This window comes from Cryptosporangium sp. NPDC048952, assembly GCF_043197895.1.
Classification (GTDB): domain Bacteria; phylum Actinomycetota; class Actinomycetes; order Mycobacteriales; family Cryptosporangiaceae; genus Cryptosporangium.
This window is the reverse complement of sequence record NZ_JBICTY010000004.1, coordinates 226,145-283,815: the sequence shown is the minus strand read 5'-3', so window position 1 is coordinate 283,815 and position 57,671 is coordinate 226,145. Positions and strand designations below refer to the sequence as shown.

At 71.3% G+C, this 57,671-nt stretch carries 47 protein-coding genes (2 of these 47 running past the window's edge); 19 read left to right on the top strand and 28 right to left on the bottom strand.

Annotation, left to right across the window (positions count from 1 at the left end):
- The 5 genes in view from ACGFY5_RS23810 to ACGFY5_RS23790 are tightly spaced (at most 9 nt apart) and all read right to left on the bottom strand, a layout consistent with a single transcriptional unit that may run on beyond the window.
- Positions 1 to 55, bottom strand: the 5' portion of a protein-coding gene (locus ACGFY5_RS23810) for a glycoside hydrolase family 13 protein (RefSeq protein WP_392722965.1). 1,553 nt of this gene lie to the left of the window's left edge; only the first 55 of its 1,608 coding nucleotides appear in the window; it begins with the start codon at positions 53 to 55; the stop codon falls past the left edge of the window.
- Position 56: 1 nt separating this feature from the next.
- Positions 57 to 1,277, bottom strand: a complete 1,221-nt coding sequence (locus ACGFY5_RS23805) for an ABC transporter ATP-binding protein (protein WP_392722964.1) — start codon at positions 1,275 to 1,277, stop codon at positions 57 to 59.
- 4 nt (positions 1,278 to 1,281) lie between these two features.
- The gene (locus tag ACGFY5_RS23800; protein ID WP_392722963.1) at positions 1,282 to 2,112 is read right to left on the bottom strand and encodes a carbohydrate ABC transporter permease; all 831 of its coding nucleotides are present in this window, start codon (positions 2,110 to 2,112) and stop codon (positions 1,282 to 1,284) included.
- Positions 2,112 to 3,062, bottom strand: coding sequence for a carbohydrate ABC transporter permease (locus tag ACGFY5_RS23795; protein WP_392722961.1), 951 nt, complete (start codon positions 3,060 to 3,062; stop codon positions 2,112 to 2,114). The genes ACGFY5_RS23800 and ACGFY5_RS23795 overlap by 1 nt, the downstream gene beginning before the upstream one ends.
- Positions 3,063 to 3,071: 9 nt before the next feature.
- Positions 3,072 to 4,349 carry an extracellular solute-binding protein gene (locus tag ACGFY5_RS23790; protein WP_392722960.1) on the bottom strand — a complete coding sequence of 426 codons (1,278 nt, stop codon included), beginning with the start codon at positions 4,347 to 4,349 and terminating at the stop codon, positions 3,072 to 3,074.
- Between the two features lie 158 nt (positions 4,350 to 4,507).
- Here ACGFY5_RS23790 and ACGFY5_RS23785 point away from each other — a divergent pair, with 158 nt between their 5' ends.
- From ACGFY5_RS23785 to ACGFY5_RS23775, 3 genes are read left to right on the top strand one after another with little or no spacing between them, the layout of a single operon-like run.
- Positions 4,508 to 5,521 (top strand): LacI family DNA-binding transcriptional regulator, encoded by a 1,014-nt coding sequence (locus tag ACGFY5_RS23785; RefSeq protein ID WP_392722959.1) that lies wholly within the window; start codon positions 4,508 to 4,510, stop codon positions 5,519 to 5,521.
- Complete coding sequence (locus ACGFY5_RS23780) at positions 5,521 to 6,717, top strand: DUF4032 domain-containing protein (RefSeq protein WP_392722957.1); 1,197 nt, start codon at positions 5,521 to 5,523, stop codon at positions 6,715 to 6,717. Before ACGFY5_RS23785 ends, ACGFY5_RS23780 begins: the two co-directional genes overlap by 1 nt.
- 28 nt (positions 6,718 to 6,745) lie before the next feature.
- Positions 6,746 to 7,810, top strand: a complete 1,065-nt coding sequence (locus tag ACGFY5_RS23775) for a hypothetical protein (RefSeq protein WP_392722956.1) — start codon at positions 6,746 to 6,748, stop codon at positions 7,808 to 7,810.
- Here ACGFY5_RS23775 and ACGFY5_RS23770 read toward each other — a convergent pair whose 3' ends face one another.
- On the bottom strand, positions 7,811 to 8,608 hold the full coding sequence (locus tag ACGFY5_RS23770) for an IclR family transcriptional regulator (RefSeq protein ID WP_392722954.1): 798 nt from the start codon (positions 8,606 to 8,608) through the stop codon (positions 7,811 to 7,813).
- Between the two features lie 78 nt (positions 8,609 to 8,686).
- Between ACGFY5_RS23770 and ACGFY5_RS23765 the strand changes: the two genes are divergently transcribed.
- Together ACGFY5_RS23765 and ACGFY5_RS23760 are read left to right on the top strand one after the other, a co-directional pair.
- Entirely contained in the window at positions 8,687 to 10,135 is a 1,449-nt protein-coding gene (locus ACGFY5_RS23765; RefSeq protein ID WP_392722952.1) for an aldehyde dehydrogenase family protein, read from the top strand.
- Positions 10,132 to 11,643, top strand: coding sequence for a GMC family oxidoreductase (locus ACGFY5_RS23760; RefSeq protein WP_392722951.1), 1,512 nt, complete (start codon positions 10,132 to 10,134; stop codon positions 11,641 to 11,643). The genes ACGFY5_RS23765 and ACGFY5_RS23760 overlap by 4 nt, the downstream gene beginning before the upstream one ends.
- Before the next feature lie 39 nt (positions 11,644 to 11,682).
- Here ACGFY5_RS23760 and ACGFY5_RS23755 read toward each other — a convergent pair whose 3' ends face one another.
- Positions 11,683 to 13,470 (bottom strand): putative bifunctional diguanylate cyclase/phosphodiesterase, encoded by a 1,788-nt coding sequence (locus ACGFY5_RS23755; RefSeq protein WP_392722950.1) that lies wholly within the window; start codon positions 13,468 to 13,470, stop codon positions 11,683 to 11,685.
- A 141-nt stretch (positions 13,471 to 13,611) separates the two neighbouring features.
- Between ACGFY5_RS23755 and ACGFY5_RS23750 the strand changes: the two genes are divergently transcribed.
- Positions 13,612 to 17,409, top strand: a complete 3,798-nt coding sequence (locus ACGFY5_RS23750) for an SCO7613 C-terminal domain-containing membrane protein (protein ID WP_392722949.1) — start codon at positions 13,612 to 13,614, stop codon at positions 17,407 to 17,409.
- Between the two features lie 138 nt (positions 17,410 to 17,547).
- On the opposite strand, the gene ACGFY5_RS23745 is transcribed toward ACGFY5_RS23750, so the two are convergent.
- Genes ACGFY5_RS23745 through ACGFY5_RS23730 form a run of 4 tightly spaced genes read right to left on the bottom strand, consistent with a single transcriptional unit; the run spans position 17,548 to position 23,235 of the window.
- The gene (locus ACGFY5_RS23745) at positions 17,548 to 18,843 is read right to left on the bottom strand and encodes a M20/M25/M40 family metallo-hydrolase (RefSeq protein ID WP_392722948.1); all 1,296 of its coding nucleotides are present in this window, start codon (positions 18,841 to 18,843) and stop codon (positions 17,548 to 17,550) included.
- 14 nt (positions 18,844 to 18,857) lie between these two features.
- Positions 18,858 to 21,893, bottom strand: a complete 3,036-nt coding sequence (locus ACGFY5_RS23740) for a chromosome partitioning protein ParA (protein WP_392722947.1) — start codon at positions 21,891 to 21,893, stop codon at positions 18,858 to 18,860.
- Positions 21,890 to 22,507, bottom strand: coding sequence for a hypothetical protein (locus ACGFY5_RS23735; protein WP_392722946.1), 618 nt, complete (start codon positions 22,505 to 22,507; stop codon positions 21,890 to 21,892). Before ACGFY5_RS23735 ends, ACGFY5_RS23740 begins: the two co-directional genes overlap by 4 nt.
- Positions 22,504 to 23,235: a hypothetical protein gene (locus ACGFY5_RS23730; RefSeq protein WP_392722944.1), complete on the bottom strand. Its 732-nt coding sequence runs from the start codon at positions 23,233 to 23,235 to the stop codon at positions 22,504 to 22,506. Before ACGFY5_RS23730 ends, ACGFY5_RS23735 begins: the two co-directional genes overlap by 4 nt.
- A 47-nt stretch (positions 23,236 to 23,282) precedes the next feature.
- Between ACGFY5_RS23730 and ACGFY5_RS23725 the strand changes: the two genes are divergently transcribed.
- A complete protein-coding gene (locus tag ACGFY5_RS23725; protein ID WP_392722943.1) occupies positions 23,283 to 23,621 on the top strand; it encodes a hypothetical protein in 339 nt (112 codons plus the stop codon).
- Here the strand turns inward: ACGFY5_RS23725 and ACGFY5_RS23720 are convergent.
- The 3 genes from ACGFY5_RS23720 to ACGFY5_RS23710 all read right to left on the bottom strand — a co-directional run bounded on the left by ACGFY5_RS23720 (position 23,596) and on the right by ACGFY5_RS23710 (position 25,395).
- The gene (locus ACGFY5_RS23720) at positions 23,596 to 24,813 is read right to left on the bottom strand and encodes a hypothetical protein (protein ID WP_392722942.1); all 1,218 of its coding nucleotides are present in this window, start codon (positions 24,811 to 24,813) and stop codon (positions 23,596 to 23,598) included. The genes ACGFY5_RS23725 and ACGFY5_RS23720 overlap by 26 nt on opposite strands.
- Before the next feature lie 85 nt (positions 24,814 to 24,898).
- Positions 24,899 to 25,021 carry a ribosomal protein bL36 gene (locus ACGFY5_RS23715; protein WP_392722939.1) on the bottom strand — a complete coding sequence of 41 codons (123 nt, stop codon included), beginning with the start codon at positions 25,019 to 25,021 and terminating at the stop codon, positions 24,899 to 24,901.
- A gap of 161 nt (positions 25,022 to 25,182) precedes the next feature.
- Positions 25,183 to 25,395, bottom strand: coding sequence for a hypothetical protein (locus ACGFY5_RS23710; RefSeq protein ID WP_392722937.1), 213 nt, complete (start codon positions 25,393 to 25,395; stop codon positions 25,183 to 25,185).
- 2,795 nt (positions 25,396 to 28,190) lie between these two features.
- Here ACGFY5_RS23710 and ACGFY5_RS23705 point away from each other — a divergent pair.
- Positions 28,191 to 28,571, top strand: coding sequence for a hypothetical protein (locus ACGFY5_RS23705; RefSeq protein ID WP_392722935.1), 381 nt, complete (start codon positions 28,191 to 28,193; stop codon positions 28,569 to 28,571).
- A gap of 67 nt (positions 28,572 to 28,638) precedes the next feature.
- Here ACGFY5_RS23705 and ACGFY5_RS23700 read toward each other — a convergent pair whose 3' ends face one another.
- A complete protein-coding gene (locus ACGFY5_RS23700) occupies positions 28,639 to 30,366 on the bottom strand; it encodes an MFS transporter (RefSeq protein WP_392722932.1) in 1,728 nt (575 codons plus the stop codon).
- 198 nt (positions 30,367 to 30,564) lie between these two features.
- Here ACGFY5_RS23700 and ACGFY5_RS23695 point away from each other — a divergent pair, with 198 nt between their 5' ends.
- Positions 30,565 to 31,503: a GntR family transcriptional regulator gene (locus tag ACGFY5_RS23695; RefSeq protein ID WP_392722931.1), complete on the top strand. Its 939-nt coding sequence runs from the start codon at positions 30,565 to 30,567 to the stop codon at positions 31,501 to 31,503.
- Here the strand turns inward: ACGFY5_RS23695 and ACGFY5_RS23690 are convergent.
- Entirely contained in the window at positions 31,477 to 32,856 is a 1,380-nt protein-coding gene (locus ACGFY5_RS23690) for an ROK family protein (RefSeq protein WP_392722929.1), read from the bottom strand. The genes ACGFY5_RS23695 and ACGFY5_RS23690 overlap by 27 nt on opposite strands.
- An 84-nt stretch (positions 32,857 to 32,940) precedes the next feature.
- Here ACGFY5_RS23690 and xylA point away from each other — a divergent pair, with 84 nt between their 5' ends.
- The 8 genes from xylA to ACGFY5_RS23650 all read left to right on the top strand — a co-directional run bounded on the left by xylA (position 32,941) and on the right by ACGFY5_RS23650 (position 41,173).
- A complete protein-coding gene (xylA, locus tag ACGFY5_RS23685; protein WP_392722927.1) occupies positions 32,941 to 34,128 on the top strand; it encodes a xylose isomerase in 1,188 nt (395 codons plus the stop codon).
- A 42-nt stretch (positions 34,129 to 34,170) separates the two neighbouring features.
- Positions 34,171 to 35,625 carry a dihydrolipoyl dehydrogenase family protein gene (locus tag ACGFY5_RS23680; protein WP_392722926.1) on the top strand — a complete coding sequence of 485 codons (1,455 nt, stop codon included), beginning with the start codon at positions 34,171 to 34,173 and terminating at the stop codon, positions 35,623 to 35,625.
- A gap of 63 nt (positions 35,626 to 35,688) precedes the next feature.
- On the top strand, positions 35,689 to 36,129 hold the full coding sequence (locus tag ACGFY5_RS23675) for a hypothetical protein (RefSeq protein ID WP_392722925.1): 441 nt from the start codon (positions 35,689 to 35,691) through the stop codon (positions 36,127 to 36,129).
- 247 nt (positions 36,130 to 36,376) lie between these two features.
- Complete coding sequence (locus tag ACGFY5_RS23670) at positions 36,377 to 37,336, top strand: ABC transporter substrate-binding protein (RefSeq protein ID WP_392722923.1); 960 nt, start codon at positions 36,377 to 36,379, stop codon at positions 37,334 to 37,336.
- Positions 37,326 to 38,105 carry an ABC transporter permease gene (locus ACGFY5_RS23665; protein WP_392722921.1) on the top strand — a complete coding sequence of 260 codons (780 nt, stop codon included), beginning with the start codon at positions 37,326 to 37,328 and terminating at the stop codon, positions 38,103 to 38,105. Before ACGFY5_RS23670 ends, ACGFY5_RS23665 begins: the two co-directional genes overlap by 11 nt.
- Complete coding sequence (locus ACGFY5_RS23660) at positions 38,102 to 38,860, top strand: ABC transporter permease (protein ID WP_392722919.1); 759 nt, start codon at positions 38,102 to 38,104, stop codon at positions 38,858 to 38,860. The genes ACGFY5_RS23665 and ACGFY5_RS23660 overlap by 4 nt, the downstream gene beginning before the upstream one ends.
- A 2-nt stretch (positions 38,861 to 38,862) precedes the next feature.
- Positions 38,863 to 39,630, top strand: a complete 768-nt coding sequence (locus tag ACGFY5_RS23655) for an ABC transporter ATP-binding protein (protein ID WP_392723904.1) — start codon at positions 38,863 to 38,865, stop codon at positions 39,628 to 39,630.
- Between the two features lie 139 nt (positions 39,631 to 39,769).
- A complete protein-coding gene (locus ACGFY5_RS23650) occupies positions 39,770 to 41,173 on the top strand; it encodes an amidase (RefSeq protein WP_392723902.1) in 1,404 nt (467 codons plus the stop codon).
- A 19-nt stretch (positions 41,174 to 41,192) separates the two neighbouring features.
- Here the strand turns inward: ACGFY5_RS23650 and ACGFY5_RS23645 are convergent, their stop codons facing one another.
- Positions 41,193 to 42,125: a hypothetical protein gene (locus ACGFY5_RS23645; protein WP_392722918.1), complete on the bottom strand. Its 933-nt coding sequence runs from the start codon at positions 42,123 to 42,125 to the stop codon at positions 41,193 to 41,195.
- A gap of 167 nt (positions 42,126 to 42,292) precedes the next feature.
- The gene (locus tag ACGFY5_RS23640; RefSeq protein ID WP_392722916.1) at positions 42,293 to 43,240 is read right to left on the bottom strand and encodes a transporter substrate-binding domain-containing protein; all 948 of its coding nucleotides are present in this window, start codon (positions 43,238 to 43,240) and stop codon (positions 42,293 to 42,295) included.
- A gap of 158 nt (positions 43,241 to 43,398) precedes the next feature.
- Between ACGFY5_RS23640 and ACGFY5_RS23635 the strand changes: the two genes are divergently transcribed.
- Positions 43,399 to 44,406 carry a sporulation protein gene (locus ACGFY5_RS23635; protein WP_392722915.1) on the top strand — a complete coding sequence of 336 codons (1,008 nt, stop codon included), beginning with the start codon at positions 43,399 to 43,401 and terminating at the stop codon, positions 44,404 to 44,406.
- A gap of 51 nt (positions 44,407 to 44,457) precedes the next feature.
- Here the strand turns inward: ACGFY5_RS23635 and ACGFY5_RS23630 are convergent, their stop codons facing one another.
- Complete coding sequence (locus ACGFY5_RS23630; protein ID WP_392722913.1) at positions 44,458 to 45,060, bottom strand: TetR/AcrR family transcriptional regulator; 603 nt, start codon at positions 45,058 to 45,060, stop codon at positions 44,458 to 44,460.
- 53 nt (positions 45,061 to 45,113) lie between these two features.
- Between ACGFY5_RS23630 and ACGFY5_RS23625 the strand changes: the two genes are divergently transcribed.
- The gene (locus tag ACGFY5_RS23625) at positions 45,114 to 46,697 is read left to right on the top strand and encodes an FAD-dependent oxidoreductase (protein WP_392722911.1); all 1,584 of its coding nucleotides are present in this window, start codon (positions 45,114 to 45,116) and stop codon (positions 46,695 to 46,697) included.
- 101 nt (positions 46,698 to 46,798) lie between these two features.
- Here the strand turns inward: ACGFY5_RS23625 and ACGFY5_RS23620 are convergent, their stop codons facing one another.
- The 9 genes from ACGFY5_RS23620 to ACGFY5_RS23580 all read right to left on the bottom strand — a co-directional run.
- Complete coding sequence (locus ACGFY5_RS23620) at positions 46,799 to 47,683, bottom strand: hypothetical protein (RefSeq protein ID WP_392722910.1); 885 nt, start codon at positions 47,681 to 47,683, stop codon at positions 46,799 to 46,801.
- 122 nt (positions 47,684 to 47,805) lie between these two features.
- Positions 47,806 to 48,786, bottom strand: coding sequence for a helix-turn-helix transcriptional regulator (locus ACGFY5_RS23615; RefSeq protein WP_392722909.1), 981 nt, complete (start codon positions 48,784 to 48,786; stop codon positions 47,806 to 47,808).
- 101 nt (positions 48,787 to 48,887) lie between these two features.
- Positions 48,888 to 49,670: a proteasome subunit alpha gene (gene prcA, locus ACGFY5_RS23610; protein WP_392722907.1), complete on the bottom strand. Its 783-nt coding sequence runs from the start codon at positions 49,668 to 49,670 to the stop codon at positions 48,888 to 48,890.
- A 20-nt stretch (positions 49,671 to 49,690) separates the two neighbouring features.
- Entirely contained in the window at positions 49,691 to 50,515 is an 825-nt protein-coding gene (gene prcB / locus ACGFY5_RS23605; RefSeq protein ID WP_392722905.1) for a proteasome subunit beta, read from the bottom strand.
- Between the two features lie 105 nt (positions 50,516 to 50,620).
- On the bottom strand, positions 50,621 to 50,833 hold the full coding sequence (locus ACGFY5_RS23600) for a ubiquitin-like protein Pup (RefSeq protein ID WP_035856241.1): 213 nt from the start codon (positions 50,831 to 50,833) through the stop codon (positions 50,621 to 50,623).
- Between the two features lie 81 nt (positions 50,834 to 50,914).
- Positions 50,915 to 52,438 carry a depupylase/deamidase Dop gene (gene dop, locus ACGFY5_RS23595; protein WP_392722902.1) on the bottom strand — a complete coding sequence of 508 codons (1,524 nt, stop codon included), beginning with the start codon at positions 52,436 to 52,438 and terminating at the stop codon, positions 50,915 to 50,917.
- A gap of 70 nt (positions 52,439 to 52,508) precedes the next feature.
- Positions 52,509 to 55,079, bottom strand: coding sequence for a hypothetical protein (locus ACGFY5_RS23590; RefSeq protein WP_392722900.1), 2,571 nt, complete (start codon positions 55,077 to 55,079; stop codon positions 52,509 to 52,511).
- Between the two features lie 136 nt (positions 55,080 to 55,215).
- Positions 55,216 to 57,003: a proteasome ATPase gene (gene arc / locus ACGFY5_RS23585; protein ID WP_392722897.1), complete on the bottom strand. Its 1,788-nt coding sequence runs from the start codon at positions 57,001 to 57,003 to the stop codon at positions 55,216 to 55,218.
- A 213-nt stretch (positions 57,004 to 57,216) separates the two neighbouring features.
- Positions 57,217 to 57,671, bottom strand: partial view of a tRNA (adenine-N1)-methyltransferase gene (locus ACGFY5_RS23580; protein ID WP_392722896.1) — the end only. The gene runs 478 nt beyond the window's last position; only the last 455 of its 933 coding nucleotides appear in the window; its start codon lies beyond the right edge, outside the window; it ends in the stop codon at positions 57,217 to 57,219.

Here is a 57,671-nt window from a genome sequence, read left to right as displayed (position 1 = left end):
CGTCGGCGAAGCTGCGGATGTAGACCTGGTAGATCACGGCATCGCGCCACCACATGTCAGTTGCCCGCGGCGCGTACCCGCACCTCTTCTTCCTCCTCCTGCTGCAGTTCGGCGGCGGCGGCCTCGTCGCGGGTCAGGTTCTCGCCACTGCGCGGGTCGAACAGGTGCATGCGTCGCGTGTCGACCCAGAAATCGGCTTCGGCGTTCTCCCGGAGGCGGCTCATCGAGTCGATCGACGCGACGACCTGCGTGCGCAACGCCTCGCTGTCGAGCTCCTGCGCCAGTTCCGACAGTTGCTGGGCGATCTCCTCCGGCGCCTCGAACGGCAGGTAGGCGTACTGCGAGTCGCCGAGCCACTCGGTGACGTCGACCCGCGCGCGGAACGTCGACCCGAAGTTCTTGTCCGTGACCCGGGCGTCCTCGAAGTACTCCGGGCGGATACCCGCGAGCAGAAGGCTCTTCCCGGCGACCCGGTCGGCGAGGTCGCCGGAGAGTGGCAGGTCGAAGAACGGCAGCTTCAACGTGCTCCCGTCGACCACCGCGGGCAGGAAGTTCATCGGCGGCGACCCGATGAAGCCGGCCACGAACAGGTTCACCGGCTGCTCGTACAGCTCGCGGGGCGACGCGACCTGCTGGAGCACGCCCTTGCGCAGCACCGCGACGCGGTCGCCGAGCGTCATCGCCTCGGTCTGGTCGTGGGTGACGTAGACAGTGGTGGTGCCCAGGCGGCGCTGCATCCGGGAGATCTCGGTACGCATCTGGCCGCGCAGTTTGGCGTCGAGGTTGGAGAGCGGCTCGTCGAACAGGAACGCGTCGGCCTGACGCACGATCGCCCGCCCCATCGCGACCCGCTGGCGCTGGCCGCCGGACAGGTTCGCGGGCTTGCGCTGCAGGTGCTCGGTCAGTTCGAGGGTGGCCGCGGCCTCCTCCACGCGCTGCCGGATCTCCGACTCGGGCACACCCTTCTTGAGGCGCAGCGGGAACGCGATGTTCTCGAACACCGACAGGTGCGGGTAGAGCGCGTAGTTCTGGAACACCATCGACAGGTTGCGGTCGCGGGGTGCTTTCTCGTTCACCCGGTTGCCGCCGATGAGCATGTCCCCGCCGGTGATGTCCTCCAGGCCGACGATCATCCGCAGCAGCGTCGACTTCCCGCATCCGGACGGTCCGACCAGGATCATGAACTCGCCGTCGGCGATGTCGATGCTGACGTCGTTCACGGCCTTGAAGCCGTCGCCGTACTCCTTGACGATGTTGCGCATTTCGATGGCGGCCATGGCGTTATCCCTTCACTGCGCCGGCGGTGAGGCCGGCCACGATCCGACGCTGGAAGGCCAGGACGAGGACGATCACGGGGATCGTGATGATCACGGACGCCGCGGCGATGGGCGCGGTCGGCTGCGAGAACTGCGAGGCGCCGGTGAAGAACGCGAGCGCCGCGGGCACCGGCCGGGACGCCTCACTCGACGTGAGCGTGATGCCGAAGATGAAGTCGTTCCAGACCGCGAAGAACGTCAGGATCGCGGCCGTGGCCACGCCGGGGGCGGCGAGCGGAACGATGACCTTGCGGAACGCCTGCCAGGCGGTCGCGCCGTCGACCTGGGCGGCCTGCTCCATCTCCCACGGGATCTCGCGGAAGAACGCGGACAGCACGTAGACCGACAGCGGGAGCGAGAACGACAGGTACGGGATGATCAGGCCGATCCACGTGTCGTACAGCCCGATCGCGCGCCACATGTCGAACAGCGGCGTCGCGATCGCGATGATCGGGAAGACCGTGATCGCCAGCGCGACGCCGAGCACCAGGCGCTTGCCGGGGAACTCCAGCCGCGCCACCGCGTAGGCGGCCAGCGTCGCGAGCACCACCGAGACCGTCGTCGCGATCACCGTGATGCCGATCGAGTTGCGCAGCGCGGTGGTGAACAGGTCGGACGAGAACACGATGTCGTAGTTCTCCCAGGTGAACGACGACGGGAGGAACTGCCGGTTGGTGATGTCGTCGCCGCCCTTGAACGACAGCGAGACGATCCACAGCACCGGGACGATCGCGTAGAGGATGACGGCGAGGCCCCCGACGATCCAGGCGACCTCGGCGCGACGGCTGGCCTTCATCACTTGCCCCCTTGCTGCTGCGACAGGTCGGTGCGGAAGACCTTCACGAACAGGAAGGCGATGAGCACGACGAGCAGCGCGAGGATCACGCTGACCGCCGAGCCCAGGCCGACCATCACCCGGCTGATCGTCTGCCGGTAGGCCAGGAACGAGAGCGTCTCGGTGCCCTGCGAACCGGCGGTCATGATGAAGACGTTGTCGAAGATGCGGAACGCGTCGAGCGTCCGGAACAGCAGCGCGACCATGATCGCGGCCTTCATGTTCGGCAGGATCACCCGTTTGAGCCGCTGCCACGGGGTGGCGCCGTCGACGACGGCCGCCTCGAGGTAGTCGTTGGGGATCTGCGCGAGGCCGGCGAGCAGCAGCAGCGACATGAACGGCGTCGTCTTCCAGATTTCGGCGACGCAGATCGCGAACAGGGACGTGGCGGTGCCGCCGAACCAGTCCAGGTCGCCGAGGCCGAACCACGGGTTGACGAAGCCGTAGGTGTTGCTGAACGCGTACTGCCAGGAGAAGGCCGAGACGACGGTGATGATGCCGTAGGGGATCAGGATCGCGGTGCGCAGCAGCGTCCGCATGTAGAGCGCCCGGTGCATCACCAGCGCCAGCGTGAACCCGAGGACGAGCTCGACCGACACCGTGATCACCGTGATGATCGCGGTGACGCCGAACTGCTTCCAGAACAGGCCGTCGCCGAGGATCGTGCCGTAGTTGGCGAGCCAGATGAACTCGCGTCCGTCCGGGTCGGTGAGCCGGTAGTCGAAGAACGAGAGCCAAAGCGCGTTGAGGATCGGGTAGCCGGTGACCGCGACCATCACGAACAGCGCGGGACCGGCGAGCAGCCAGCCGAGCCGGCGTTCGTGGCGGGCGCGGTCGGTCAGCGCCGGCTTGGCCTTGCGCCGGGGAACAGGCGCCGTCTCCGGTGGGGCGGCGGGGATCGTGGTGCTCATCGGGCGCTCCTAGATCAGCCGCTTGTTGGACAGGACGTCCTCGAGCAATCGGCTCGCGTTCTTCGCGGACGCCTCGGTCACGTCGGACGGCGGGTGGAACCCGGCCTGGATCGCCGCGGTGACGTCGCCGTAGTACGGGCTGACCGGCCGCGGTGTGGCCTGGTCCATGCCTTCGCGGATCGCGTCGGCCATCGGGAACCGTTCGCGCACCTCGGGGTCGTCGAAGATCGAGCTCAGCACCGCCGGGTCACCGGCCGTGAACATGTACTCCTTCTGGCTGGCCGGCGAGAGCACGCACTTGATCACCTCGACCGCGAGCTCCGGGTTCCGGCTGAACGCACTCACCGAGAGCCCGAGACCACCCGAGGGCGGTGCGCTCTCCTTGTCGGCGACGACCCGCGGGTACCGCGCCCAGCCGACGTCGTCGAGGAAGTTCTTCGGCAGTTGGCCCTCGTCGATCGCGGTCTGTGCCGCGGCCCAGATGAACGGCCAGTTGACCATGAAGCCACCGTCGTCGCGGGCGAACGCGGCGCGGGCGTCGTCCTCGGAGCCGGTGCTGAAGCCCGGGTACGCGGCCGAGGACCGCCCCAGCTTGCCGACGATGCGCGCGGCCTCCCGGCCCGCGGTGCTGTCCAGACCGGACTTCACCTCGTTGGCGGGCTTGCCCTCGGAGTCGTCGGTGAGGATGGACCCGCCGGCGGACTCCACCAGCGCGTTGACCCACACCATCAGGCTCTCGTTGCGCCGCCCCTGACCGGCCACCGTGACGCCGGCCTTCTCGGCGCCGTCGATGAGCTGGTCCCAGGTGACGGGCCCGGCGCCCGGGTCCACACCGGCCTTCTGCACCACCGATTTGCGGTACCAGAGCAGCTGGGTGTTGCCGTTGGCGGGCGCGGAGTAGAGCTTGTCGTCGAAGAGGCCCTGCGCGACCGGTCCGTCGAGGACACCGTCGGTGAAGTGCTTGCGCTCGGCGTCGGTGAACGGGCGGAGGAACCCGGCGTTGGCGAACTCGGCCATGAACGGCGGGTCGATCGAGAGGATGTCCATGCCACGGTCCTGCGCGGCCAGCCGGCGGAGGAGTTGTTCGCGGGCGCCGCTGGCGGTGTTGGGCAGGGCCTGCAGATCGATCTGATACCGGCCGCCGGACTGCTCGGCGCACTTCTCGACGATCGGCTGCTGGTTGGGGTTGGAGCTGTAGAAGGTCAGCGTGGTCGGACCGCCGGTGTCGTTACCGCCGCACGCGGTGAGTAACGAGGCCACCAGCACCAGAATTACGAGCATTCGCATCGTTCCGCCTCTCTCGCCACCGTTGCCGAGACGAACGTGACCTGGATCACTTTCGGAAGCGTTTCCGAGAACTGTGGGGCCGAACAACACGCTGAGTCAAGGTCTGCATCGTTTCCGTCATGGACAAGGTCGGAAACGCTTCCCTACACTTCACGGCCGTGGCGGGACGGAGCAGTCTGGCCGACATCGCGCGACTGGCCGGGGTTTCGCTGGCCACCGCGTCCCGTGCGATGAGCAACTCCTACGGGGTCGCTCCGGCCACCCGCGCCCGCGTCCTGCGCATCGCCGAGGAGCTCGACTACGTCGTCTCGCCGGAGGCGTCCCGGCTGGCCAGAGGCGCGGTGGGCCGGGTGGCGCTGGTGGTGCCGCATGTGGACCGCTGGTTCTTCGGCGCGGTCGTCGGCGGGCTGGAGGCCGAGCTCAGCGACGCCGGCCTCGACGTGCTGCTCTACCACGTCGGCGACGCCGCCGACCGGCGCGACTTCTTCCACCGCCTGCCGGCCCGGCGCAAGGTCGACGCCGTCGTCGTGGTCGCGTTCGAGGTGGCCGACGCCGAGCGCGAACGGCTGGAGCACATGGGCGTGCTCGTCGTCGCCGCCGGTGGGCAGGACGAGGTGTACCCGTGCGTCCGCATCGACGACCGGGAAGCCGGCCGCCAGGCGATGGACCACCTGCTGTTCCTCGGCCACCGCCGGATCGGGATGATCTCCGCCGTCGACCCGGACCAGCCGGTCGCCGCGCGTCCCGACGGGCGCGACGCGGCCTACTACGGGGCGCTGCGCGACGCGGGCCTGCCGGCCGACGACGACCTGGTCGTGACGATCGACTGGAGCGGCGTGGCGGCGGCCGACGCGATGGCCCGGCTGCTCAGCCTCCGGACCCCGCCGACCGCCGTGTACTGCCACTCCGACGAGCTGGCGCTGGGCGCGGTCCGGACCGTCCGCCGGGCGGGGCTGCGGGTGCCCGAGGACCTCTCGGTGATCGGCGTCGACGACCATCCGCTGGCCGAGCTCACCGACCTCACGACGATCGCCCAACCCGCCCGCGAGCAGGGCGTCCGCGCCGCTCGCCTGCTGCTGGCGCTGCTGCGGGGCCACGACGTCGAGCGGCACGTCGTCCTGCCGACCCGGCTGGTGATCCGGCGCAGCACCGCGCCTCCGAGGGCGGCCTGATGCGCTACCTGTTCCGGCCGACGGCCGTCGAAGCGGCGGAGCTTCTCACGTTGCCGTGGGACCGTCCGCTCACCGAGTGGGATCCGGAGCTCCTCCTGGAGATCCCGCAGCGTGGCATCTCCCGGCACGTCGTGCGGTTCGTGGCCGAGGGCGGTCGGGTGTACGCGCTCAAGGAGATCTCCGAGCGGCTCGCCCGGCACGAGTACGCGCTGCTCACCGAGTTCGAGGGCGAGGGCTTACCCGCGGTGTCGGTGCTCGGCGTCTGCGTGGACCGCCCGGACGACCAGGACGCGATCCTGGTGACCCGGTACCTGGAGTACTCGATGTCCTACCGGTACCTGTTCTCCACCCCGCGCGGCCGGCCGTCGGTGGAGCGACTGCTCGACCCGCTGGTGGAGCTGCTCGTCCGGCTGCACCTCGCCGGGGTGTTCTGGGGCGACTGCTCGCTGTCGAACACGCTCTTCCGACCCGACGCCGGCCACCTGGCCGCCTATCTCGTCGACGCCGAGACCGTCGAGCGCTATCCGACGCTCACCACCGGTCAGCGGCGCTACGACGCCGACCTGGCGAGCGAACGGGTCGGCGGCGAGTTGCTGGACCCGCGCGCCGGGAATCTGCTGCCGTCCGGCGTCGATCCGATCGACGTGGCGCTCAGCCTTCCGGAGCGTTACGACGCGCTGTGGGACGAAGTGACCCGGGAAGAGATCTTCGCGCCGGACGAGCAGCGGTTCCGCGTCGCCGAGCGGCTGCGTCGCCTCAACGACCTCGGGTTCGACGTCGCCGAGGTCGAGTTGGTCACGGCGCCCGAGGGCAGCAGGCTGCGCGTGGACGTCCGGGTCGCCGAGGCCGGGCACCACCGGCGGGAGCTGTTCCGGCTGACCGGCCTGGAGGTGCAGGAGGGACAGGCGCGGCGCCTGCTCAACGACATCCGGTCGTTCCGGGCCTACCTCGAGCAGCGCGACGGCCGGCCGGTGTCCGAGGCCACCGCCGGGCACCACTGGCTCAACGAGGTGTACCTGCCGGTCGTGAACACCGTTCCTCCCGGGCCGCTGGCGCCCGCCGAGGTGTTCCACGAAATCCTCGAGCACCGGTGGTTTCTTTCCGAGCGCGCCGGACGCGACATCGGCACGACGGCTGCTCTACGCTCCTATCTGGACTCAGGATTGCCCGGAAACTTGCCTCGCAAGGCAGAATGAACCCACCGAGTCCGGGGGAAGGTGTGCGATGCGTGGACGTATCGGTCGGTTGCTAGCGGGAGCCCTGTTCAGCATCACGCTGCTCGCCGCCCCCACCACGGCGCACGCCGCGGATTACGTCGATCTGACGCCCCAGGGTGGTGAGAGCCGCGCGGTGGCCGTCTCCCCCGGCGGCGTCGTGCTCGGCAACACGGCCACCGAGGGCTCGGTGTGGCGCGGCCCCGACTACAGCGGGCAGTCGCTGGGTCCGCTCGGTCCGCACGCCGAGGCGGTCAACGCCGCCGGCGACGCGGTCGGCTGCACCGCGAACGGCGTCGGGCTGTACTGGCACGACGACACGATCACCTACCTCGAGCGGCCCGGGCGCACCACCTGCCTCTACGCGATCAACGACGCCGGGCAGATCGCCGGGGCCTCGGCGACGCCCACCGGCGGTGAGCAGGCGTTCCTCTGGGAGGACGGAAAGTTCACCGACCTCGGCACGCCCGCCGACCGAGCGTCCGCGCCGATCGCGATCAACAACCGCGGCCAGGTGCTCGGGCGGATCTTCGGGACGACGAAGTCCGTGCCGATGCGTGCGTTCCTCTGGGAGCAGGGCGCGCTGACCGACCTCGGGTCGCTCGGCGGCGCGCAGACGATCCCCGCGGCGCTGGCCGAGGACGGGTCGGTGGCCGGGACATCGGACGTCGACGCGAAGACCGTGCACCCGTTCCGCTGGGCCGACGGGACGATGACCGACCTGCTGGCCGGTACCGGTGTGAACGACCCGAAGGCATACGTCACCGCGCTCAACGCCCAGGGTGACGTCGTGGGCACGGTGTCGGACCGGCCGGTGCTGTGGCACGGCGGAAAGATGTCGTTCCTCGCCGATGCCGGGGAGGCGACCGCCGTGAATGCTGACGGGGTCGTGACGGGTGTGGTGCGGGCTGGTGACGCCCCTACGGTGTTCAGGTGGAAGGACGGCGGGCTCGTGCTTCTGAAGAACCCGGCCGGCGCGACCTACTGCTACGCGACAGGTGTCACCGACGACGGCACGGTGGTCGGCAACGTCACCCTCGGCGACGCCAACCACGCCGTGGTCTGGCCCACCTAGTCAACCGAAGTAGCCGAGGCGGCGGCTGATTTCTTCGCCGGTGGCCACCACGGACGGCGCGATCTCGTGCAGGCGTTCCTCCGGGCAGCGGTACGCGGGCCCGGAGGCGCTGACCGCGGCGACGACCGTCCCGTCGGCGCCCAGCACCGGCGCCGCGACCGCGTTCAGGCCGATCTCGTACTCCTCGACGGTCACGGCGTAGCCGCGCTGCCGGACGTCGGCCAGATGTTCTTCGAGGACGGGTGCCTCGACCAACGTGGCGGGTGTGTACGCATCCAGCCCACCGGCCGCGAAAGCGGCCTCTCGTTCCTTCGCCGAGAGCGCGGCGAGCAGCACTTTCCCGCTCGACGTGGCGTGCAGCGGCGTGAGCTGCCCGACCCAGTTGTGCGTGGTGACGGTCGCCCGGCCACGCACCTGGTCGATGTTGACCGCGTAGTGCTCGCGCAGCACCGCGAGGTTCACGGTCTCCCCGACCGTGTCCGCGAGCTGCTCGCAGGGCGCGTGTCCCTGCTGGACGACGTCCAGCCGCGCCGACACCGCACCGGCGAGCCGCACCACGCCGAACCCGAGTCGGTACTTGCCGCGATCGGCGGTCTGCTCGACCATGCTGCGGTCCTCGAGCGTCTCCAACAGGCGGAACGCCGTCGATTTGTGCACCGAGAGCTCGGCGGCGACCTCACTGACCCCGGCCTCACCGCGGCGGGCCAGGATCTCCAGGACGCTGATCGCGCGGTCCACGGACTGCACGCCGCCGGACGACGGGGCCGCGTCCTCGGTGAGCTTGTCACTGTTCCGCATGACGCAACCTTACGCACGTGCAATCCTGTTGCTGTCTCAGAAACTCGCTTCTCCTGACGCAACGGAGGGGTTCGAACGGTGTTCCTCGACGGAAGCTGGATCTCAGGCTCGGGCGGCAAAGTCGACGTCCTCAACCCCTTCGATCAGAGCGTCATCACGCAGGTCGACCACGCCGACGACGGCGACGTGCACGCGGCGGTCACCGCGGCCCGGAAAGCGTTCGACGCCTGGGCCGCCGTCGGAGTCCGTGACCGCGCCGCTCTCCTGGCGAAGGTCGCCGACCTCCTCGCCCGCGACAAGGACACGATCGCCCGCACCGAGACGCTCGACACCGGCAAGACGCTGCTGGAAAGCGGCCTCGACGTCGACGACGTGATCTCGGTGTTCCGCTACTACGCGTCGATCGCCGACAGCGACCCGGGCCGGCTCGTCGACACGGGCAACCCCACGGTGGTCAGCCGGATCGTCTACGAGCCGGTCGGCGTCTGCGCGCTGATCACCCCGTGGAACTATCCGCTGCTGCAGATCGCCTGGAAGGTCGCACCGGCGCTGGCCGCCGGCAACACCGTGGTGATCAAACCGAGCGAGGTCACGCCGCTGACCACGATCCGTCTGGTCGAACTGCTGGCCGAGGCCGGTGTCCCGGACGGTGTCGTCAACCTCGTGCTGGGAACGGGCACGGTCGGCGCCACGCTCGTCGCGCACCCGGACGTCGATCTGATCTCTTTCACCGGAGGCGTAGCCACCGGGAAGCGGATCCTGCACGCGGCGGCGGACACCGTGAAGCGGGTGACTGTCGAGCTCGGCGGAAAGAACCCGAACATCGTGTTCGCCGACAGCGACTTCGAGACGGTCGTGGACTATGCGCTGACCGCCGTTTTCCTCCACTCGGGACAGGTGTGTTCGGCCGGAGCGCGGCTGCTGGTCGAGGAATCGCTGCACGATGCGCTGGTCGCGGAGGTCGCGGCGCGCGCGGAGCGGATCGTGGTCGGCAACGGGCTCGATCCGGCGTCGGAGACCGGGCCGCTGGTGTCGGCGGCGCACCGGGACAAGGTCGAGGCATACGTGGCGGCGGGCCTTTCCGAAGGGGCCCGACTCGTGGCCGGCGGACGGCGCCCCGACGATCCGGCGCTCGCGAACGGTTTCTTCTACCGGCCGACGGTGTTCGACGGGTGTCGCGCGGACATGCGGATCGTGCGGGAGGAGACGTTCGGGCCGCTGCTGACGATCGAGACGTTCTCATCGGAGTCCGAGGCGTTGGCGCTGGCCAACGACACCGAGTACGGACTGGCCGGCGCGGTGTGGACGCTCGATTCCGCACGCGCCGAGCGGGTGGCCCGCGGGCTGCGCGCCGGGACCGTCTGGATCAACGACTACCACCCGTACGTGCCGCAGGCCGAGTGGGGCGGGTTCAAGCAGTCCGGGAACGGCCGGGAGCTGGGCCCGACCGGGCTGGCCGAATACCGCGAGGCGAAGCACATCTGGCAGAACACAGCCCCGGCTCCGCTGAAGTGGTTCAAGGGATGAGCACGTTCGACTACGTGGTCGTCGGTGGCGGCTCCGCGGGGTGCGTGGTGGCCGCGCGGCTCTCGGAGGACCCGTCCGTGTCGGTGTGCCTGCTGGAGGCGGGGCCGTCCGACGTCGACGATCCGAGGATTTTGCGGCTGACCGACTGGATGTTCCTGCTGGAGTCCGGCTACGACTGGGACTATCTGGTCGAACCGCAGGAGCGCGGCAACAGCTTCCTGCGGCACTCGCGGGCGCGGGTGCTCGGGGGGTGTTCGTCGCACAATTCGTGCATCGCGTTCTGGCCGCCGGCCGAGGATCTGTCCTCCTGGGATCTACCGGGTTGGAGTCCTTCTTCCTGCGGGCCGGCCGTGGATCGGGTGCGCAGCACGGTGGAGGTCCGCACGGTGCCGCCCGCCGATCCGTGCGGGGCCGCGGTGTTGGAGGCGGCGGCTTCGGTGGGGTTACCGACTGTTTCGTTCAACACCGGCTCGACGGTGGTGAACGGGGCGGGCTGGTTCCAGATCAACGCGTCCTCGGACGGTACCCGCAGCTCGTCCTCGCACGCGTACCTCCATCCGGTGCTTTCGTCGCGGCCGAATCTGACCGTCGTGACCGACGCCTGGGCGTCGCGCGTGCTGTTCGACGCTCATCGCCAGGCCACCGGGGTCGAGTATCTGGCGGCGGACCGGGTGCACCGGCTCGTGGCCTCCGCCCGGCGGGAAGTGATCATCTCGTGCGGGGCGATCGACACGCCGAAGCTGCTGATGCTCTCGGGCATCGGCCCTGCCGGGCACCTCCGTGAGGTCGGCGTCGACGTGCTGGTCGACTCCCCTGGCGTCGGCGCGAACCTCGACGACCACGTCGAGGGACTGGTGGCGTGGGACGCCGCGAAACCGATGGTCACCGAGTCGACCCAGTGGTGGGAGATCGGGCTGTTCGCGGCCACGGTTCCCGGGCTGGACCGGCCGGACCTGATGATGCACTACGGGTCGGTGCCGTTCGACCTGAACACGGTGCGGTGGGGTTACCCGACGACCGAAAACGGTTTCTGCCTGACGCCGAACGTGACGCGGGGCCGGTCGCGCGGCACGGTGCGGCTGCGGTCGCGCGACTTCCGGGACAAGGCCCGCGTCGACCCGCGGTACTTCACCGACGCCGAGGGGCACGACGAGCGGGTGATGCTGCACGGGCTACGGCTGGCCCGGCGGATCGCCGCGCAGCCCGCGCTGGCCGGGTGGATCGCGTCCGAGCTGGCGCCGGGGCCCGAGGCGGTCACCGACGACGAGCTGCTCGATTACGTCCGGAAGACGCACAACACGGTCTACCACCCGGCGTCGACGGCGCGGATGGGCCGCGACGACGACCCGTTCGCGGTGGTGGACGCTTCGTTGCGGGTGAACGGGGTGCGAGGGCTGCGGGTGGCGGACGCGTCGGTGCTCCCGTCGCTGACCACGGTCAACCCGAACATGACCGTGATGATGATCGGGGAGCGGTGTGCGGAGTTCGTGGCGCGCGCCGGGGCGTGAACGGATTGGGGGGTCATACGCCCCCAGGACGTTCACGCTTCAGAAGCGGGCGGCGGTCAGCGTCGGGGCCGGGGTCACTGGCGGGGGTGGCGGCGGGACCGCGGCGATCTCGGCGAGCTCGGACCCCGATCCGGGGCGCCCGTAGAGCCACCCCTGGCCCGCTCCGCATCCGTGGGCGATCAGCGCCGCCGCCTGGAACGGCTCCTCGATCCCCTCGGCGACCGTGCTCATCCCCAGCGCGTTCGCCAGTGCCACGATCGCGGTGATCACCGGCGCGACGGCAGATTCCCGCCGGAGAGCGGTGACGAACGCCCGGTCGATCTTCAGGATGTCGACGGGCAGCCGGTCCAGCCGCGAGAGCGACGAATAGCCGGTGCCGAAGTCGTCCACAGCGATCCGCACCCCGTCGGCCCGGAGCGCTTCGAGCGCGGCGAGCGCCACCGGGGCGTCGGCCTCGAGCATGCTCTCGGTCACCTCGAGCACGAGCCGCGTCGGCGCGAGCCCGGTGTCGGCGAGGATGCGCCGGACGTCGGGAACGAAGTTCAGGTCGTGCAGTTGCCGCCCGGAGACGTTGACCGAGATCCGCGGGTTCTCCGCGAACGACCACCCAGCCGCCTCCTCGCAGGCGGCACGCAGCACCCACCGCCCGAGGTCGAGGATGAACCCCGACTCCTCGGCCAGCGGGATGAACTCGACCGGCGGGATCGACCCCCGCAGCGGGTGCTTCCAGCGCAGCAGCGCCTCCGCACCGATCACGGCGCCGGTGGGCAGGTCGACGATCGGCTGGTACACGACGACGAACTCGCCGGCCGGCAGGGCGTCGACCATTTCGCGGTTCTCCGCACCGCTGTGCACGTCGACGAACGTGCGCGCCCGGCCGCTGAGTTTGGCCTGCTGGAGGGCACTGTCGGCGCGTCCGAGCAGCAGGGACGCCGAGTCGCCGGCCCGCCACTCGGCCACCCCCGCAGACGTGGTCTGCCCCTCCGGGAGCGACACGCGCAGGGCGTCGACGATCGCGGCGCCGTCGGCGGCAGGGATACCGGGCAGGACGAGCCCGAACTCGTCACCGCCGGAGCGGGCCAGCACCGCACCCGGCGGAAGGATCGACCGCCAGGCCTGCCCGGTGAGGCGCAGCAGGCGGTCGCCCCGGTCCTTGCCGAAAAGCTCGTTGACCCGCCGGAAGTTGTCGAGGTCGAGGAACGCCACCGAGACCGGCGTGCCTTCCCGCCGCGCCTCGCCGACGGCGTTGTCCAGGGCGCGCTGGAGTCCGCGGCGGTTGGCGAGTCCGGTCAGCGTGTCGGCCTCGGCTTCGGTGGCCTCCCGCACCAACCAGCCGATGATGACGCCGACCACCGCGTTCGTTCCGATCAGCGCCACCGCGACGCCGACGGGGAACGCGTTCCACACGAACTGTTCACCGATGACCGCCGCCGCGATCGCCACCTGGTAGAGCGCACCGACCGGCCAGCTGAAGAAGAACATCGTGAAGAGCGACGCCAACGGGTAAATCGTCGCGTACGCCTCGTCCTTGCTGAACGCGACGAACAGCGTGACGTGACCGACGAGTCCGCCGATGACCAGGTGGAACGCCCAGCGGGGCCAGCGTCGCCCGAGCGCGCCGACCAGCAGTCCGACGCCGGTCGTGGTCGCGGCGCCCAGGCCGACGCCGGTCTCCCGGTGGTGGCCGGTGAACGCGATGATCGTCGCGACGAGCCCCGCCGCGACGTAACAGCTCGCCGCGACGATCGACATCATCCGGGGTGTGGCGACCACCGGTGCCTGCCACCAACCGGCGGGCCCGCGAAGGATACGCAGCAGCCTGCTCACCGGCGCACCGCCGGCGGGCGGCCGGGTGTTCCACCGCTCCTCATCGTCGGTACCTATCGACGCTGGTCGTCGCGCCGTGAGGGATTCGATCGGGTAGTTCTGCTCAGGCGTCGCCGGGGTGTGGGGCGACAGGGTGTGGGCATGAACCCGGACATTGCGTTGGCGCAGGCAGATGCGGCGGTGGCGACCGCCGCCCGAACGCTCGACGCTGCCACCGCGCGGGCGCGGGCGGCGCGGTACGAGGCGAATCGCGCCGATCAGCAGGCCGCTGCGGCGTACCGGGCCTGGGCCGGCGCCTCGTCCCACCGCTCCCGCCTGGTGGCCCAGCGCCTGACCGCCCCGGGCGCCGGCGGCTCCACCGTGAGGCCGGGGGGCGCCGGCTCCGGCGCCGCAGGGCCGGGCGCCGAGGCCTTCGGCGCCGCGGGTCCCGGGTATGTGGCGCCGGATGCCGCTTCTGCGAGTCCCCGGGCAGCTGGGCCGGGGCTTACGGCGCCGGTGTACGCGGGTCCGGGGCACGTTCCGCCGTGGGTGGGGCCGGTCGGCGAGCCGGTGCGCGCCGAGACGTCGGCATGGTCCGTGCAGACCGTGCTCCTCGCACTCGGCGGTGTGCTCCTCGCCGTTGCTGCGGTGGTGTTCACCGTGGTCGCGTGGGGCGCCTTCGGCATCGGCGGCCGCGCCGCCATCCTCGCCGGCATCACCGCGATCACCTTCGCCGTGCCGGCGCTCCTGGACCGACGCGGCCTGGCCTCGACCGCCGAGACGATCGGCCTCCTCGGCCTGGTGCTGGTCGCGCTGGACGGATACGCGCTGCACCACGTCGGGCTGGTGCCCTGGGGCGGCCCGCGGTACGCGGGAACCGTGCTGGGCGCCGTAACGGCGGTAGCGCTCCTGTACCCGCTGCTAGTGCCCCTCCGCACCCTGCGCCCAGCAGGCCTGGTGCTCGCGCACCCCGCCGTCATCCTCCTGTTCAGCCCTCCTCTGGACGCCGTCGCGGCCTCTGCCGCACTAGGACTCGCCCTGGTCGGCACCGACCTGGCCGTGCGGCGGTACGCACGAGACACGACACTGCGCGCCACCGCCACGATCAGCGGCGCCATCACCAGCGTCGTCACCCTGCTCTGCGCCCTGATCGCCGCCGCCGCACCTTCCGACGCCCCAATCCAACGCCTGGTAGGCACCCTGGCCCTGTTCGGCCTGGCCGCCGCAGCCCTCCTAGCCGCCGAAACCGTGCCTCACCCCGCCCCCATGCCGCCGCGGGTCGAGGTGGATGCCGGGGCCGGAGCACCCGCGCTGCCCGTCAGGTCTGTGCAGACCGGGCGGGCCGTGGCTCAAGGGCTGGCCGCAGGGATCGCGGTGCCGCTGGTCCTGGCCGGCCCGATGACCCAGTGGCTCCGCTTCGGCCCAGAGGGCTGGGGCCTCACCGGCTTGGCGGTGGCCATCGCCCTCGCCGCCGCGACCCCGCTCGCACTCCGCACCCCGTGGCGCACCGGCACCTCAATCGCGTCCGCGGCACTAGCAGCGCTCGCCGCGCTGTCCCCGGCCGCCGCCGTCGGCTTCACCCTGCTCGCCCCGCTGGTGAGCCCCGAGCTGGTCTGGAACGCCGATTCGATCACCCAGCCGGTCTGGGCGGTCCCCGACACCCGTCCCCACCCCGACCTGGTCACCGCCCTGCTGGCCCTCACCGCAGCCACCGTCCTCCTACTCCTCTCCCGGAACCGCCCCACCCGCCACCCGGCTGCCGCCACGACACCGGTCGGTGCGGGTGTCGCACGGCAGGCGGCGACCACTGCCGCGCCGCTCGGCGTGGGGGCGGTGGTCGTGCTGGCACCGGCCGCGTTCGGTGCTTCGATCTGGGCGACGGTGCTGGTCGTGGGCCTAGCCGGCGCGGTCGCCACGGTGGCCGGAATGCTCCGCCGCACCCCGGACGCCCCGCTCCTGTCCTGGCTCGGCGGCGCCCTCGTCGCCCACGCCGCAGTCGTCTCCCTGGCGTCTCGACCCGCCACGCTGGTCACCCTCGGCGCGGTCGCCGCCCTGTACGGCGCGGTCGCCGCCCGTTCGGACGGCACCCGCCAGGTCCTCGCGACCGGCATCGCCCTCGGCACCCTCAGCGGCTGGGCCGCGGCCCTGGCCACCGCTTTCACGTCCGGCGCCCAAGGCTGGTCCGGAGGCCCCGGCCCGGCGGGCGTCGCCGTCGGACTCTCCGCTCTCGTCGCCCTGGCGGTCGCCCGCCTCACCCGCGAGACGCGGCCACCGTCGGCAACCCTCGCCGCGATCCTGGCCGGCGTGACCGCCTACGTCGGAGCGGCCCTCGCCGTCACCCACCCCGCTCCCGCCGGCGTCCTCCACCTCATCGACCGACCCCTCATCGCCGTCCTCGCCCTGACCGCCGCAGCCCTCGCCGCCACCGCTACCCGAGCCGCCCTCCCCCACCGCACCGCGGCGCCCTCGCCCGACGCGCCGCTGGCGACGGCCGTGCCGGTTGAGGACGCATCGCGCTCGCGGAAAGCCACCGACGCAGCGAGGTCGGGGACCTCCGACGCAGCGGGCGAGCGGTGGGGGTCCGTGGCGGCTGCGGCGCCGGGGGTGATCGTCGCGGCGCTGGTGCTGGCGCCGGCCGTGCTGGCGGTGGTGTTCGGGCCGCTCAGCTGGGTGTCCGCTGTCTGGCGCGGCGCGCCGGTGGACGCCGCCCAGCTCGGCCCGGCGTTGCCCTATCCGGGCACCGTGCTCGACTCGATCGTGCTGCTCGTCGCGGCCGGCGCGCTCCTCGGAGTGCGGTGGCGCGCGGACCGTCGGACAGCGCTGTGGTTCGCCGTCCCGGCCCTGGCCCCGGGCATCGCCACCCTCGCACCGGCCCTCCACGCCCCCTGGCCGGTCGCCCTGACCGTCCTCTTGGCCTTGGCCGCCACCGGCACCGTCCTGGCCAGCCTTCCTGCCCGTCGGCCGGTGGGGGCCGGGCTGGCGGCGGTTGCTGGTCTTACCGCGGTTGCCTGGGCGCTCGCGGACCGCGCCGCGACGCTCGTCGTGCTGGGTGTCGTGCTCGTTGCGGCAGCTGCGGTCACGGCCCTGACCCGCGAGAACGCCCCTCGCAGCGTCGGCGCGGCCACCGCGGCGGTTTCGGCCGTCGCGTTGGCCTTCGCCGTCGGTGCCGCCGCCGACCTCCCCACCGCGTACCTGCTCGTCGCGGTCGCCACCGCCCTCGTCGTGCCGGGAATCTTCGCCGTGCCTCGCGTCATCACCGACGTTCTCGACGCGGGCGCCGCTGTCGCGGGAACTCTGGCGTTCGCGTCGGCGGGCGTCCTCGCCCTGGACTCGGCGGCCGACTCCGCGATCAATTCAGCCGGGTCCGCGCTGGACCAACCGGTGTTCGCCCTCACCGCAACGCTCCTCGGCATCCCGCTCGGGCTCGCCGGGCTGCGGGCGACCCGTCGCTGGTGCGTGTGGCTCGTGCCGGGCATGGAGCTCGTCGCGCTGTGGGCGTGGCTCGGTCGGGCGGGTGTCACCGTGCCGGAGGCCTACACGCTGCCCGCCGCCGCGGTGGTGGCCGCGTTCGGGCTCTACACGTTGCGCCGTCGGCCGGCGGTGTCGTCGTGGCTCGCGCTCGGTCCGGCGCTGACGGTCGCGGCCGTGCCGACGCTCGCCGTCGCGCTGTCGGCGGGGACGCTCGGCCTCCGCGTGCTCCTGCTCGGCCTCGCCGCCCTCACGGTGACGCTGGCCGGTGCGGCGACCCGCCGCCAGGCCCCGTTCCTGTTCGGAGCCACCGTGCTGAGTCTGGTCACCGCCCGCGCGCTGGCCCCCGTGCTTCCCGCGCTGGCCGACACCGTCCCGACCTGGGTGCCGCTTTCACTCGCCGGCGCTCTGCTCCTAGCGGTCGGCGCCACGTACGAGCGCCGCCGCCGAGACGCCACCCGCCTGGCCGCCTACCTCCGCACCATGCGCTGAGCCGCGGAAAGCGGTCCCGTCAGAGCGCACCCCCACTCCCCACAACGGGACCGCTCCAAGCCGAGCGGCCCCGAACCAGCGCGCTCAGGCACACCGCAACGGGGCCACTCGACGCGGGCCGGGCGAGCGTGGCCGCGCCTAGTGGAACCGCGCGAGCAGTGACTCCACGCACGACGTCCCAAACCCCACCGCATCCACCGGAATCCGCTCATCGACGCCGTGCACCAACGTCGTGAACTTCATCGACGCAGGCAGCGTCATCGGCGTGAACCCGTACGTCTGGATCCCCAACCGAGAAAAGAACCGCCCGTCCGTCGACGCGGGCATCAGCATCGGCACGGGCGCCCCCAACGGATCGTGCTCCCGCAGCACACCTGCCAGCGTGTCGAACAGCCCGAGGTCGGGCGCCAGAGTCACGGGATCGTGCCGCACGACGCTCAGCTCCACGTCGTCGCCCAGCAGTGCCTGAAGCTCAGCGAGAAACGACTCGGGACCGAAACCGGGCAGCAACCGACCGTCGAGGTCGACGACCGCCGACGTCGGACGCACGTTCACCGCACCGTCGCCCGCCGACACGATGTTCGGCGTCGCGGTGTGGTGGAACAACGGCGCCAGCGTCAGGCCGACCTCCCCCAACCCGCCGAGCAACCGATCGGTCAACGCCGGCACGAGCAACAACCGCGCCACCCGTCCCACCGGCGACGGCAGCCCCGCGGCAAGAGCCGAAATCATGGTCCGCACGACCGGTGTCACGTGCACCGGCAACCGCCTCCGGTCCAGAACGCGCAACATCGACGCCAGTCGAGCGGTCACCCCACCCGGACGCGCCAGCGATCCGTGACCGCCCGGCGCCCGCACCACTGCCCGCACCCAGCAGATCTGCTTCTCGGCGACCTGCACGGGATAGAACCGGCGCCCCGCGATCTCCATCGTGAAACCGCCGAACTCGCCGATCGCGTACCGAACGCCCTCGAACAGCTCGGGCCGGTTCTCGACGAGATACTTCGCGCCGCGCTCACCACCGGATTCCTCGTCGGCCAGAAGCGCCAGGATGACGTCGCCCGGCGGCACCGAACCCGAGGCAACCATCCGCAACAACGCCACCAGCATCATGACGACGCCACTCTTCATGTCCAGGGCGCCACGGCCCCAGACGAACCCGTCGGCGATCTCACCGGAGAACGGCGGGTGGGTCCACCCGTGATCGCTCACCGGCACGACGTCCAGATGGCCCTGCATCAGCAACGGCGGCACGAGCCCCCGCCCGGGAAGGCGTGCGATGAGGTTGTCGCCGACCACCGTCGTCGACACCCCCGCGTCGCGCAGCAGCCCACCGAGGTAGGTCACCAGCGCGGCCTCGTTACCCGGCGGGTTCGTGGTGTCCACCCGGATCAGCCGCTGCAGCAGCTCGACGGGCTCCGGAACGTCGACCATGCGTAGACGCTAGCTCATACCGGCAGGGCCGCCGCATAACTCCCGGAGAGCCACTCCCCGAGCAACGCCACCCGCTCCGCCCGCGTATCGAACCCGTGGATCACCGGCGCCTGGTTGTACGCCATCGCGTCCGACGTCCGGCGCAACTTCACGTACTCCCCGCACGCGTCGATCGCGTAGCGCTCCATGTCGTCCTGGAGGGCGCCGACGACCGTGATGCCGCTGTCGGCGCCGATCCGTTCGAACAGGGCGACGGCCTCGCGGCGGTGCTGCTTGCCGAGGTTTCGCCCCAACTCGTCCAGTACCAGCAACAGCGGCCGACCCGTACCGCTGGCCAGCGCCGCGGCGCAGACGAGCTTCACCGCTTTCTCGTCCATCTGCGCGGTGTTGCCCCGGCGGTCGTACGCGACCATCACGTTGCCCTCCGCCCGGCGCCACACCGGGGTGACTTCCCAGTTCCAGCGCTTGGTCGGGTCGGCGGGTGGCTCGGGCTCGACGAAACGCAGGCCGGCGCCGTAGCCGCCGTACGCGCGGTCGAGGTCGTCGAACTTCGCGCCGACCGCGTTGAGTCGCGCGGTGATCGCCCGGGCCAGTGACGCCCGCACCGCTGCGGCGGCCTTCGCGGCCTCCTCGTGACCCAGCGACGCCGCGTCGCGCGCACGCCGCTTCTCCACCCGCTCGTCGGCGAGACGGGCGCGCTGATGGGCGTCCTCATGAGCTTTGAGGGTGAGATGGTCGCGGACCGCGGCCAACAGCGCGCCGAAGGTCTGTTTCTGGCGGTCGGCCTGGCCGCGGCCGGGGGCGGCCCGTTCCTCGCCCAGCGCGGTGACCTGGGCCGGGACCGGGTCGCCGGCGCGGAAGCACAGCGCGAGGATCTCGGCGAGGACCGACTCGGCGGCGCGCCACCAGTCGTCGGAGTCGAAGAGCTGTTCGTCGTCGGGGAGGTCGGCGAGGTGGTTCTGCGCGGCCTCGACGGTGTTGCCCCACTCCTTGAGCAGGGCGTCCAGGTCGATGATCCGGCGGCGGGTCTCCAGGCGGTCGCGTTCGACGCGGAGTTCCTCGCGTCCGTCCTCGACGCGCCGGCGGTTGCCGAGCAGGGCCTCTGCCTGCTGCTGGCGGCCGGTCTCGGCGAGGCGGGCCAGGTCGTATTCGTGGCGCGCCGCCGTGAGTCGTGAGGCGAGGGCGTCTTCGCGGTCGGCGACCTCGTCGAGTTCGCGGCGGTGCGCGCGGATCTTGTTCCGGCGGGATGCCGCGGTCACGGCGGCCCGGGCCGCCACTACCCGGCGCTCGGCGACAGCGAGCCGCCGCTCGGCCTCGGCGAGCTCGGCGTCAGCGGTGTCGAGTTGAGCGGTTGCCGAAGCCACGGCATCGGCCGCCCGCGAAATCCGCGCCGCCCGCCCCGTGATCGGTGCCCCGAACCCACCGACGACGGTCACCCCGCCGGAGGTGACGGCAGCCGGCCCGGTCAGCACGGTCGCCTCCGCCCGCAGCCCGGCAAGGAACGCCGACAGGTCGAACTCCCCGGCGACCGCACCGCCCGCCGAGACGAGAATCGAGCCGGGGAGGCCCGCCAGCGTCGCCGTCGCAGCGGCGAGATCACCCGCCTCCACCACCACCGCCTCGCGGTACGGCCACACCAACGGCTCCCACGTACCGCGTTCAGTCTCGGCAACCGTCACCGCGTCGACCAGCGCCGCCGCCGAGATCCCCGCCCTCCGCAACGCAGCGAGCTGCTCAGCCGCCACGTCATCCCCCGCCTCAGCGGTAGCCAACGCCCCCGACGCCGCAGCCAACCCCGACGACGCGATCGCCCGCGCCCCGATCGCCGCCGTCCGCTTTTCAACGGCGGCCGCATGCTCGTCCGACGCGACGGACTCAGAACGACCGTCCGCATCCCGAGCCGTAGCCTCCAGCTCGTCGGCCTCCCGACCGAGCCGCTCCAGGCTCCCGGTCAACGCCCGCCGACGGTCACGCAATGCCTGGTGGTCCCCGTCCACCGCGGCGAACGCTTCCTCCGCACGCCGCAGACGGTCCCGCAGCGCCACGTCGTCGCCCAGCACGTGCAGTTCCTCGGCGATGGCCGAGAGCCGTTCCCGGTGGGCACCGTCGTCGGCGGCGATCCGCTCCAGATCGTCCTCGATCGCCTCGAGCTCGTCGGCCGCCCGCGACACCAGCACCGCGGCACGCGACCGCCACCGCTCCTGCGCCGACCCCGCCAGGTCCCGGGCCCGCTCACGCCGCGCGATCGCCGACTCGATGTGGTGCGCCTGCTCCTCCCACTCCACGAGCTTGCGTTCCGCGTCGGCGGCCTTCTCCAACTCGGCGTGCTCGGTGTTGCGGTGACGCTGCTCGTCGGCGATCTCGTGATCCAGCCCGGTCAGGGCCGCCACCGCGGAGAAGATCCGATCGGGCTTGAGCTCGTTCAGCGGCTGGGCCAGCAGGTTCGCGGTCGCCGACGGCCGCACCGACGTCGACAGGAACGACACGCACCGGATGTGCTCACCGAACAGCACGCGCGACAGGTCACGGGCGTTGTAGTCGCGCCGGCCGGCCCGCGGCGGCAGCGCGGCCCACAGCGCATCCGCTTCCCGTTCGCGCGATGCCTCCGACGCGCCCATCGGGACATGGAGCCCATCGGTCCACCGCACGAGCAGGTGTGGCGTCTCCCGCGAAATCCGCAGCCACACGGTGAGCGCACTCGGACCGGGGTCCACGGCGTCCCGGGAAGCGAAAACTCCGATGACGTACCCGTGGTCCGCGCTCGCGTACTCCCGCTCCTGCGCCGCGATCTCCGCGGAGAACAACAGGTCGGCCGATTCCCGCGCCCCCGAAGCGAGCCGCCACTGCTCGTCGCCGTGCAGCAACGTCAACGCGGCGATGAACGACGACTTCCCCGCCCCGTTGGAGTCCTTCGGACCCTGCCCCGCGACGGTGATCAGACACCCCGGCAGCAGCGGCACCGGGTGCGTCGAGAGCCGTGAGACCCCGATCAGCTGAATCCCGATCGCGACCCGGTCACCCACCACGTCCAGGTGGTCGTCGGTCCTCACTGCTCTCCCCTACCCGCTCGAATCGCGGCCGCCAGGGGGCTTCCCGGCCCCGCGGCGAGCACCAGTTCTTCCTGCAGCAACTTCCGGGCCGCCGGCGTCAGCCGATGGAACTGTGCGCCTGGCACGTACCCGGCACTGCGCGTCTGCCGGATCAGATCCGCGGTACGCAGCCGCTGCAGCGCCTCGCTGAGCTTCCCGCGCGCCAGCTGCGTATGACTCCGCAGCTCAGCCACCGTCGTCGGCACCGCGGATGCCCAGCTGTCGTCGGTCAGGTGACCCTCCGACCGCGGAATCGCCACCGAATGCACGAGGATCGTCGTGAGCACGGCCCGGTCGTACTCCGGCAGCGCACCCCAGCCCCGGCTGACCAGCTCCTCGCGCGCCTCGTCGGCGAACCCGCTGGTCCACTGTCTCGGAGCGGCCCGCACCAGGTCCCGGCCGGTCCGCCGCAGCACGTCGCGCAGAGTCTCGCGCAGCGCCGGGTCCCGCAGCGCCGCGAACCCGATCTCCTCCACCGGCTCCCTGCCGTACTCCACCGCCGCCCACGCCGCGACCACCTCGTCGCGCTGCCGCTCCGACAACCCCGCGAGCAGGTCATCCGCCGGATGTGTCATCTGTTTTCTTCTCCCGACGCCATGCCGGTGACCACCGTGGGCCCGGGAGAAACAGGCTGGCCCGCCTCCGGCGAGGAGGGCGCAGCCGGCATCGTGCGGCACAACTCACGCAACGTTTCGAGGTCCGACACGGGCCACGTCGCCACCCGGGGCCCGAGCCGCACCGTCCCGGCCCGCTCGCTCCACCGCAGCCATCCCGACTCGGTGAGCTGCCGCAATGCCTCCACGGCGAACCGGTGATGGGTCTGGGGCAACCGCGTCGGCAGCAACTCGACGAGCACCGCCAACACCGCGTCGACCGTCGTCTCGCGCCCTGGCCACGGTTCCACGGACAGATCCACCCAGCAGCACCGCAGACACACCGCGAGCACCCGGCTCGCCTCGTTGCGGTGGTCCAACGCAGGCAGCCCGAGCCGCAGATCCCGCAACGCCGCCGGCGTCACCCCATCCGGCCCCACCGCCACCAACCAGGCCCGATACCCGGGCCCACCCTCCCCCGCGTCCGTACCGTGGCCCGGTCCCGCGTCACGCCCCTCGGCTGCACTTGCCGGCTCAACCGCACTCGCGTCACGCCCCCCGGCCACATCCGTCGCAGCCGCCGCGCCGGTGGCGCGGGGCGCAGCGGACTCGAGGAGCCGCCGGAACCCGTCCGGCGCCGCCATCCCCGGCGCCACCGGGAGCGGCCCTTCGGCCCGCGCCCGAGCAGCCCACAGCGCAGCCTCATCCATCAACCCAGCCCCCGATCCCCGCCGCAGCCTTCCGCGGCCCCCACCACATGCGGCCCGGCGGCCCGCATCGCGCGGCCCGCAGCGCGGCGGACCAGGGCGCGGCGGCCCGCGGCGCGGCGGACGGAGGCGCGGCGGACCGGGGCGCGGCGGCCCAGGGCGCGGCGGCCCAGGGCGCGGCGGCCCAGGGCGCGGCGGACCGGGGCGCGGCGGCCCAGGGCGCGGCGGCCCAGGGCGCGGCGGACCGGGGCGCGGCGATCCGCGGCGCGGCGATCCGCGGCGCGGCGGACGGGGGCGCGGCGGACCGGGGCGCGGCGGACGGGGGTGCGGGGGCGGTTGGCGCCTCCGCGGGATGTGCACGGGTCATCCGGCGACCAGCACCCGGCTGAACGTGCCCTGCCCGCGCCACGACGGCACGCCCTCGGCGTCGACCAGAAGACCGTCGCTCCACTCGAGCGCGTACGGCAGGGACGGGTGTTGGGCAGCGGCGGTGAGGTCGGCGAGCAGTCGCCGGGCGGTGGCCCAGTCCCCCGACCCCCCGACCAGCTCGGCGACCGCCACCGCCGCGCGCCCGGCGAGCGCGGCCTCGGCCCGTGCGGTGAGGTCCGCGGCCTCGGCGTCGTCCGCGGTGCGCGCTGGCTCCTCGTCGACAGCTTCGTCGTCCGCCGGACGGGGCGGACGGATCCGCTGAGCGGTCGGACGCTCGGCCTGCGCCACCGCCTCCGTGAGGTCGCCCGCGGACAGCCAGGCCCGCGGCGCGTCGAACACGAGCCCGGCCAGCGGCGCGGCGAGCGCGCTCACCGTCGACCGGCGGGTGAACGTGCGCCACACCTCGGGGGGAAGCAGGTCCAACGCACGGGTAGCCCCGACGGCCTGCGTGAGCCGCCCCGCGGCGGCAGTCGACACGTCGCGATAGGACGCGATCGCGGCCCGCAGCTCGGTGCTCGGCCGCGTGAGGTCCGGCCAGCGCGACAGCACCGTGTCGTGCACCCCGGTGGCTTCGCCGATCAGCGCGTCGGCGTTCCAGAGCAGGGGCGCCTTCTCGCGCAGGGCGTCGATCGTGCCGCCGGACGTCAGCATGAAAAGTTCGGTGACGATCAGCCGGAACGCTTTCGTGAGGCGGCCCGCGGCTTCGCGGGCGTCGTCCTCGGTGGCGGCGGGATCGTCCAGGTTGAGCCGCTCGAGGCTCAGCATCCGGTGCAGCTCCAGCTGACCACCGCGCGTGAGCATCCGCCGGATGAACAGCAACGACACGTAGCTGGTGAAGCTCGCGCGGTAGACGTCCTGGTGCGGGCGGTCGAACGCCTTCTGCACCGCGCCGAGTTCACGCAGCACCCGCACCCGCGACTGGAACACCGGCTCGGGGAAGCCCCGGCACGCGTGCCGCATCTGTTCCATCGTCAGACCGTCGCTGCCTGCGCTCGAGAACGCCGCGAACAGCGCGTCGGCGAGGTCGACCATCTCGGGGTCGCCGATCACGGACTGCGCCGAGCTGCCGAGGACCGCGAACATCTGCCGGTAGACCGCGACGATCGCGTTGTCGTGTGCGGCGCTCTCCAGCGTCAGGTCATCGGGGTCCACAGTCCGGTCACTCTAACCGGGCGCGGGCCCGGAATGGCGTAGGGCCCCGGTCGGTGACCGGGGCCCTACGGTGCGTTCTGTCGGCTCAGCCCTGGCGGGCCTTCAGCCTCGGGTTCCGCTTGTTGATGACGAGGACCTGACCGTGGCGGCGAACCACGATCGAGCCGTCCTTCGACTTCAGCGATCGGAGCGAGTTCCTGACCTTCATCGCGGTCGTCCTCTCTGCTTCCGAGTTCCCGGAAGCCTCACGTACCCGACAACCGTTTTCAATTGACGATCATTCCCGCCGCGGCATCGCGGTCGAGGGGGTTGCCGCGTCGATGCGGCGGGGCCGCTGCTGCACCGCGTCGGGCGCAGCGGCTCGTCGCGTCAGGCCGCGAGGGGGGCGCTGCGACCGGGGAGCCGGTCGAGGGACGGCGTCAGGCCGTACTCGGCCTGGGCGCGCAGCGCTTCGCGGGTGTACGAGTCGGCCAGCTGCCAGGCCAGGTCGTCGCGGTTGTCGGCGATCGCCTCGTTGATTCGCGCCGCGTAGTCGTCGTGAAGTTCCTGCAGGTACTGCTCAATGCTCAGTGCCGTAGGCACGGTGACCTTCCTCAGTTCGTTCGGTTGACAGCCTCTACTGTACCGATTCAGACGCTGAGTGGCCACCGAATATTCCTCCCGCGAGTCACGCATCACACGGCGGCGCCCCCACCGTCACCGCACCGACCGAAGCCGTCAACCATCAGCCTCGGCGCGCTGACCAGTCGCGACAGGAGCGTCACGCAGGGAACAAAAGACCACTGAGGACACCGGAATATGTCCGATCGGACGAGGCGCGACCACCCACCCGGCCCCTAGCGTCCGGCGCCATGACCCCGGGATCCACCCCCAGCGCCGCTGGGGCAGCCGCCGCTGCGTCCGTCGACAACCCGACGGCTACAGTTCCGCTCGTGCCGATCCGGGGTGGGAACACGACGGCAACGGTTCCCTTGGTCACCATCGACGAATCCGAGGACGCCCCGGCCGACCCCGCGCACCCACAGTCCCCCACGCCCCCCGCGGAGCCGCCCACCGCGGCGGCCCCTGCATCACCCTCGTCCCCGGACGCTCCCGCGTCATCCCCGTCCCCGGACGGCCCCGAGCTCCAATCCGAAGCCTCAGCCGTCCCGGCCCTCCCCGAGCCCTCGCCTGCCGCCTCGAAATCCGCCCTGCCGCAACCCGCCATGCCAGCGGCCACCGCCCCGGAACCCACGGCAGCAGAGCCCCGCATGGCGCGACCCACTTCGGCGGAGTCCCGCGCAGGAACAGTCGTGTCCGCGCCACTCACTGCCGGAGGACCCGCCGCGGCCGCACTCAGCGCGGCAGGGCTGGGCGCGGCAGGGCCGGGCGCGGCAGGGCTGGGCGCGGCAGAACCCACCGGGTCGGCAGCGGGCGGCCCGGAGTTCGCCGCCCCGGAGAGCGTGCCCGCCGAGGGCGCTGCCGTCGAGATCGCCGCCGAGTCGTCGGTGGCTTCGGGGAACGCCGTCGCGGGCCAGGAGCAGGTTGACGATTCGCGGTCCACCGAGCCGACGAGCGCCGATGCCCAGCAGGCGTCGGATACACGGGGCGCCATCCGGCCACTACCGCCGACCACGCGCCCCGCCACCTCCAGCACACGCATGCCGAGCGCCACGCCGCCAACTGCGAGCGCGGTGGAGGAACACAGCGACGGGGCCGACGCCGAGCGGCCCGCGGGCATCCCCCCGACCGCGTCGGCGACCGATCTGATCAACGCCTGGCGAGCAGCAACCGGACAGCGCGACGCAGGTCCGCGAAGCCGCACCACACCCACCGACGAGGACTCGCACGGGACGCGTTCTACCGTGTCCGGCGCGGGGAAGGGCGGCGCGCCGTCCGTACCCGAGCGCGCACCGTCGTCTGACGAAGCCGAGCGGGAGCCGGGCTCGCAGCAGGCCCCTGCCGAGCCGGCGAAGTTGCCCAGCCGACCGACCGGCCGCACCTACTCCAGCACCGCCTCAATCACCATCGGGCGCACGTACTCCAGCGGCGACTCAGCTGATCCGAACCGCCCCAGCGCGGCCTCCACAGACGACAACGCCGACACCGATTCCGCCTCAACGAACGCCGGAAGCCCGGAGCACCCCACGGCCCCGGCATCCGACGACTCGCAGCGCAGAACCCGCCCGCCCGGGCGCACCTACTCCGCGGCCGCATCCGGCCAGGACCCCGGCACGCGGGAATCGCGCACGGCCCCGAGGGCCACTGAATCGCGGAGCGATGCCCGACCGGCGGGGCGCACGTACTCAGGTGCTGCGGCGGCACCTGGCGAAGACACCGACCCGCGCGAAGCGGGGACTGCCCCGGGGGCGGGCAGGTCGCAGAGCGGGGCTCGGCCGACGGGGCGCACGAGTTCGGAGAGCAATGGCTCGGAGAGCGGGGTCCGGCCGACGGGGCGGACCTACTCCGGGGCTGCGGCGGCCGTCGAGCGGGGCGCGGATGGGCGGGAGGCCCGGACGCCGGGGACGGGAGAGGCGAAGGCGGGTGGGCGGCCCGTCGGGCGGACTTACTCGGCCGCGGCTTCGACCCCGTCCCCTTCGGTGAAGGATGGAGGGGCTGACGGCGGCGAGGACGTTGAGGAGTCGGGGCCCAAGCAGGCTTCGGAAATCTTCAAGGTGGCGCCGGGGTCGGCGCTGGCGGCGCTATTCGCGATGACCGACAAGTCAGCCTCGCCTGAGGAGTCGGACGAGGCCGAACCGTCTGCGCCGGCGAACCCTGGGTCGCGCGGTGCCTCGAGTGCTCCTCGGAAGCCTGGTGCGCCGGTGCCTCAGGGCACGTCCCACGGCGCCGAGCGTCTTGCGCGGCCACAGTCCTCCGCGGACTCTGCGCGGCCGAATCCCGCGGACTCTGCGCGGCCGGAATCCTCCGACCCTGGCGCGCGGCGGGGCGTATCAACCGGAACGGGCGCGGTTGGCGGACCCGCGATTGCGCGCATCCCGACGCAACGCGCCACGCCGCCTGTCTCGGCACCACCATCCAACGGGCCGCGCGCCGCTGCGCCGACATCCGCCCCGCCGAGGACGCCCCGGCCGTCGGCGCCGGAGCAGACCACGCCGCCGACCTCTGCGCCGCCTGCGACGGCACGGCCTGCGGCTGCGTCGCCCGGGTCCGAATCGCAGGTCGCGGCACGAGCCACATTCACCCAGCCGACCTCGGCACCACCCGCCGCGGGACGAGCCGGTTTCCCGCCGCCTGTCTCCGGCTCACCGGCCGCAGCGCGGGGCGCGGCCACGCCGCCGACGTCGGCGCCGCCCGCGACCGCGCGGGCTGCGGTGGCGCCGCAGTCGCAGGGCGCTGGGGTTCCCAATGAGCTGCCGGCCAATGCCGCCGACCCGACCATGCCGATGCACGTGCTGCCCAGTAAACGGGAGCGGCCGGAGCGGCCTCGGTCGGTGGTGGCGGCGATGGTGCTGGTGAATCTCACCGGCGTGGGGTTGTTCGGGCTCTCGCTGTTGTTCGCGACCCTCGGACCGGCGGTGTTCTTCGTGCCGCTCGCAGCGGCCGTGATGATGGGCTGGCTCGGTCGGGGGATCTGGCGCGGGAGCCGTGGCGCGCACGTGATCACGCTGACGATCGCCGTGTTCGTGGTGCTCGCGGGGTTCGCCTCGATCGGTGGCGCGTCGATAGTGGTCACCGCGTTGCAGTTGCTGCTGCCGGCGGTGCTGATCGGTCTGCTCACGGCGCAGTCCGCCACCCGCGCGTACTTCTGGGCCCGCTGACCGACGCCAGCCGGCGGTAACCGCCTCGGCGGTTACCGCCCAACCGAAGTCAGCCACTCGGCGACGACTACGGCCGGCCCCTCGCGGGTTCAGCCTCCGTCGGCGACGACGGCGTCAACCCTCGGGCGCGAAGCGGCCCGGTCTCCCCGCCGTCATGCGGCCCAGCATCGGCACCAAACGGTGCGGGCTCACGGCTGTCGCGTGGACCCGCCTTCCCGCCATCGCGCGGCGCGGCCGAGCCGTCGCGCGGCGCGGCGGGAGTTAGATGGGAGCCTCGTAGGGCGGTGGCGGCTACCACCGCGGCACCGAGCATCACCACGGCCGCGGCGATGCCCGCCGCGTGCATGCCGTCGGTGAACGACTCGCGGGCCAGGCGCAGCACCGCGTCACCCAGCTCCCCCGGCAAGGACGACGCCACGGCCCGCGCGCCGCCGAGCGTCTCGCGGACGACGTCCAACGCGGACGACGGCAGCTCGGACGGAGCCCCCGACGTCACCGAACTGCGGTAGATCGCACTCCCCAGACTCCCCAGCAGCGCCATGCCGAGCGCCCCGCCGAGCTCGGTGGCCGACTCCAGGATCGCCGACGCCGACCCCGCCCGCTCCGGCGGCGCCACCCCGAGCGCCACCTCGGTGACCAGGGCCATCACTGTCACCAGCCCGCCCGCGTACAGCGTCGCGACCAGCAGCACCAGCCACAGCCCCGTGTCAGGCGTCACGCGGGTGACCAGCAGGAACCCGACCGCCGCCACCGTGAACCCGCCGGCCATCACCAGGCCCCGGTCGAACCTCCGACCGAGCGCGGTCGCCAGCGGCGCCACACCCCCGATCACCAGCGACGGCGCCACACTCCACAGCGCCGCCCGCAGCGGACTGAGCCCGAGCACCGACTGCAGGTACTGCGTCGCAAAAAGCGCAAAACCAACGACTCCAAACATGGCGACGACGTTCAGCGCGGCGGCGCCCCCGAAGGCCCGGCGGCGGAACAGCGCGACGTCGACGATCGGCGAGGGGTGCCGGACCTGCCGGCGGAGGAACACGACACCCACGACGAGGCCCACCAGAATGGCCACGATCGGCTCCCAGAGCGACCCCGACGCGCCCGCCCCGATCTGTGCGAGCTCCTTCACACCCCAGATCACCGGCAGCACCGCGGCCAGCGACAACAGACCGCTGAGCCAGTCGAACCGGCCGAGCCCCCCGGCCCGGAACTCCGGCACGAGCAGCGGCGCCAGCACCAGCAGCAGGATCATGAACGGCAGGTTGATCAGGAAGACCGACCCCCACCAGAAGTGCTCGAGCAGCAGCCCGGACAGCACCGGGCCGAGCGCGATGCCTGCGCTGGTCGCGCCGGTCCAGATGCCGATCGCGGTGCCGCGCTGCCGGTCGTCGTGGAACATGTTGCGGATCAAAGCCAATGTCGACGGCATGAGCGTCGCGCCGGCGATGCCGAGTACCGCGCGGGCCGCGATCAGCATCTCCGCGTTCGGCGCGTAGGCCGCCAGCAGCGAGGCGGCACCGAACGCGAAGGCCCCGATCAGCAGCAGCTTTCGACGGCCGATGCGGTCACCGAGCGCGCCCATCGGGATGAGCAGACCGGCGAGGACGAAGCCGTAGACGTCGAAGATCCAGAGCTGCTGGGTGCTGGTGGGTTCGAGCTCGATGCTCAGGTACGGGACGGCGAAGTACAGCACCGAGACGTCCATGGAGACGAAGAGCAGCGGCAGGAGCAGGACGGCGAGGCCGGTCCACTCCTTTCGACCGGCTCGCGCGTGGACGGCGTACTCAGAGGTCATGAGGGGCTCCCCGAATAGTGCGGCACGTGTACGACGTACGCGCCGATCGCCACCCAGTGAAGCGCACCGTTGACGCCGTACGCAAGCGTCGTTTCACCTGCTCGGAGCGCACTTACCGCACTAGTACGACCGCACTACCCCGGCGAGCTGCGATCCCAGCTCCTTGCGCGGAAATCGCACTGATGGTGCACTAGTACGATGACCCCGTCGGCACGCATCACCGCGGAGCTCCGCGAACGGATCCACACCGGACATCTGGCGCCCGGTGACCGCCTGCCGTCGACCCGGCAGATCACCCGTCAGTGGGGCGTGGCGATGGCCACCGCGACCAAGGTGCTCACCGCGCTGCGCCAGGAGGGCCTCGTCGAGGCGGTACCGGGCGTCGGCACCGTGGTGCGGGCGGCGCAGACCGGTGAGCTCCCGCCCCCGGGGCTCTCCACCGAGGCCCGGCCCGCGCCGCGCCGCCCGCGGGAGAACTCCCTGAGCCGGGAGCGGATCGTCGACGCGGCGATCCGGATCGCGGACGCCGACGGCATGCCCGAGCTGTCGATGCGGCGCGTGGCCGCGGAACTCGGGGTCGCGACGATGGCGCTCTACCGGTACGTACCGAGCAAGGACGATCTGATCATCCTCATGATCGACGCGGTGTTCGGCACCGTCGCGATGATCCCCGAGCCGCAACCGGTGGGGTGGCGCGCCCGGCTCGAGGCGATCGCCCGGATCCAGTGGGACGTGTACCGGGCGCACCCGTGGATGGCGGCCGAGCTGTCGTTCTCACGGCCGCAGCTCGTGCCGCGGGGGATGGTGCACACCGAGTACGCGATGGCGACGCTGCACGAAGCCGGGTTGGAGCCTGCCGACTTCCTGAACGCTGCGGTGAGTCTGTTCAATCACGTGCGCAGCATGGCGATGGTGTTCGCGGAGGAGCAGCGCAATGTTCAGGAAACCGGGTTGTCCGCTGAGGAGTGGATGAAGAGCCACGACAGCTATTTTTTCGAGGTCATGGCGACCGGCCAGTTCCCGATGATGTCCCTGGTGTCGGGCATTCCGGACGACGTGCTCAGCATCGAATCGTTGTTCGAGTTCGGGCTGGCCCGCTATCTCGACGGTCTAGAAGTGCTCGTCTCCGCGCGCTAGCCACCCTGCCGGGTCGTCGAGCACCCGGTCGAGCACGGACCACGCCGCTCCGAGTGCTGCCGCGTCGGCGCCCAGCGCGGACGCCCGCACGGTCGGGCGGGACACCGCCGCGCCGACGAGCCGGCGTGACAGCTGCGCCTCGATCGGCTCGACGAGCCACGGCGCGAGTTCCGCATGGGCGCCGCCCAGGACCACCGCGTCGAGGTCGAGCAGGTTCAGTGCGCCGGCTAGCGCGATGCCGAGGGCCTCTCCCGCCTCGGCGAGTGCGGCGAGGATCGCGGGCTCCCCCGCCGACGCCCGGGCCGCGAACGAGCCGTCTCCCCCAACCGCCCCCGGCCCCGCAGCCGAAGCCGCACCCCGCGCCGCAGCCGCACTCGGCGCCGTAGCCGCACTCGGCGCCGTAGCCGACGCCGCGCCCGGTTCTGCGCTCGCTGTGCGGGCGATGGCTCGGAGGCCGGCGTACTGCTCCAGACAACCGTCGCTGCCGCATCCACACGCGCGGCCGCCCGGCCAGACGGTCACGTGGCCGAGCTCGCCGCTCCAGCCGTGGCGGCCGCGGTAGAGCTGGCCGTCCAGCACCAGCCCGGCGCCGATGCCGACCTCGCCGGACACCTGCAGGAACGACCGGGGCGCGTCGACGCCCAGCGCCCGCTGTTCGGCCCGTGCCGCGAGCGTCGCTTCGTTCTCGACGACGAGCGGCAGGCCGCCGAGCGACGACGTCAACGAGGCGCGCACCCCACCGGCGTCGAGGTTCGGCGTCACCACCGGCTCGCCGGTCGCCGGGTCCACCAGGCCCGGCACCGCCAGCGCCGCCCCCGACAGCGTCAACGCCAGCGCCCCGACCTCCGCGACGACCTCGCGCACCATCCCGGCCAGCGCCTCCGCCCGCGACGCGACCCTCGCAGCACCCGCCGCCGCGCCCGATGCCGCCTCCGCGACCGGCGCCTCCGCGACCGTCGCGGCCTCCGCCGGCGCCGTCGCCGGTGCGAACACGGCTGAACGCTGGATCCGGACCGCGCCGGTGAGGTCCGCTACGCAGACCGACACGTGGTCGACGTTGAGCTCGATGCCGAGGCCGGCCGGGCCCGTCGCGTCGAGGACCAGGCCGGTCGACGGACGTCCGACGCCGGCTCGCGTCGGTGCCCCGGTCTCGCGCACGAGCCGACCCTCGATCAGCGTCTCGACGAGCGCCGACACACTCGCCCGCGTCAGCCCGGTGCGGGCGGCGACCGACGCCCGCGAGATCGGGGCGTCGGCGAAAGCGACAGCTCGTAGCACCAACCCGAGGTTGTGCGCCCGCACGGATTCGGTGCGCGCCGGAGCGTCGCCATTGTGAACGAACGGAGGTTGCACCACCCGCACCTCTCCCGTTTTCGGCCGCAGGCCTATATGTTAACCCTCTGAACTAATCGCCGGAACCGCACGGAGGTAACCGCCATGGCAGCGCAGCCAACGCCCGCTGACCGCTTCACGTTCGGACTCTGGACCATCGGCTGGGAGGCCCGCGACCCGTTCGGCGACGCGACCCGCGCCCCGCTCGACCCGGTCGAGTCCGTGCACAAGCTGGCCGAGCTCGGCGCCTACGGCATCACGTTCCACGACGACGACGTGGTGCCGTTCGGATCGGACGACGACGCCCGCGCCAAGCACCTCGGACGCCTCAAGGACGCCCTCGCCGCCACCGGTCTGGTCGTGCCGATGGTGACCACCAACCTCTTCACCCACCCGGTGTTCAAGGACGGCGCGTTCACCAGCAACGACCGCGGCGTACGCCGGTTCGCGCTGCGCAAGACGCTGCGCCAGGTGGACCTCGCCGCCGAACTCGGCGCCACCACGTTCGTCTGCTGGGGTGGCCGCGAAGGCTCCGAGACCAACGCCGCCAAGGACGTCCACGCCGCGCTCTCCCGCTACGCCGAAGCCATCGACACCCTGGTCCAGTACTCCATCGACAGTGGGTACGACCTGAAGTTCGCGATCGAGCCCAAGCCGAACGAGCCCCGGGGCGACATCCTGCTCCCGACGGTCGGCCATGCGCTCGGCTTCATCTCGCAGCTCCAGCACCACGAGCGGGTCGGCCTGAATCCCGAGGTCGGGCACGAGCAGATGTCGAACCTCAACTTCGTCGACGCGATCAGCCAGGCGCTGTGGCAGGGCAAGCTCTTCCACATCGACCTCAACGGTCAGCACGGCCCGAAGTTCGACCAGGACCTCGTGTTCGGTCACGGCGACCTGATCAACGCGTTCTTCCTCGTCGACCTGCTCGAGCACGGCCCCCTCGGCGGCGGCCCGACCTACGACGGCCCGCGTCACTTCGACTACAAGCCGTTCCGCAACGAGGACGCCGACGGCGTCTGGAACTCCGCGGCCGCGAACATGCGGACGTACCTCCTGCTCAAGGAGCGTGCGCAGGCGTTCCGGGCCGACCCGGAGGTGCAGGCCGCGCTCGAGGCGCACGGCGTCACCGGTCTCGCCCAGCCCACGCTGAACGAGGGCGAGTCGATCACCGACCTGCTCGCCGACCGCTCCGCGTTCGAGGACTTCGACGTGGCCACCGCGGCCGCGAAGGGTTCCGGCGCGGTGAAGCTCGACCAGCTCGCGATCGAGCACCTGCTCAACGCCCGCTGAGTTCGTGCATGCCCTGCTCCCCGCCCAAGCGGGGAGCAGGGCATGCACACTGGCCCCGTGAGCGCTTCTCTGAATCCGGACAAGACCGAGTGGGACGTCATCGTGATCGGCGGCGGCCCGCCCGGTGAGGTCGCCGCGCAGTACGCCACCCAGTACTCCGGCCTCGACGCCGTCATCGTCGAATCACAACTCCTCGGCGGCGAATGTTCCTTCTGGGCCTGCATGCCCTCGAAGGGCCTGCTCCGCCCGATCGAGCTCGTGAACGCCGCCGCCGACGTGCAGGGCGTCACCGGCGCGACCGTCGACGTCGCCGCCGTCCTGGCCCGGCGCGACAAAATCGTCAACAACCACGACGACACGTCCCAGGTGAGCTGGGCGAACGGCGTCGGCATCGACGTCGTCCGCGGCCACGGCCGCCTCGCGGGCGAGAAGACCGTGACCGTCGACGGCAGGACCCTCACCGCCCGGCACGCGGTCGTGCTCGCCACCGGAACCCGCGCGAACGTCCCGGCGATCGACGGGCTGCGCGAGGCCCACCCGTGGGTCTCCCGGGACGCCACCAACGTGCACGAGATCCCGCGCCGCGTCGTCATCGTCGGCGGCGGTGTGGTGGCCTGTGAGGCCGCCACCTGGCTGCACGGTCTCGGCGCCGAGGAGGTCACGATCATCGAGGGCGGACCGCGCCTGCTCGGCAAGAACGAGCCGTTCGCCGGCGACATCGTCGGGGACGCGTTCCGGAAGGCCGGCGTCAGCGTCCGCACCGGCTCGCGGGTCAGCGCGGTCTCCCGGCCGGACGTCAACGACGCCGGAGAGGGCCTGGTCCACGGCGGCGAGGTCACCGTCACGCTCGACGACGGCACCACCGTGACCGCCGACGAGATCCTGGTCGCCGCCGGACGTACCCCGAACAGCGACGATCTGGGTCTGAACACCGTCGGCGTCGAGACGAAAAACTACGTGACCGTCGACGACCACCTCACCGTGCCCGGCCACGACTGGCTCTACGTCGTCGGCGACCTCAACGGCCGGGCCCTGCTCACCCACATGGGCAAGTACCAGGCCCGCATCGCCGGTGAGGCCATCGCCGCCCGCGCGGCGGGCCAATCCGCGCCGCACGCCGACCGCGCCCCCGTCCCCCAGGTGACGTTCACCGATCCGGAGGTCGGCTCCGCGGGGCTCACCGAGGCCCAGGCCCGCGACGCGGCGATCGACGTCGAAGCCGTGGAATTCGACCTGGCCGCGCTGGCCGGTACCTACGTGCTGCGCGACAACTACGTCGGACGGGCGAAGCTGGTCCTCGACCGGGCGACCGACACGCTGGTCGGCGCCACGTTCGTCGGCGCGGGGATCGCCGAACTCGTGCACTCCGCGACGGTCGCGATCGTCGGGAAAGTACCGGTCAGCGACCTGTGGCACGCCGTGCCGAGCTATCCGACGGTCAGCGAGGGCTGGTTGCGCCTGCTGGAGACGCTTGATCAGCAGCGCCGGGGGAAGTAACTGAGTCCGATTCCGGGAAGGCTAGGATTCGGACATAGGTAACTTATCCCTCTGGAGCACTCCATGCGGTTCTTCGGCAAGCTGAGCCATCTGCCGCCGCGCCTCGCGGCCGGCGCCTACATTCTCAACTCCGGCCTCTCCAAGCGCCATGCTGACGAGGAGGCCGCGGCGGGGATGCACGGCATGGCGGCCGGGACGTATCCGTTCCTGGCCGGAATCGAGCCGAAGCAGTTCGCGAAGTACCTGTCGACGGCCGAGATCGCCCTCGGCGCGGCACTGCTGGTGCCGATCATCCCGGCGGCGATCGCCGGGGCGGGGCTCGTCGCGTTCTCCGGCGGCCTGCTCGGGCTCTACCTGGCGACGCCGGGTCTGCGCGAGGAGGGCAGCATCCGGCCCACGCAGGCCGGGACGCCGATCGCCAAGGACGTCTGGATGTTCGGTATCGGCGCCGGCCTGGTGCTCGACAGCCTGGAGTCGCGCGAGAACAGCGCGAAGAAGAAGTAGCACCGCTTCACCTGAAGGCCGCTCTCCCCCGACCGGGCGAGCGGCCTTTGGATTGTTCACAAAATGGTGCCGTTCGGCGCGGGGAACCGACCGTTTAGCGGGAGACGCCCCTTGGCCGAGGGTGGAATGTCAACAATGAGGCGCACAAAACTAGCGTGTTGACGTGACTCAGCTCACGTCAATAGTCTTGATCAGTTCAACTGTTCACACTGCGCACATTTTTGCTCACACCCCCCTTGGAGCGTTCATGCGCCGTGCATTGGCGAGCATCGCCGCCGCCACCCTGGCCTTCGCGTTGGTCGGCTGCGGAGGTTCCGGATCCGATGTGAAGACCGAGGGCGGCAACGCCCAGCTGACCGTCGGAGTCATCCCGATCGTCGACGTGGCCCCCATCTACCTGGGCAAACAGAAGGGCTTCTTCTCCAAGCGCAACATCGACCTCACGCTCAAGACCGCCGCCGGTGGCGCGGCGATCGTGCCGAGCGTCATGTCCGGCGAGTTCCAGGTGGGCTTCTCGAACTTCACCTCGCTCCTGCTGGCCCGGGAGAAGGGACTGCCGCTCAAGGTCATCGCGAACGGCGTCTCGAGCACCGGCGTCCAGGGCAAGGACTTCGGCGCGATCGTCGTCCCGAAGGGAAGCCCGGCGCAGAGCGCGAAAGACCTGGTCGGCAAACGCGTCGCGGTCAACACGCTGAAGAACATCTGTGACAGCACGGTGCGGGCCTCCGTCCGCAAGGCCGGCGGTGACGCGTCCGGCCTCGACCTCGTCGAACTGCCGTTCCCCGACATGCCCGCCGCCGTCGCGGCCACGCGGGTCGACGGCGCGTGCATCGTCGAGCCGCAGCTCTCGCAGGTGGTCGCGGCCGGCGGCCGGGTGCTCACCTCGATGTACGTCGACGCCGCCCCGAACCTGAGCGTCGCCGGGTACTTCGTCAACGAGAAGCTGTTGAAGTCCGACCGCGACCTCGTCGACCGGTTCACCGAGGCGATCAACGAGTCCAACGCGTACGCCGACGCCCACCCCGACGAGGTGCGTCAGATCCTGTCGACGTACACGAAGATCACCGCCGACCTGGCGCCCAGGCTGACGCTGCCGAAGTGGCCGGCGGACATCAACAAGGACTCGGTGGCGACGCTCGGCAAGCTCGCGACCGACGACAAGGTGCTGACGAAGGCGCCCGACCTGAACGCGCTCTATGCGGACTGAGTTACCCGGTCCGGTACGGGGTGCCATCGGCGCGGTGCTCGCGCTCGCGCTGTGGGAGATCGTGCCGCGGACCGGGCTCGTCCGGGAAGCCGACCTGCCTCCGGCGTCCAGCGTGCTGCGCGTGCTGGCCCGGGAGGCGGGCACCGCCGCCTACTGGACCGCGATCGGGGAGACGGTCTACGCGTGGCTCCTGGGGCTGGTGATCGCGTCCGCCGCCGCGATCGTGCTCGGGTTCGCGCTCGCGCTGGTGCCGAAGGTCCGCGCGTTCACGACGTCCACCGTGGAGTTCCTGCGGCCGATCCCCTCGGTCGCGCTGATCCCCCTGGCCGTGCTCGTGTACGGCACGGGGCTCGGTTCGTCGCTGCTGCTCGTCGTGTACGCGGCGTTCTGGCAGATCTACGTGCAGGTGCTGGCCGGCGTCGCCGACGTCGATCCGGTCGCGGACGAGACGGCCCGCTCGTTCCGCTTCAGCCGCTGGGGCCGCATCCGGCACGTCGTCTGGCCGTCCGCGCTGCCGTACGTGCTCACCGGGGTCCGGCTGGGCGCCGCGGTGGCACTGATCCTCGCGGTCACCGCGGAACTGGTCATCGGTGCGCCGGGGCTGGGCCTCGCGATCGGGGTCGCCCGCTCGGGCACCGAACCGGCGTTGGTGTACGCGCTGGTGCTCACCACCGGCGTGCTCGGTGTGCTGGTCAACGTCGGCGTGCGCGCCGGTGAGCGGAGGTTGCTGACGTGGCACGCGTCCGTCCGCCGGGAGGTGCCGGTGTGAGGGTGGTGCGCTGGTTCCTGCTCCCGGTGATCCTGGTCGGCGTCTGGTGGGCCGCATCCGCCGGCGGTTCGAACTTCTATCTGCCGACGCCGGACGCCGTGCTGCGCGCTGTCGGGCCGACGTGGACCCCCGCCACCCTCCGCGCCGACGTGCTGCCCAGCATCGTGCGGCTGCTCGTGGGGTTCGCTCTCGCCGGGATCGTGGGCGTGGCCGCGGGGATCGCGATCGGCCTCTCCCCCGCGCTCCGCGCCTACACCGAGCCGGTACTGGAGTTCCTGAGGGCGATACCGCCACCGGTGCTCGTCCCCGTCGTGATGCTGTTCGCCGGCATCGACAACACGATGAAGGTGACGGTCATCGTGTTCGGCTGCGTCTGGCCGGTGCTGCTCAACACGATCGAGGGCGTCCGCGCCGTCGACCCCGTGCTCGGTGAGGTGTGCCGGGCGTACCGGATCTCCCGCCTGACCCAGCTGCGGACGCTCGTGCTGCGCGGTGCGAGCCCCCAGATCATGACCGGTCTGCGCCAGGCGCTGGCGATCGCGATCATCCTCATGGTGATCAGCGAGCTGTTCGCCGCGTCCAGCGGGCTGGGCTTCACGATCGTCCAGTTCCAGCGCAGTTACGCGATCCCGGAGATGTGGACCGGCATCCTCCTGCTCGGCCTGCTCGGCGTCGTCCTCGCGGGGCTGTTCAACCTGTGCGAGCGCTTCGTCCTGCGGTGGTACTTCGGTCTCCGTCGAAAGGGTATGCAGTGACGTTGCTGGAGATCTCCGGGCTGCGGAAGGCCTACGGGCCGGTCGAGGCGATCCGGGACGTGTCGGTGTCGCTCACCGACGGCGAGCTGGTGTGCCTGGTCGGTCCGTCCGGATGCGGCAAGACGACGCTGCTCAAGTGCGCGGCCGGGCTGCTCTCGCCCACCGGCGGCACGGTGACGCTCGGCGGCGAGCCGGTGACCACCCCGCCCGCGGACCTGGCCGTCGTGTTCCAGGAGTACGGGCGCAGCCTGTTCCCGTGGCTCACGGTGCGGCGCAACGTCGAGTTGCCGCTTCGCGAGAAAAAAGTGGCCAGGGGCGAACGGGCCCGGCTGGTCGACGAAGCGCTGACCGCTGTGGGCCTCGCCGACCGGGGTGACGCCTATCCGTGGCAACTCTCCGGCGGCATGCAGCAGCGGGTGGCGATCGCGCGCGCGGTGGCGTACCAGCCCACGGTGCTGCTGATGGACGAGCCGTTCGCGGCCGTCGACGCGCAGACCCGCGCCGACCTCGAGGACCTGATCCGATCGATCTGGCAGAAGTTCGGCGTGACGATCCTGTTCGTCACCCACGACATCGACGAGGCCGTCTACCTCGGCGAACGGGTGATCGTGCTGTCCGGGTCGCCGACCGTCGTCCAGGAGACGTTCACCGTCGACCTACCGCCGGAGCGCGACCAGCTGACGACGCGGTCGGATCCGCGTTTCACCGAGCTGCGTTCACACGTTTACGCGCAGATCCAGGCGGCCAAGCAGCGGGTGCCCGCCCCCTAGACCCCGGTCCGCGCCCCCGAGGGAGAGTGCTGGGCGGGGGCGCGGGCCGGCTGATCGGCAGGTTTTGCCGGGAAGCGGGGGTGCGTGGCGGCACTGTCGTCCCGTGACACCGTCCGGGGACCTGGGCGAAGCTCTGGGCATGGACGAGCTCTGGGCCCTCGACGCGACCGAACTGGCTGACCGGCTGCGCCGGCGGGACGTCTCCGCCCGGGAGGTCGTGACCGCACACCTCGACCGGATCGAGCGGGTCAACCCGACGATCAACGCGATCGTCACGCTGGACGCCGAGGGTGCGCTCGCCGCCGCGGCCGCCGCCGACGACGCGCTCGCGAACGGCGCTCTCACCGGACCACTTCATGGGCTGCCCATTGCGTTCAAGGACACGCACGACACCGCCGGCATGCGCACCACCTACGGCTCGCCGCTGTTCACCGATCACGTGCCGACCACGAACACGCTGATCGTCCAGCGCATCCTGGACGCCGGCGCGATCCGGACCGGCAAGACGAACGTGCCCGAGTTCGCGGCCGGTTCGCACACGTTCAACACGCTGTTCGGCGTCACCGGCAACCCCTACGACCCGAGCCGCTCCGCGGGCGGTAGCAGCGGCGGTGCGGCAGCGGCCCTCGCCGCCGGGCTCCAGCCGATCGCCGACGGCAGCGACATGGGCGGCTCGTTGCGCAACCCGGCGTCGTTCTGCAACGTCGTCGGTTTCCGGCCGACGCCCGGCCGCGTTCCGACGTTCCCGAGCGACGACCCGTGGGACACGCTCGGCACGTCGGGGCCGATGGCGCGCACTGTCGCGGACGTGGCGCTGCTGCTGTCGGTGATCGCGGGGCCGGATGCGCGGTCGCCGATCGCATTGCCCGAGACCTCCTTCCGTGCGCCCCTCGACGGCGACATTTCGGGGCTACGGATCGCGTGGAGCCCGGACCTGGGCGGACTACCGCTGGACAAGGACGTGCGCGCGGTCCTGTCCGCGGCGCCGGACGTCTTCACCGCGCTGGGCTGCTCCGTCGAGGAGGCGACCCCCGACCTCTCCGACGCCGACTTCGTGTTCCGCACCCTGCGCGCCAACGCGTTCGAGACCGCGTACGGCGCCACGTTCGACGAGCAACCGGAGAAGTTCAAGCCGGCGCTGGCCTGGAACATCTCCCAGGGCCGGAAGCTGAGCCGCGGCGACGTCGGCCGCGCGCGTACCGCGTGGGCCCGGCTCTACACGGCCGCCGCCGCGTTCTGGGACACCTACGACGTCCTGATCGCGCCGGTGAGCGAGGTGCCGCCGTTCCCGGCCGACTGGGAGTACCCGCACGCCGTCGACGGGATCGAGCAGCACTCCTACCTCGACTGGATGCGCTCGGCATACCACGTGACGGTGCTCGGAGCCCCCGCCATCTCGGTGCCCGCCGGCTTCACCCCGGCGGGCCTCCCGGTCGGGCTCCAGGTCGTCACCCGGCCCCGGTCGGACCTGCGGACGCTGCAGGTGGCCGCCGCCTTCGAGGCCGCCACCGCGTACGGCCGCCGCCGCCCCGCGCTGGGCTGAATCCGAGCCCGGGCCGGTCCTACGGTGGGCCGGCGGTGCGGGGGGATTGGCGGATGCGGCAGGTGGCGTCGTCCAGGGGTGCCGGGCGGACGCGGCGGCCCCACGCTTCCAGCAGGGAGTCCTCGATGTGCAGATCGTGGACGCGGAGCCGGTAGACCGGCACGTCCGGGCCGGCCGGACAGAGCACGCGCGTGACGACGTCGTCGTTGTGCACGTAGCGAACGCCGCCGCTCTCCTGCAGGATCGCGGTCAGTTCGTCGTCGGAGCCGACGACGTAGCCCCGGATGCTCGTCGACTCCCCGTCCGTGCCGTTCACGGTCGTGACGGTCAGCGGCAACACCGGCATCGTCATCGTCGCCGCGGCCGCCGCCAGCGCGAACGCGAGCACCGCGATCGGCCCGACGACGGTCAGCGGCACCGCGAACCACCCGGGCACCCGTCCCCCGACCCCGAGCGCCAGCACCGGGGGCGCCGCGAGCATCCCGAGCACCACGTACTCACGCTGGTCGTAGGCGTCGACCCACGTCGGCCACACCACCGCCCCGTACGCGACGAGCAGCACGCCCAGCACGGCGAACCGGTTGCGGGACCGCGTCGCGCGCCACTCCCGCGTGGCCTGCGCGACCAGCACGAACGCCGGGATCAGCAGCGGCAGGTACAGGATCTGCCAGGTGGCCAGCGCGAGCGCGAACACCACGACCAACAGCCACGGTGGGGTCCTCGTCGTCCAGTGGGCCAGCCACCGTTTCTCGAACCCGGGGCTGCGGCTCAGCACGCCACCGAGCGCGAACGCCAGCACCAGGACGCCGGTGACCAGCCGCATGCTCACCAGGAACGTGGTCGCGAACAGGTTGACCGGGTTGACGTTCTGCACGAGCAGGAGCGTGGTCTGGAACTGGCCGCCGGCCTCGATCCAGAGCCGCAGCAGCGACAACGCCGCCGGCAGCGCCACCGCCAGACTCCAGAACGACTGCGTGCCGTACCGGGCCGGTCCGCCGGGCTCGATCTCGGGCTCTGGCGGGCGGCGGGGGCCCCGGGGGCGTCGCGGAGGAAGCGGGAGGCGGGAGGCCCCGTGTCGGAGGGCCGGGCGATGGCGGGGCGCTCGACGGGCGGACGCCATCAGGAGGGGTACTTGGCGTTGCTGTCGATCAGGTCCGGCGGATCGTCCGGCCGGGGTTGCTTGAGCGGCCCCAGATCCGCGAGGTGCTTCGTGTAGGCCTCGTCCCAGGCCGTCACTTCCCCCTTGCGCCCGGCCAGGTACGACTTGTTCAGATAGAAGTCGACCAGTTCGCGCAGCGCCGGATTCGATTTCTGCACGCCGACGCCGATCCGCTCCACCGCCGTGGAGCCCCCCTCGATCCCCAGCTTCACGTCGATGATCGCGTACTTGGACCGGTCGTTCTGCTGGAGCCCGAGCAGCACCGTGCGGTCCGTGCTCATGGCGTCGTACTGGCCTTTCTGCATTTTCTGGAAGCAGAGAAGGTCACTGTCCTCCGGCTGGTACGGGATGTCCCGCTCCTGGAGCAGCCGCTCCGACGTCGTGGCCGTGCTCGTGCAGATCCGGTACCGCGGGTTCTTGAGGTCCTGAATGGTGCGGATCTTGTCCACCAGGTCGGCCCGCACCATGACGGCCTGGCCGACGACCAGGTACGGCCCCGCGAACAGGATGTCCCGCTTCCGCGCGTCGGTGATGGACAGACTCGCGAACACCAGGTCGACGCGGTCCTGCTGGAGCGCCTCGATCCGGTCGGCGACGCTGGTCAGCGGCACCCACTCGACCTTGCCGTCGTAACCCAGGTTCGCCGCGACGTACCGCGCCATGTCGACGTCGAAGCCGGCGTTCTTTCCGGTTCCCTTGTCGATGTACCCCAGCAGCGGCTGCCAGTCGTAGACGCCGATCCGCAGCAGGCTCGGCCGGTTCTCGTCCAGCAGCCCGGCCTCGTCCAACTTGTCCTGGACGGTCGGCCGGTCCGGTTTCCCCGTCCGGTTCTCGCACGCGGCGACCGCCATCAGTGCCACCAGCAGCACCAGGCAGAGCACCCTGATCGTGGTCCGTACGCGGGTCATCGGCTCTCCCACTCTGCACCCCGGCAGCGCGGCGGCGTGCGGGTTTTGGACACTGTAGAGCGGACACTCGTCCAACCGGGAACTCGCTGATTACCGTGCGCGTTTGCCCGAGAACAGAGGTATTGACCCGTGACTGACTTCGTGTCCGAGGAGATGTTGTGGTCTTCAGGAAGTTGATGCACGCCTTCGGCGCCGGCGGACCGTCCGTCGACACCGTGCTGGAGCGCAGCGACTGCCGGCCGGGCGAGCTCGTGCGGGGTGAGGTGCGGCTGCGCGGTGGTGACCGCACGGTCACCATCGAACGCATCGAGCTGGGCCTCGTCACCCGCGTCGAGTTCGAGGGCGGTGACCACGAGCAGGCCGGGGGTGTCGAGTTCGCCCGGCTGCCGCTCAGCGGCCGGTTCGAACTGCGGGAGCACAGCGACCAGGTGATCCCGTTCCAGTTCCCCGTGCCGTGGGAGGCCCCGGTCACCACGGTGTTCGGTCAGCCGCTGCGGGGCATGGCGGTCGGGCTCAAGACCGAGGTGTCGGTCGCGAAGGCGATCGACGCGGGTGACCTCGACCCGATCCGGATCCACCCACTGGGAGCCCAGGAGCTGTTCCTGGACGCGGTGGCGCGGCTCGGGTTCACGTTCCGCAACGCGGACGTGGAGTACGGGCAGCTACGCGGGGTGCCGCAGCAGCTGCCGTTCTACCAGGAGATCGAGTTCTTCCCGGCGCCGCAGTACTCGGGGCGCCTGAACGAACTCGAGGTGACGTTCGTGGCGAACCCGCACGCGGTCGACGTCGTGCTGGAGGTCGACAAGCGCGGCGGGCTGTTCAGTGGTGGGACGGACACGTTCCACCACCTGCGGATCGACTACGCGACGGCCGATCAGACCGACTGGGCCGGGTATCTCGACGGGTGGCTGCAGCAGTTGCTCGCGAACGCGGGTGGCTACGGGCACGGGGCTCCGGCGTTCGGGGGCCACGGGGCGTTCGGCGGCCACGGCGGGTACTCCAGCCACGGGGCCTACGGGCACCACGGGCACCGGCGTCACCGGGGCGGTATGGGCATGGGGGCGGTGGCCGGTGGTGCGGCGGCCGGGTTCCTCGGTGGCATGGTCGCGGGTGAAGTCTTCGAAGAGGTCTTCGATGACGACGGCGGCGACGACGACTTCTTCTAGAGCTGATCCGGTCCCGTTCCAGCGAGCTCTAGCCCGCCGGAACGGGACCGCTCAACGCGCGCTCAGCGCGCGCTCGACGCCGGTGAAAAGCTCGGCGACGAGGGCTGGTTGCTCGGCGAGCACCAGGTCGGGGTCTTCGCCGGCGAAGATGCGGTGCGCGGCGATCTGCCAGGTCGTCCGGACCGCGGACAGGATGAGCACTGCGGTCCAGTGCGCCCGCGCCGGGCCTTCGGTGGGGAGCAGCACCTCGGCGAGGGCGCCCTCGAGTTCCTCGATAGCCTCGCGGATCCGGGCTCGCAGGGCCGGCGAGTCGAGCACGGTGCGCCAGAATTTGCGGTGGTCGCCGGCGCCGCCCAGTGGGTGGCCCTGGGCGATGAGCTCGAGCAGGCGGTCGCGTACCGCGTGCACCGGCGTCGTTCCGGCCGGGCGGTCCGTGACCGCTCCGAGCAGCATCTCGTGCATCTCGGGCACCCGGTCGAAGAGCAGATCCTCTTTGCGCGGGAAGTAGTTGAAGACCGTCATCCTCGAGACGTTCGCCGCGTCGGCGATCTCGGCGACGGTCACGGCTTCGAAGCCTCGCGCCAGGAACAGCATCGTCGCCTCGTCGGAGATGCGCTGACGTGTTTCGAGCTTCTTCCGGTCGCGCAGACTCACGGAGCGAATCATATACCTAGCCAAAACTTTGACTCGGTACATACTCTTGGGCCATGACTCACGATGTCGTGGTGGTGGGCGCCGGCCCGACCGGCTTGATGCTCGCCTGCGAATTACGCCTCGCCGGGGTGGACGTGCTGGTTCTCGAGCGGCTCACCGAGCCCGACCCGATTGTCAAAGCCGGCTCGATCACCCTTCCGACCGCTGCCGCCTTCGACCGCCGCGGTCTCCTTCCCGCCTTGGCCGAGGTTCAGGAACGCAGCCTGGCCAGCATCCGAGCCTTCGCCGCCGCGCAGCCGGGCGCCGCGCAACCGGGCGCCGCGCAACCGGGTTCCGCGCAACCGGGCGCCGCGAACGCGGGCGCTGGCGGCCCAGTGGCGCCGCCGAAGTTCTTGGGCCACTTCGCGGCGTTGATGCTCAGTGGGGACCGGCTCGACGAGGAGGATCCGGCCTTTGCCGGGTACGGGCCCGCCGCGGACGTCGGGCTGGTGCCCCAGCAGGAGATCGAACGCATCCTCGCCGCCCGCGCCGCGTCCCTCGGCGTCGAGATCCGCCGCGGCACCTCGGTGACCACCGTCGAGGCCGACGCCGACGGCGTCACGATCGACGGGCACCTCCGCACCCGGTGGCTCGTCGGCGCCGACGGGGGCCGGTCCGTGGTGCGCAAGGGCGGCGGCTTCGACTTCCCCGGCACACCACCCCAGATCACCGCCTACCAGGCCATCGCCGAGATGACCGACGCCGATGGTCTCCAGCGCGGCTGGAACCGGTCCACGCGCGGGGTCTACGCGTTCGGACCGATCCCCGGCCGCATCCTCGTCGTGGAGTTCGGCGGCGCCCCGGCCGACCGCGACACCCCGGTCACCGTCGACGAACTACAGGGCGCGATCCGGCGGGTGACCGGCGTCGACGTCACGGTCGCCGCGATCACCAGCGTCACCCGGTTCACCGACAACGCACGCCAGGCCACCGCGTACCGGCGCGGGCGCGTCCTCCTCGCCGGCGACGCCGCGCACGTGCACTCGCCGTTCGGCGGCCAGGGTCTCAACCTGGGCATCGGCGACGCCGTGAACCTCGGCTGGAAGCTCGCCGCGACGATCCACGGCTGGGCACCGGACGGGCTGCTCGACACGTACACCGCCGAGCGGCACCCGATCGGCGCGAAGGTGCTCGACTGGACCCGGGCGCAGGTCGCGATCATGCGGTCGGATCCGTGGGCCGATGCGCTCCGGGACCTGGTCGCCGGCCTGCTCGGTACCCGGAACGGCACGACGTACATCGTGAAGCAGCTCTGGGGCGTCACGCACCGGTATGCGCCCGGGACGCATCCGCTGGTGGGCGCGCTCGCGCCCGATCTCGTGCTGGGCGACGCCACACGGCTCGCCGAGCTCAGCACGGCCGGCACCGCTGTCCTGCTCGACCTCGCCGACGACCCGGCCGTCCGCGCCGCCGCGGCCGGTTACCCCGCGCGGGTCCGGGTCGTCACCGCGACCGCACCCGATCACCCCGACCTCGCCGCCGTCCTGGTCCGCCCCGACGGCTTCGTCGCCTGGGCCACCGACCGCGACACGCCCCCCGACGACCTCCCCCAGACCCTCCGAACGTGGTTCGGCGCCCCAGCGACAGTCCCGGTCTGACCCGGCGCGGCCGGACCGGCCGGGGCGGACGGCCGGACGGGCCGGGACGAGCCGGGGCGGGCCGGGGCGGGCCGGGCAGGGGCCGCGCCGGCGTGAGGCGATCAACCGCGGATCGGTACCGCTCCGATCGGGGCGGGAATCCGCTCGGTCGCGGTGAGGAGCGTGCGGGCGTCGGCGGTGTACGCGATCGCCTCCCCCTGCCGACTCTCCGGCAGGTCGATGTGCCGAGGTACCCGCGTCGTGACCACCCGAGCGAGGTCCCCACGCGGCGCGTACCACTCGAACGCCCGGTCGTAGGTACGCAGCACCGCCCGCGTCCCGTCCTTCGACACCGCTCCCCCGGTGATCAGCCGGCTCCGCGCCCGGCAGTCCGGGCACGCCCGGCGCAGGTCGACGTGCCCGGCCAGCCGCAACCGCCCCGCGGGCCGCAGCGGGGCGTCGGCGACGTACACCCCGGCCGGCCCGCTGCTCTTCGTCACGATCAGCGCCTGACCGCTCCGGGCCAGCAGCAACGCCTCAGCGTCGTGGGCACCGTCCGGATAACGCAGGTCGAACCGGGTCACCGCGGTCGTCGCCGCCCCCATGTGCCAGCGGAACAGCGACACGGCCGTACGGTGCGAGGTGTTACCGCCGATGTCGGCGATCCACAGGTTGTCGTGCCGATCGAGCGCGATGTCCTCGGTGTCGAACCGCTTCCCACCGCGCGGGCTCGCTGTCGCGTCATGAGCGGCGGGCGGACGCAACACGGCCCGCCGGATCGGCCGGCACCCCGCGTCCAGGCGCCACACCACCGGACCGGTGTCGTTCACGACCATGAACCCCCCGGGCCGCTCGACCAACCCACTGATCTGCCCGAGCCGCCGGTCGCCCACCACGCACCGCGTAACGGGCCGACCCAGCTCCCGCACCGTCGTGCGTCCACTGGCCCGAGCCGGGGCCTCGGCCGACGCGATCGTGAACACGCCCGCGACCACAGCAGCGGCCACGATCGCGCTCAGTGCCCCCAGGGTTCGCCTCGTACACACCGCAACCCCCGTCCGCCCGTAATGCCCGTTTCGACGGGCGGTACGCACCGTACTAGATCCGCTCCGGACGTGCGGGCGCGCCTTCACCGATAGCGGCCGCTGAGCACCGCCACGGTCTCCGCGATCATCGTCCGCAGCTCCGGCGGGCCGAGCACCTCGACGTCGACGCCGAGCGCCAGGAAGTCGCCGTGCGCCTTGCGGATGTGCTCGACCGGGATGCGGGTGCGCACCCAGCCGTCGGCGTCCGGCGGCTCGGCGTTCTCCCGTGCGGCCTGCACCATTCCCGGGCCTCCGAGCAGGTGTTGCAGCCGGTCGAGGCCCGGGGGCGAGATCCGCACGTGGGCCTCGCCGCGGATCAGGCTCTGCTCGAAGCGCCGGGTCCACTCGTCCCAGTACCCGGCGAGCTCGAAGCCCGGCGGTCGCTCGAACTGCTCCGCCAGCACCTCCACGTCGAGCAGGTGCGAGACCTTGTACGCCCGTACTTCGCCGTCGTCGGCCCTGCGGGCCACGAAATACCAGACACCTGCTTTCAGGACGACGCCCAGCGGGTCCCATTCCCGCTCGACGTCGCGGGGCACCTTCCAGCGCCGGTAGCGGGCGCGGATGCGGCGCTGGTTCCAGACGGCCTCGGCCAGGGCGCCGAGGTGGGGCACGGATTCGGCCTCGCGGAACCAGCCCGGAGCGTCGAGGTGGAACCGTTCGCGCATGCGCTCCGCGCGGGTGCGGAGTTCTGCCGGGAGCGCGGCGAGCAGCTTGAGCTCGGCGGCGGCCAGTTCGGTGCCGAGGCCGAGTGCCGCGGCGGGGCCGGGCATGCCGACCAGGAACAGCGACTCGGCCTGGTCGACGGTGAGGCCGGTCAGCTTCGTGCGGTACCCGTCGACGAGCTGGTAGCCGCCGGCCGGGCCGCGGTCGGCGTACAGCGGTACACCCGCCGCCGAGAGCGCGTCGACGTCCCGGTAGACAGTGCGTACCGACACCTCGAGCTCGTCCGCGAGCTCCTGCGCCGTCATCCGCCCCCGGGTCTGCACCAGCAGCAGCAGCGAAAGCAACCGGTCAGCGCGCACACCTCAGTCTCCCGCGCATACCTGCCACGGCGTGACAGGTATGCCCGACCCCGGATGCACGTCGGGCCGCCCCGAGGGGCGGCCCGCGTGATCTGCGCTGGTCAGGAGTCCTGGGACTCGCTCGACTCGGTGCCTTCGGAGGGCTCCTCGGACGAGGAGGTGTCCTCCTTCGGGGCGTCCGCATCGGGGGTGACGAGGAGACCCTCGAGGGCGGCGCCCACCAGGCGGCGGAACGCGCGACCGGGGCGGGCGCGATCGAGGACCGCGACCTCGAGCTGCGCCGCGGACAGCGTGCGCGGATTGCCGTTCTCGCCACCGATGGAGGCAAGCGCGTCGACAGCCACCTTCAGCGCACCCCGCAGGTCCGCCTCCCGCGACTGCTTCTCGCGCAACTGCGACGCGATCGCCTCGGACTGGCCGCCCATCGCGATGAAGCCCGGCTCGTCGGTGACCGAGCCGTCGTACGTGAGCCGGTACAGCTCGTCGGCAGCCGCCGACGCCCCGACCTGCGCCACGCACACCTCGACCTCGAACGGCTTGGACTGCTCCCCGAAGATCGCGCCGAGTTGCTGCGCGAACGCGTTCACCAGCCCACGCGCGGTGACGTCACGCCGGTCGTACGAGTAACCACGCAGGTCGGCGTAGCGCACGCCGACCTGGCGCAGCGCCTCGAACTCGTTGTACTTGCCGACCGCCGCGTAACCGATGCGGTCGTAGATCTCGCTGACCTTGTGCAGGGCCTTCGACGGGTTTTCGGCGACGAACAGCACGCCGCCGGCGTAGCTGAGCACGACCACGCTGCGGCCGCGCGCGATGCCCTTGCGCGCGAACTCCGAGCGGTCCCGCATGAGCTGCTCGGGAGAGGCATAGAACTGCATTGCCATCTTTGCTGGATGCCCCTTCGCTAGACGCCGGGATTGGCGGTTCGGTCGGCGATCACCTCGGCGACGACCGCACCCACCTCGTCGTCGGTCAGCCGGCGAACGCCCTCGGCGTCGACGACGGCCAGGATCGGGTAGAGCTTGCGGATGACGTCGGGCCCACCGGTCGCCGAGTCGTCGTCGGCGGCGTCGTACAGCGACTCGACCAGGATGCGGACCGCGTGGGCCTCGTCCAGCGTCGGCTTCCAGAGCTTCTTCAGCGACGACTTCGCGAAGACCGACCCGGAACCGACCGAGGAGTAACCCTGCTCTTCCCAGCAACCGCCGGTGACGTCGAACCCGAAGATCCGGCCGGCCTTGGCCGGCTCCAGAGCGTCGAGGTCGAACCCGGCGAACAGCGGGATCACGGCCAGGCCCTGCAGCGCCGCGCCCAGGTTGCCGCGGATCATCGCCGAGAGGCGGTTGGCCTTGCCGTCGAGCGTGAGCGGCGTGCCCTCGATCTTCTCGTAGTGCTCGAGTTCGACCTGGTAGAGCCGGATCATCTCGATCGCGATACCGGCGGTGCCGGCGATACCCGCGACCGAGTACGAGTCGGTCGGGAAGACCTTCTCGATGTCGCGCTGGGCGATCATGTTGCCCTGCGTGGCCCGCCGGTCGCCACCCATGACCACACCACCGGAGTAGGTGGCGGCCACGATCGTGGTGCCGTGCGGGGCGATGGCGCCGTGGTCACCCGGCGGCAGCGGACGCCGCCCGGGCAGTAGTTCCGGCGCCGTGTGGCTCAGGAATTCGGTGAACGACGACCCCACCGGGAGGTTGAACAGGTTCGAGGAACGGCCCGTTGCCACCTGGATCCTCTCTCGTACGCACGCGTTGAGCTTGTCGCAACCCTACCGTCAGGTGCACGAAGGCCGCCCGGCAGGAACCCTGCCGGGCGGCCTTCGTCGAGCGGCCTACTCGCCGCCCTTCTGCACGTAACCGCGGACGAACTCCTCCGCGTTCTCCTCGAGAACCGAGTCGATCTCGTCGAGCATGTCGTCGACGTCGGCGGTGATTTCCTCGACCCGCTCGGCTACCTCAGGATTCGCCTCGACGGCCTCGACCTCGTCGACGTCCTGCCGGGCCCGACTGCTCTGCGACTGACCGCCGCTGTCCCTGGTGCTCATGGCGTCTCCCCTCGGTTCGCATCTCGACGGTACCTCCCCGGAAGGCCGATTGGCCCCGAGTTAACGCCCCGACTCTGTTCCTTAACGACCGGGGCCGGTCAACGCGTCCAGAAGCTCGGTGGCGCTGTCGCACCGGTCGAGCAGACTACCGACGTGGTTGAGCGTGCCGCGCTCCGGTTCGAGCATCGGCACCCGCACCAGCGACTCGCGCCCGACGTCGAAAATCAGGGAATCCCAGCTGGCCGCCACCACCGACGAGCCGTACTTCTCCAGGCACCGCCCGCGGAAGTACGCACGGGTGTCGGTCGGGGGCTTGAGCATCGCCCGGGTGACCTCGTCGTCGTCGAGCAGCCGCTTCATCGCGCCGCGGGCCACCAGCCGGTGGTAGAGGCCCTTCTCCTGGCGGACGTCGTGGTACTGCAGGTCCACCAGCTGCAGGCGCGGAGCGTCCCAGCCGAGGCCGTCGCGGTCGCGGTAGCCTTCGAGCAGCCGCAGCTTGGCCACCCAGTCCAGCTCGGTGGCGCACAGCATCGGGTCCTGGCGCAGGCGCTGGAGCACCGACTCCCACCGGTCGAGCACGTCGGCGGTGTCGGGGTCGACGTCGTCACCGAGGCGGTCGGCGACGTAGTTGCGGGCCCGCTCGCAGTAGATCTCCTGGATGTCCAGCGCGGTCATCTTCCGGCCGTCACGCAGGCTGACCTTGTGCTGCAGCGCCGCGTCGTGCGAGACCGCACGCAGGTCGCTCACCGGCTCGGCGAGCGCGAGGTCGCTGGGCAGCGCCTTGTCCTCGATCATGCTGAGCACCAGGGCCGCGGTGCCGACCTTGAGGTAGGTCGCGATCTCCGACATGTTCGCGTCGCCGATGATCACGTGCAGCCGGCGGTACTTCTCCGCGTCGGCGTGCGGCTCGTCGCGGGTGTTGATGATCGGACGCTTGAGCGTCGTCTCCAGACCGACCTCGACCTCGAAGAAGTCGGCGCGCTGGCTGATCTGGAACCCCGTGCCCGAGCCGTCCTGCCCGATGCCCACGCGGCCGGCACCGCAGATCACCTGCCGGGTGACGAAGAACGGCGTCAGGTGCGTGACGATCTCGCTGAACGGCGTCCGGCGGCGCATGAGGTAGTTCTCGTGCGCGCCATAGGAGGCGCCCTTGTTGTCGGTGTTGTTCTTGTACAGGTTGATCGGCGGCGCACCCGGCACGGTGGCGGCCCGCCGCGACGCTTCCGCCATCACCCGCTCGCCCGCCTTGTCGAACAGCACGATGTCCCGCGGGTTGGTGACCTCTGGCGTCGAGTACTCGGGGTGGGCGTGGTCGACGTAGAGACGCGCGCCGTTGGTGAGGATGACGTTGGCCAGCCCCAGGTCCTCGTCGGCCAGCGCCTCCGCCGGGTCGTAGAGCGCCCCGCCGTAGTTGAAACCACGGGCGTCGCGCAGCGGCGACTCCTCCTCGTAGTCCCATCTGGCCCGGCCCTGCCGCGACGGGTCGTTGCGCGCCCCGTAGGCGTTCACGATCTGCGAGGAGGTGACCATCGGGTTGGCGCCGGGCTGGCCCGGGACCGAGATGCCGTACTCCACCTCGGTGCCCATGATTCGTCGCGCGCTCATGATGCAACCCTACGTACCTTCGGCTCCCGCCGCCCGGTTCGCCCGTCGCCTGATCCACCACATGTGGTGATCACGCGGATGCACCGGGCCGTGCCGGCGCCTCGAGTTCGGCCCGCGGATCGTCGTCGGCGAGGTCGTCGGGAGCTCGTAATTCCACGAACGGATCCGGCGGGCCGACGGCGAGCGCGGGCTCGGGGCTCGGCAGGGCGGGCACCGGATCCGGTGCCGCTTCCGGCACTCCCGGCCGCAGCCGACGCGACAGCGACACCAGTAGGCCGACGGTCGTCAGCAGGAACAGCGGGTACACGGTGCTGAACTGGCGAGCGCCGGACGGCACACCGACCAGCAGCCCGAGCAGCACGCTCACGATCCCTCCGCCCAGCGCGAGCGCGGCCAGGGGGTCGCGGAAGGACCGCAGCGGCGCCGCGATGACCGCGATCACCAGCACGGCGCAGAGCAGCGCGTCCGCGGCGATGTACGTGCCGTCGATCGACGTCATCTCGTGCAGCCGGTCGGCGATCGAGCCGGCGACGCCGCCGGTGCCCTCGGAGACGACCTCGCGGGCCCGGCCCAGGTAGCGGGCGTCGACGATCGAGCTCACCTGGCCGAGCAGGATGACGCCCGCCGTGGTCACCCCGGCGACACCGGCGAAGGGCGTCCACCGGTTCCACAGCGAGCGGACGACGACGCTGTGGCAGAGCCAGCCGACGCCGATCGCCCCGACCAGCGCGATCGACGTCGACCGGCTGGCCAGCGCGAGCACCAGCAGGACGCCGAACGTCGCGAGCGCCTTCCGGCTGTGCTTGCCTTCCTGTTCGGGTCGGTCGTCCAGCGGCAGCGTGTAGAGCATCCCGATGCCCAGCGCGATCGCCAGCATGTCGCCGGTACCGGCCAGCCCCGCGGTCGCGATCCGGTCGGTCAGCAGGAACCCGACAGCGGTGAGCGTGCCCGCCGCCGACCCCCAGCGGCGCGTCGCGAAGAGCGTCAGCAGGATCGTGGCGACCAGCAACGCGACCACCGGCACCACCAGCAGGCCGGAGAAGCCGTAGAAGTGCACGAACGGCGCCGAGAGCAGCGGGTAGACCAGGTTCGGGTCCGCGGAGGTCGCGTGCTGGTAGATCCAGTAGTCGCCGTACTCCCAGCACGGCCCGCCGCAGCCGGAGCCGAAGAACGGCATGTTGTGCAGGTCGTCGTAGGTCTGCGCGGTGGCGTCGGCCGGTGAGTAGCCGAGGATGCGGTAGGTCCAGGCCAGGTGGTAGATGCTGCTCGGCCCGTAGTGCCAGGTGCGGCCCTGCAGTTCCCAGAACGTCACGGCGGTGAGCACGCCGATCGTCAGCCAGGCGTGCGTCGGCAGTTCACCGATCCAGCGCAGGCCGCGGATGCCCGGCCTCCAGCGGCGGGCCCGTCGGGTGGCACCGGCGCCGGCCGTGACGGCCTGGAGCGTGAGCCGGTACGCCGGGGTCCTGGGGGCGGTCTCGGTGGACCGGGACGGACGGTTGCGGACCGGACCCCACAGGTCGGCCAGCAGCGCGACCGCGGCGAGGACCAGCAGCGGGACGATCGGCGCGTGGTAGCGGAACGCGGCCGGCCAGAACTCCACGATGTTGATCGCGCTGACCGACAGGAACGCCCCCGCCGCCATCGCCGACAGTTCACTGCGGAACCGCCAGACGACCGCCACGGTCACCAGCACCAGCAGCGCCATCAGCGGCAGGTCGTAGCGGACCCGCAGCAGGTCCGACGTGATGACGTTCCAGGTGACCTCGGGGATCGCGGCGAGCCCGGACGTCTGGAAGTACTGCATGGCCAGGTCGTTGAACTGGCCGATCAGCGAGAGTTCCTCGCCGCCGAAGATCATCGGCGTGATCAGCATCTGCGCCAGCAGAATGCCGAAGCCGACGAAGTTGCCCCAGAACGCGAACGGCAGCCAGACGTTGACGAACTTGCGGTCGCGCAGGAACACCAACAGCCAGGCGAACCCGACGGCGACCGGCAACGCGATCGCGAACTGCCGGTTCAGCATGCCGACGCCGACGAGCGCGACGTAGGCGATCAGGTGTTTGCGGCTGACCTGTTTGGCCAGTGGCAACAACAACAGCGGCACGGCCAGCAGCGCGAACGCCGGGCCCTCGGTGTGCGCGACGACGCTCCACCGGGACACGTAGACCGGCAGCAGCAGCACCGCACCGGCCACCAAAGCCCAGCGCTGGCCCCAGAGGCGCGACGCGAGCATCACGGTCGCGACGACGGCGAGCGCGTAGCCCACGATCGGCACGACGAGCATGCCCATCGGACCCATCAGCGCGACGAACGGCGCGGACAGGAACGGCAGCAGCACCCGCGGTCCGACGACGGCCGCGTACTGCCCGGTGAAGAACTTTTCGTGGTAGTCGTCTGGCCAGCACGACCAACAGTCCTTCAGCCCGGTGTTGTCCCACAGGTAGTTGTACGAGAGCTGCGCGGCCTCGGCCTGCGGATGACCCAGATACCAGTACGTCCAGGCCAGGTAGATCCGGGAGTCGGGCCCGTACTGCGGGTTCGTGATGAGCGCCAGCGCCACCGCGAGGACGTACAGCAACCCGAGGAGTAGCCACCCACGCACGGGGAGTGCGGCGGTGAGCCGACGAGCGACCGTCCTCATCGAGGCCGCACCGAACAACGTGCGGTCCGGGTAGCGCCGGTGTTCGTCATTTCAGAGGTCGGATCCCGTGGTTTGGTGTGGCGCGGCACCGCCCGGAGACCCGAGAGTCTCCGGGCGGCGGACCGTCATAGCCGGGTCAGAGATACTGTCCCGTATTGCTCGCGGTCTCGATCGACCGCCCCGCCTCGCTTCCCTTACCGCCGGAAACCAGGGTACGGATGTAAACGATCCGCTCACCCTTCTTGCCGGAGATGCGGGCCCAGTCGTCGGGGTTGGTGGTGTTCGGGAGGTCTTCGTTCTCCCGGAACTCGTCCACGCAGGCGTCCAGCAGATGCTGCATCCGGACACCCTTCTGGCTCAGCGTCAAGAAGTCCTTGATCGCCATCTTCTTCGCCCGGTCGACGATGTTCTGGATCATCGCGCCGGAGTTGAAGTCCTTGAAGTACAGGACTTCCTTGTCGCCGTTGGCGTACGTCACCTCGAGGAACCGGTTCTCCTCGGTCTCGGTGTACATCCGCTCCACGACACCTTGGATCATCGCGTCAAGCGTGGCCTGCCGGGAGTTGCCGTTGGCCGCGATGTCCTCCTCGTGGATCGGCACACCGCCGGTGATGTACTTGCTGAAGATGTCCTTCGCCGCTTCGGCGTCCGGACGCTCGATCTTGATCTTCACGTCGAGCCGGCCCGGCCGCAGGATCGCCGGGTCGATCATGTCCTCGCGGTTGGACGCACCGATCACGATGACGTTCTCCAGGCCTTCGACGCCGTCGATCTCCGACAGCAGCTGGGGAACGATCGTGTTCTCGACGTCCGAGGAGACACCGGAACCACGCGTCCGGAAGATCGAGTCCATCTCGTCGAAGAACACGATCACGGGGGTGCCGTTCGACGCCTTCTCGCGCGCCCGCTGGAAGATCAGCCGGATGTGCCGCTCGGTCTCGCCGACGTACTTGTTGAGCAGCTCCGGGCCCTTGATGTTGAGGAAGAACGACTTGCCGGCATCCGAGCCGGTGTCGCCGCGCACCTCCGCCACCTTCTTGGCCAGCGAGTTCGCCACCGCCTTCGCGATGAGCGTCTTGCCGCACCCGGGCGGGCCGTAGAGCAGGACGCCCTTCGGCGGCCGCAGTTCGTGCTCGCGGAACAGGTCCGCGTGCAGGAACGGCAGCTCGACGGCGTCCCGGATCTGCTCGATCTGCGAGGAGAGGCCACCGATCGACGAGTAGTCGATGTCGGGCACCTCCTCCAGCACGAGCTCCTCGACCTCGGACTTCGGGATGCGCTCGTAGGCGTAGGCCGACCGGGGCTCCAGCAGCAGGGCGTCACCGGCCCGCAGCTGCACGTCGTCGAGGGTGTGGGCCAGGTACACGACCCGTTCCTCGTCGGCGCGGGAGAGCACCAGTGCGCGGTCCTTCACGCCCTGGTCGTCGTACAGGATCTCCTTCAGGGTGACGATCTCACCGGCCCGCTCGACGCCGAGGGCCTGCACCACGTTGAGGGCATCGTTGAGCATGACCTCCTGACCGCGGAGGAGGCTTTCGACCTCCACCGACGGGGAGACGGCGACGCGCAGTTTGCGACCGCCGGTGAACACGTCGACTGTTCCGTCGTCGTGTGCGACCAGGAAGACCCCGTAGCCGCTGGGCGGCTGGGCCAACCGGTCGATCTCCTCCTTGAGCGCGACGATCTGCGTCCGCGCTTCTCTGAGAGTCGAGGCCAGTTTGTCGTTCTGTTCGGTCAGGCGAGAGATCGTTGCTTGCGCGGTGGCAAGACGATCCTCGAGGGTCCGGACGTGCCGGGGCCCTTCCGTGAGCTTGCGGCGCAGGAGCTGGACTTCCTCCTGGAGGAAGTCCACCTGGGCCGTGAGATCGCGGACCTCTGCCTCGCGGCGCGCGTTGCCGTGCGCGTCGTTTGGGTCTGTGTTCACGAGCGGCCACCTCCCCCGGTGATCGGTGCATCAACAGTACCGACTCACCCACAGAGCCGTCGTGCAGACGATGCCCGCGTCACAGAAGGGAAACTTTGTCCCGTTCACTCACGCGTCGTCAGGACACGCCGGGTTGACACGCCGCGTTAACCCCCGGGTTTACCCACAGTCAGCATCGAGCGCGTAGCGCTCGACGTTCTGACCTGGAGCCCGTCAGCTTTGACCCTCGACGGGCCGTGCACTGGGATCCGGTTTTCCGGCTTTTTGCGCCGCGTAGGCTTCCGCCCCCTTGGACGGCTTCCGTTGACGCCTGGGAGCGACGACACCGTCACTCAGACGACGTGTGCTGATCAGGAACGCGGTGTGCGCCACCATCCGGTGGTCGGGACGCACCGCGAGCCCGTCGACGTGCCAGTCGCGCACCAGCGTCTCCCAGGACCGCGGCTCGGTGAACGAACCGTGTTCCCGCAGTGCTTCGACGGTGGCGGAGAGCTGCGTGGTGGTGGCGACGTAAGCGATCAGCACGCCGCCGGGCACGAGCATCGGCGCGACGGTGGGCAGGACCTCCCACGGCGACAGCATGTCCAGGATCACCCGGTCGACTTCGAGACCGCTCGCGTCCGCCACGTCACCGACGGTGAGTGACCAGGCCGGATGCGGCGCACCGA

Bases quoted from the DNA above. Each gene is read 5' to 3' on its own strand.
- ACGFY5_RS23735 (WP_392722946.1), bottom strand. From the start codon at position 22,507: ATGACACATCCGGCGGATGACCTGCTCGCGGGGTTGTCGGAGCGGCAG.
- ACGFY5_RS23805 (WP_392722964.1), bottom strand. From the start codon at position 1,277: ATGGCCGCCATCGAAATGCGCAACATCGTCAAGGAGTACGGCGACGGC.
- ACGFY5_RS23780 (WP_392722957.1), top strand. From the start codon at position 5,521: ATGCGCTACCTGTTCCGGCCGACGGCCGTCGAAGCGGCGGAGCTTCTC.
- ACGFY5_RS23775 (WP_392722956.1), top strand. From the start codon at position 6,746: ATGCGTGGACGTATCGGTCGGTTGCTAGCGGGAGCCCTGTTCAGCATC.
- ACGFY5_RS23625 (WP_392722911.1), top strand. From the start codon at position 45,114: ATGACTCACGATGTCGTGGTGGTGGGCGCCGGCCCGACCGGCTTGATG.
- ACGFY5_RS23800 (WP_392722963.1), bottom strand. From the start codon at position 2,112: ATGAAGGCCAGCCGTCGCGCCGAGGTCGCCTGGATCGTCGGGGGCCTC.
- ACGFY5_RS23600 (WP_035856241.1), bottom strand. From the start codon at position 50,833: ATGAGCACCAGGGACAGCGGCGGTCAGTCGCAGAGCAGTCGGGCCCGG.
- dop (WP_392722902.1), bottom strand. From the start codon at position 52,438: ATGAGCGCGCGACGAATCATGGGCACCGAGGTGGAGTACGGCATCTCG.
- ACGFY5_RS23590 (WP_392722900.1), bottom strand. From the start codon at position 55,079: ATGAGGACGGTCGCTCGTCGGCTCACCGCCGCACTCCCCGTGCGTGGG.
- ACGFY5_RS23795 (WP_392722961.1), bottom strand. From the start codon at position 3,062: ATGAGCACCACGATCCCCGCCGCCCCACCGGAGACGGCGCCTGTTCCC.
- ACGFY5_RS23640 (WP_392722916.1), bottom strand. From the start codon at position 43,240: ATGACCCGCGTACGGACCACGATCAGGGTGCTCTGCCTGGTGCTGCTG.
- ACGFY5_RS23695 (WP_392722931.1), top strand. From the start codon at position 30,565: ATGACCCCGTCGGCACGCATCACCGCGGAGCTCCGCGAACGGATCCAC.
- ACGFY5_RS23670 (WP_392722923.1), top strand. From the start codon at position 36,377: ATGCGCCGTGCATTGGCGAGCATCGCCGCCGCCACCCTGGCCTTCGCG.
- ACGFY5_RS23770 (WP_392722954.1), bottom strand. From the start codon at position 8,608: ATGCGGAACAGTGACAAGCTCACCGAGGACGCGGCCCCGTCGTCCGGC.
- ACGFY5_RS23760 (WP_392722951.1), top strand. From the start codon at position 10,132: ATGAGCACGTTCGACTACGTGGTCGTCGGTGGCGGCTCCGCGGGGTGC.
- ACGFY5_RS23665 (WP_392722921.1), top strand. From the start codon at position 37,326: ATGCGGACTGAGTTACCCGGTCCGGTACGGGGTGCCATCGGCGCGGTG.
- ACGFY5_RS23725 (WP_392722943.1), top strand. From the start codon at position 23,283: ATGCGGCCCGGCGGCCCGCATCGCGCGGCCCGCAGCGCGGCGGACCAG.
- ACGFY5_RS23745 (WP_392722948.1), bottom strand. From the start codon at position 18,843: ATGGTCGACGTTCCGGAGCCCGTCGAGCTGCTGCAGCGGCTGATCCGG.
- ACGFY5_RS23750 (WP_392722949.1), top strand. From the start codon at position 13,612: ATGAACCCGGACATTGCGTTGGCGCAGGCAGATGCGGCGGTGGCGACC.
- ACGFY5_RS23680 (WP_392722926.1), top strand. From the start codon at position 34,171: ATGCACACTGGCCCCGTGAGCGCTTCTCTGAATCCGGACAAGACCGAG.
- ACGFY5_RS23715 (WP_392722939.1), bottom strand. From the start codon at position 25,021: ATGAAGGTCAGGAACTCGCTCCGATCGCTGAAGTCGAAGGACGGCTCG.
- ACGFY5_RS23700 (WP_392722932.1), bottom strand. From the start codon at position 30,366: ATGACCTCTGAGTACGCCGTCCACGCGCGAGCCGGTCGAAAGGAGTGG.
- ACGFY5_RS23705 (WP_392722935.1), top strand. From the start codon at position 28,191: ATGCCGATGCACGTGCTGCCCAGTAAACGGGAGCGGCCGGAGCGGCCT.
- prcA (WP_392722907.1), bottom strand. From the start codon at position 49,670: ATGGCAATGCAGTTCTATGCCTCTCCCGAGCAGCTCATGCGGGACCGC.
- ACGFY5_RS23730 (WP_392722944.1), bottom strand. From the start codon at position 23,235: ATGGATGAGGCTGCGCTGTGGGCTGCTCGGGCGCGGGCCGAAGGGCCG.
- xylA (WP_392722927.1), top strand. From the start codon at position 32,941: ATGGCAGCGCAGCCAACGCCCGCTGACCGCTTCACGTTCGGACTCTGG.
- ACGFY5_RS23675 (WP_392722925.1), top strand. From the start codon at position 35,689: ATGCGGTTCTTCGGCAAGCTGAGCCATCTGCCGCCGCGCCTCGCGGCC.
- ACGFY5_RS23650 (WP_392723902.1), top strand. From the start codon at position 39,770: ATGGACGAGCTCTGGGCCCTCGACGCGACCGAACTGGCTGACCGGCTG.
- ACGFY5_RS23790 (WP_392722960.1), bottom strand. From the start codon at position 4,349: ATGCGAATGCTCGTAATTCTGGTGCTGGTGGCCTCGTTACTCACCGCG.